We start from the raw sequence: 55,991 nt of genomic DNA on the forward strand, positions 1-55,991 counted from the left end.
GGGGCCGCCCCCTCGGCGCGCCCCTTCCCCACAAAACGCATATTTTTGTTCAAGTGCACTATTTATAAGTAAGTGACCTGTGGTTTCGCTGTCATTTGACCGTTGACCTGCGGTCAACAAAGCCCGTCTATACTCTTTCTTTGCCCAAAGGGCATTGACAGCGAGTGTGCTTCTAACGTTTAATGCACTTGCACAAATCGCTGCAAATTCTACCTTGGAAAGGGGTACCAATGAGCGATCCGAACGTGGTAGTGGCCCGCAACACCGAGGCGGCGCCGGTAAGCGACCTGTATTCGCAGACCGTGGCGTTCTCCCACTACAACAACCTCTCGGCCCAGCTTCCCATCGACCCGGCGACGGGCGCCATCGTGGCGGGCGGCGCTGCCGAGCAGGCCGAGCAGTGCTTCAAGAACATCCAGGCCATCGTAGAGAGCATCGGCCACGACATGAACGACATCATCCGCGTGTCCATCTTCCTGGCCGACATCATGGATCTGAACGCGGTGGAGAAGGTGCAGGCCTCCTTCTTCCCCACCTACCAGCCCGCCCGCACCGTGGCCGCCGTGGACGCGCTGCCCCAGGGCGCCCGCGTGTTCATCGAGGCGCTCGTGGACAACGGCGAGGGCACCCAGTCGGTACCCCAGGCCGGCGATCTGGTGAAGCTCACGAACAACACCCACGCCGCGCCCTACGATGCCACCTCCACCCAGACCGTGGCCTTCTCGCACTACAACAACATCACCATGCAGCTGCCGCTCGACCCGGGCACCGGCCGTCCGATCCTCGGCGATGTGGCCGCACAGACCGCCCAGTGCCTGCGTAACGTGAAGGCCATCCTCGCCTCGGTGGACGTGCCGATAGACGACATCGTGAAGGTGACCGTCTTCGTGAAGGACCTCGCCGCCATGGACGCTGTGAACGAGGTGTACCAGACCTTCTTCCCCGATTCCGGCATCGCGCGTGCCGTGAACTACCTGCCGGCCCGCACCGTGGTGCCCGTGAAGGACCTGCCCTACCACTGCGACGTGGCCGTTGAGGCCGTGGTGTCCCACGGCGACGGCACGCCGCCCCAGGCCATCGAGGACCGTCACGGCCTCATCATCGAGGCGAACAACACCGATGCCGCGCCGAAGTGCTCCTACAGCACCCAGACCGTGGCCTTCTCTCACTACAACAACATCTCCGGCCAGCTGCCGGTGGACCTTTCCGGCAACCTGGTGGCCGGCGGCGTGGCCGAACAGACCGCCCAGTGCTTGCGGTATGTGAAGGCCATCGTGGAGTCGGTGGACCACGTGGTGGAAGACATCGTGAAGGTGAACGTGTATTTGGCCGACATGGCCGACCTGGACGCCATGAACGAGGCCTACGCCGCCTTCTTCGGCGACCACAAGCCCGCCCGCAAGGTCGTGGGCTGCGGTGCGCTGCCCCACGGCGCCCGCGTCATGATCGACGCCATCGCCGGCAACTGGGAGGGCACCCCGCCCGTGGCCTAAGGCTTCGCACCCCTCTGCGCCTCGCGCTCTTGCATGCACTGGGAAGGGATCCGCAACGCAGCGGATCCCTTCCCGTTTTTCAGCATCTCGTCTCGTTTGTCGTATGGAGTCGCAGCAGTCGGCAACCGCGGCGGCCATCAGCGGGGAAACCGCCGCCGACGGGATCGCCGCCGACTGCGAAGGCGGATCTTACTCCTTCTCGGGAATGTACTCGGCGAGCAGGGCGATGAGGGCATGGGTGTTCAGCGGCTTGGTGGTGAGCGCCGTCATGCCGGCGTCGCGGGCACGGCGCTGCCCCTCCTCGAAGGCATCGGCCGTCTCGGCGATGATGGGCAGGCTCGCCGCATCGGGGCGATCGAGGGCGCGAATCTCGCGGGTGGCCTCGTCGCCGTCCATGCGGGGCATGCGCATGTCCATGAGCACGGCATCGTAGTAGAACGGCGCCACCGAGGCCACCTTGCGCACGGCCGCATCGCCGTCGCGGGCCTCTTCCACGGCAAAGCCGTAGTCCTTCAGGATCTCCATGAGAATCTCGCGGGACAGATCGTCGTCGTCCACCACGAGCACCTTGCAGCCCGTGAAATCGCGGCGGCACTCCTCGGCGGGCGCGGCCTTCTCGTCGGCGGCCTCCTCGGGAGAGGCCAGGCGCAGCGGCAGCGTGATGGTGAACGTGGAGCCGCGGCCCACGGTGCTCTCCACCTGAATCTCGCCGCCCATGAGGTCCACGAGGCTCTTGGTGATGGTCATGCCAAGGCCCGTGCCCTCGGTCTTGTTGGCGTAGCCGAGCCCGTCCCGCTCGAAGGGCATGAAGATGCGGTCGAGGAACTCCGGCGTCATGCCGCAGCCGGTGTCGCTCACCGTGATGACGTAGCTGCCGAAGCCGCGGGGCGCCCCGTCGCGCTCGGCAAAGGTCACCGTGACCAGGCCGCCGGCCGGGGTGAACTTCACGGCGTTGCCCACGGTGTTCACGAGCACCTGGTTCAGGCGCAGAGGATCGGTGACCACGCGCCCGTGGGCGAGCCCGGCGGCGTTCACCGTCAGATCGATGCCGCAGCTCTCGGCCTTGTCGCCGAACATGGTGGCCACATCTTCGGCCACCTCGATCAGGTCGACCGCATCCTCGTTGAACGACAGCTTGCCGCTCTCGATGCGGCTCACATCTAAAATGTCGTTCACGAGGTTCAGCAAGTGATCGCTCGACACCATGATCTTGCGCAGGCAGTCGCGCACCCGATCGGTGTCGTTCAAGTGGTCGAGCGCGATGGAGGCGAAGCCCGAGATGGAGTTCATGGGCGTGCGGAAGTCGTGGGACATGTTGGTGAGGAAGGTGGATTTCGCCTGGCTGGCATGCTCGGCCAGATCGAGCGCGTTCTGCAGCGCCAGCTTCTGCAGCAGCTGCTCGCGCATCTCGGCGGTGACGTTGCGCGCCGCGAGGATCACCTTGGAGCTCGGCTGCGGCAAGCGGATGACGCGCAGTTCCACGTACTGCTCCTCGTCGCCGAACAGGCGCCGGTAGCCCACCGAGAAGTCGGCATCGCCCTCGGCGAGGCGACGCCACAGCACCTCAGGCCCCACCTCGGCACGCACGCGGGGGCGGTCCTCTTCCACCACGTAGGTATCGATGTAGCGCTCCATGGCGGCCGGGTAGTCGCCCTCCTGCTCGCTGACGAGGGCGAACTGGGCCGTGTCGTCATCGCCGCGGCGGTACACCTCAAGCTCGTTGGTGTCCAGATCCACCAGGTACAGCGCGAAGTTCTCGGCGCCCAGGCTGTCGATGACCTCCACGTACTGCTCGCTTCTCAGCTCGGCCTGCTTGGTGCGGGTGAAGTCCTCTACGAAGCCGTAGGCGAAGCGCTCGGAATGTCCCGTGTGGTCCAGGCTGATGCGCAGCCAGCGCCCGTCGGGCAGCTGGCCCTCCTGGTAGAGGCTCGTCTGGTCGTTGAGGAAGTTCTCCATCTGGCGGAGCAGATCGTCGCCGGCGGTGGCGCCGAAGGTGAGCTCGATGAACTCGGCGAGGCTGATGTAGTTGGTGTCCACCCCGCTCTGCTCGCGGGCCGAGTCGGTGAGCAGCAGCTGCCGGTAGCGCATGTCGTAGAAGAACAGGCCCGCGCCGGCCTTGTCGAGCGAGCGCTGGGCCGGCACGATCCAGCTCGTCACATCCTGCAACGAGAAGCCGCACAGGCCCGGGGCCACCGGAAACGCCTCGGCGCGGAAGAACTGCTGCAGCATATCGGAGAGCGACTCGAACTGGACGACGCGGCCCTCGTAGGCCGCCTCGTAGAAGTGATCAAGCCAGGTGGGATCGCCGCCCCAGATGACGTACATGAGCGCGCCGGTGAGCTCTTCCACGGTGTGGTCGGTCACCGCCGCCATGGCCGGGTTGAGGTAGCGGTAGGCCGCATCGTAGGGCCGGCCATCGTCGTCGACGAGCACCTCGACGATGCCGAAAGGCTGCGGGCTGCGGTCGAACGTCATCGCCCAAACCTTCAGCATTTCATCCATGGCATGCTCCCGTCGATAGGCCAGCTGGAATTTTTTCCCATGATGCACGAGAACAGTGTATCACGTATCGACGAATCAGGCCCCCTGAATCGGAATCTTACCTGCGCAGACCTGGTTTTTTCCAGGCGTCTCCCATGGTGCACTTGCACAAAAAAGCCCGCCGCGTATCTGCGGCGGGCTATGCGTTTCGAAAGCTTGCGCTAGACGAGACTTAGGCCTCGGGCTCGGCCTCCTGATCCTGACCCTGCTCGACCTCGCTGGAAGCCGTGGGGATGGCGCCCTTCTTGAAGTGCATGTTGTCGTCGCCATAGGTCATGACGAGCTCGTCGCCCTCGAGCTTGGCCTCCTCGGTGGAACCCTCGAAGGTGAAGGCGACCGTGGTGGCGTCCTTGGCCTCCCAGGTGCCCTGCATCTCGCTGCCGAGCACGTTCAGCACGCAGGAGCCGTCCTCGTTGAACTGCATGTAGATGGACATGCCCAGCTTCGCGGCCTCGTCCAGAATCTCCGGCGTCACTTCCTGGCCCTCCACATTGCCGCTGGAGAGCACCCAGTCGCCCTGGAAGTTGGCCGCATTGTCGGCGGAGTTGCCGCCACCGCCGGCGCAACCCACGAGCGCCACGCACAGGGCCATCGCGCACACTGCTACCGCGAAGATCTTTGCCTTCAGTTTCATTCCCGCTCCTTCTGTCGGTTGGCTGTTACCTTAGCCGCCCTATCTTAATGCTTAGCCGCGCGATCAGCAACAAGCGATTTCGCCCGTTTGTCCGAAAAGAGGGCCGGGGAGCTTCTCCGCTGCATCGCAAAGCCGCTGTGGCCGCCCTCTCTCCCGGCGCGCCGCCGGCAGAGGCGCAGTCGCAAGACCGGGGGGCGCCTACCGGGCGTGGCCGGTGACGGGGCAGCGCAGGGGCGCGACGTCTTCGCGATGAAGGTACTGGCGCACGAAGCCGATGCCGGCCAGGGCGAGCGCCGCGCCGAGGCCCGTGTAGAAGAAGGCCACGAACCAGGCAGGCACAAGGCCGAAGGAGCGCAGGGCGATACCGCCGCCCATCATGACGGCCATGATGATATAGCCCTTCACGTCGAAGAACCGCAGGACGTGCATCTTCTCCTCGCCGTAGCCGTGTATGCGCGCGGCATGCTTGGCCACGAGCTTCGAGAACATGGCGTGGAAGGCGACGAACGTGGCGGGAATGCCGATGGCGAGCAGCCACGGGGCGGCCGCGCCGGTTGCGATGGCCTCGATGCCCATGCGCATGACCTGCGATCCGGCGATGAGCCACACGGCGGCCGCGATGAGCAGCAGGTACTTCGATCGAACTTTGAACATGAGTGCCTCCTCGGGCTGACCTGCGCGGGACAAATGCGAGGGGGCTCCCCCCCCCGGAGCCGGTTCCGCGCGGCCGGGCTGTTTTCTCCGCGCACGATACCACCCCGCACGGCCCCGTTCCACAAAGTGCGCTATGCTGACAGCAAAACTTCAGGAAGCCGTCACGCCGACCGTCGTCCGCGCTGCTCTTGATGGGGCACGGAACGCGACCCCCGACGGCGTCACGGCGATCCTTCGACGGGAGGGACAATCATGGGAGATTTCGCCAACCGGGTATTTTCGGTGGTGCGGCGCATACCCGCCGGGAAGGTGGCCACCTACGGCCAGGTGGGACGTCTCATCGGTGCGCCGCGTGGAGCGCGCTACGTGGGCTATGCCCTGCACGCCAACCCCGAGCCCGGCACCGATCCGGGCTGCATTCCCTGCCACCGCGTGGTGTTCAAGGACGGCCGCATGGCCACGGGCTTCGCCTTCGGCGGACCCGACGAGCAACGCCGCATGCTCGCTGCCGAGGGCGTGGCCTTCGACGAGGAGGGTCGCGTGCTCATGGACACCTTCCAATGGGATGGTCGCCCGGAACATGCCTCCGGCGACAGCGACGAGCCGCTTGGACCGCCGCCTGACTTCGACTGGGATGCCGAACTGGCGGAGTAGCCGTCATGCGTACCGAGTCGGCAACGGGTCTTCCACGATTGGCAACCTTCACGCGCCGCCGAACAACGAGGCTGCATCGCGAGAGATACCATGGACAAGGAAGCGCCGCAGCGAACTCTTCCGTTCCTTCCGCAGAGCTTGTCCTCCGACGCTTCAGCATATCCCTACGAGCAAAGGAGGCGCCCCATGCAAGATAAGGAACTGCTTGAGAAGATCATCGCAAAGCAGAGCATCGTCATTCCGGCCATAAAGAAGACTGGCGAAACTGAGAACATTCCTGAGAAGTTGCGTCATGCCATGGACGCGGCCGAGGAATGGGCCCTCGTCATTGAAAAGAAGGAAGGCCGCGACAAGGAGGCTCGTCGCTGGCCGGTGAAGCAGTTCGCAACCGAGGCCCACGAGCACATCGCGCTGTTCGATCACGAGACGCGCCAGCAGATCCAGGAATATTGCGAGCTGGTGAGCCGCCTGCCCTACGACGATGATGCGCCGCTCGGCGTGTAGCGCCTTTCTTCCCCTTTCAGTACCACATGCAAAGCGGCCGCCTTACGGTGGCCGCTTTTTTGCATGCAGAACTCCTTCGGGCAGGCCGGCAGAAGGGTGCCCGGCCAATGCTGCAACTGCCGAAGCCGCGCACGCCTACGTGAGCAGCAGCGTCGCTGCCACGAAGGCCGCCGTCACGAGCACGAAGCCGGCCGCGAGCGCCCAGGCGGCAGGGCGCCCCCAGTTGAGGGTCCAGCCGATGCCGAAGCGCTCGGGCAGAAAGAGGCTCGCGTCATCGGGATTCATGTAGAAGATGCCGAGCTTCCAGAAGCGATCGTCGTCGTGGGCCATGGCGTCGCTCTCGTCCATGCGCGCGATGAGGCGGCTGCCGTTCTGGCCGTACACAACGTTCACCGCCAACGCCGCCACGAGGATGATCGCGACGATGGCGACAAGCGGCACGAGCGTCTGCGCCAAAGTGAGCACGCCGACGAACGTGAGCTGCATGAGCGGGCCGATCAGGCTCGCGAGCAGACCCATTCCCAAGATGAGGATGCTCTGAGCGTGGGCGAACATGCCGTAGGCCCAGGCGCTGGCCGCCGGACGCGCCGGGTCGCTTCCCTTCTTCGAGCGCACGATGGACCACTGGCCCAGGCAGAAGCAGGCAGCCATGAACATCGTGAAGATGACGGGAAACGCCACGACACCCGGGGACTTGTCGGCCCAGCGAGTCACCGCGCCGTCGAGGTTCACCTGCATGGGGATGCGCTCGGGCATAGCGCCGTAGCCGGCAACACCGATGGCAAGGGTGAGCAGGATAATGGGCACGTACAGCAAACACCACCGCAGCGAGAGGGGCTTTGGGAACGAGTCGTCCCCCACGAAGGCCGAGCGCTGCTCGCCGGTCGCCTTCCACCCGCGCTCGCGCTTGTAGGCGGCCACCTTCGCGCGGGAGCGCAGCATGAGGGCGTAGCCCACCACCATGAGCACGAGGAACGCCGGGCAGAGCACGGCGAGGAAAACCTGGGTCGGGGCGAAGGCCAGCGAGAGCGCGGAGGCCAGGGTGAGCGCCGCCGTGAGCCCGAGCACCTTCACAGCGAAAGCGCGCTTGAGGCGCCGCAAATAGGGGTCGGCCTGGGCGGCATCGGGCACGGTGACGGCGAAGCACTCGCGCTTGGGCATGAGGTAGGGCGTGAAGGCGAACAGGGCGCCGGTCAGGGGAAGAGCGGCCACGATCACCCCCAGCAAGAGCATCATAGTCGGTTCGATAGAGGTCATGGGGCGTCTCCTTCTATGCGCGAGCAGATGCGGGGATGGCGGCCGCAGCGCGGCGGCCCGACGACAGGCGATCGCCGGCATCGGCAGCTGCGTTCGCTGCACCCTCCTCGGCCGGCGCGCCCATCACGCCGTAGGCGCGGGCGGCCTGGGCGGCGGCCGCCTCCAGGAAGGCGCCGCGCGCGCCTCCGCGGGCACGGTAGGCCAGGGCCAGCTTGAACAGCTCGTCTTCCATCTTCACCTGGGCGCGCTTGTCGGCATCGGCGCGGTCGGCGTCGGCCGGGTCGGCGATGACGGCGCCCGCACGGCCCCGCATGCGCACGTAGCCCTCGTCGCGCAGGACGGCGTAGGCCTTGTTCACCGTGTGCAGGTTGATGCCCAAGTCGCTCGCCAGCGAGCGCACCGACGGCAGTGCTTGGCCGGGCTCCAGCTCGCCGGTGGCGATGCCGGCCACAATCTGGTTGCGAATTTGCAGGTACAGGGGCTCCTCTAAGGCCCCGTCCACGGCGAGCATCATGGCGCTCCCCTTTCTCTTGACTTTCTGTTCTATTCGGATTATAACAGAAATTGTTATAGCTTCAATAGAACAAAATTGTCCTAGGAGGTATCCCATGAAACGAGTGCTCATCTTCCTCGCCATCACCTTCAGCATCACCTACGCCTACGAGTTCCTCGTGGTATACCCCCTGGCAGCGGGCACGGCGCCCTACGTAAGCGAATTCGTCTCGCCGACGCTGGCCTACATGGGGGCCGTGGCGCTCGTCATGCTCTTCCCCGCCCTGGGAGTGGTGCTCACGCGCGTGGTGACGCGCGAGGGATTCAAGAACTGCGTGCTGAAGCCGGCGCCACCCCGGCAATCGCTGCCCTGGTTCGCCGTGGCGTGGTTCGGGCCGATTCTTCTGGTGTTGGCCGGGGGAGCCGTGTACTACCTGCTGTTTCCCGGAGACTTCGACGCCGCCCTCACCTCCTTCGTGGAAGCGCAGCGGGCCGCCGCCGTGGCGAACGGCACCGACTCGGCGGCCCTTGCGGCCTTCGACGAGGCCGCGGCCGCGCCCCTCGCGATGGTCGTCAGCCTCCTCGGGGCCTGCGCCATCGCGCCGGCGCTCAACATCTTCACCACCTTCGGCGAGGAATGGGGCTGGCGCGGCTACCTCATGCCGAAGCTGGCATCCAGGTTTTCCATCGTGCCCACGCTGGTAATCACGGGCGTTATCTGGGGCCTGTGGCACGCACCCATCGTGGCGCTCGGGCACAACTACGGAACCGGCTACCCCACCGAGCCCTGGGGCGGCATCCTGGCGATGTGCGCCTGGTGCGTGGTTTTGGCCGTGTTCCTCGGCTACGTGACCATCCGCACCCGTTCCACTTTCGCGGCGGCCATCGGCCACGGCGCGCTGAACGGATCGGTGAACCTCGTCACCATCTGCTCGATCTCAGGCGGCAATCCCTTCGTGGGACCTTTGTGCACGGGCATCGTGGGCGGCCTTCCGCTGCTGGCCGTGGCGGTCCTCATGCTGTGGGACCTGCGCCGCCGCGAGAAAGCCGGCACCCTGCACGTCCCCGAAGCCGGCCTCCCCGACGGCGTGCGGAAATCCGATATAATCGAGAAGCTCCCTCCCCTGGAATAGGACGACCGATGATTCCTCGCATTAAACAGCTCGAGACCTTGCCGAACCTCATGCTTCGCGTGCGATTCGATGACAACCGCGTTGTCCTTTACGACGTGGGCGAAGATGCGGATGCTATTCCCTCTTACCGGCCCCTCGCAACGCTGACAGGCCTCTTCGCCCAAGCTCAATTGGATCAAAGTCGCACCTGCGTATTCTGGAACGATGAGATCGACCTTCCCAGTGATGCCATTTACGAATACGGGCGGGAACTGGCTCCAGCCGACAGATAGAGCTCACTTGTCCCATCGCGAGCGGGCCGTCGAAGTAAGGCCCTCAACGGCCCGCTCGCACGCCCCGACATAGACGTCCGTCACTCATCGTCGCCCTCATCCCAATCGATGAGGGCGAAATCGTCGATATCCCGGCGCGTATGGATGACGCGCCAAACAGTGAGCGCATTGTCGTCGTAGGTACAGAACACGCGATAGCTCCCAACGAGCCATGTGCGAAAGCTGCGTCGGCCAAGCGATTCATCGATAAAGGGCCTTCCGAGCGTCGGCATGTCGCAAAGTTCCTTCACGGCGGCTCGTATGCTCTCGTACGTTTGTCGCGCAGAGGCTGGGTTTCGGCACACCTCGCCCACGTAAATGACGATCGACTCCAAATCGAATGCAGCGCGGGGCCGGTAAACGGGCTCGCGCATCATGCCCCCCAAACTTCGAAAATACGTTCCATAGCCTCGTCGAGCGACGTTTGGGACACCGTCTCCTTGCGGTACTTCGCCTCGATCTCCGCCTCGCGAAGCTTGTGGACGTAGCGCTCATGCTGCCGCTGCTCCTCGTAGGCCGCGCAGTCTATAACCACAAGGCTCGCCTTCCCGTTCTTCGTCATGAAAATGGGCTGTTGGGTTTCCCGGGCCTGAGCGCAGACATCATTGAGCTCGGTGCGCAAATCGCTGATGGGGCGAATGAGGGGCACTGCCGCGGTCATAGAATCACCTCTATAAATAGGTAATAAATTTATCTATAATTTTATCATAGATAGCATAAGACTTCAAGGGATAACGCGAAAAGGCGCTCAGCGGAGAAGCATCGGCCAGCTTAGAAGGTCGCCACGCCGTCGAGCAGCGGCTCGATGTAGGCGAGCGGGGCGACGCGGACGCGCCCGCACCACGGAGCGCCTTCGGGTGCGAGCAGGCCCGGCTTGGGAACGATCATGGTGACGGTAACGTCGGCGCGCACCGTGTCGGCGGCGGCTGCGCCCGTCTGGGCCGAAAGGCCGCTCGGCACGTCGGCGGCCACCACGACCGTACCGCCGTTGCGGGCGTCGTTCACAGTGCGAATCCACCCGTCGAAGGGGGCCTTTACCGCATCGTGGGAGAAGCCCGTGCCGAGAATGGCGTCGATGGCGAGGGGCGCCGCCTCTAAAAGACTGGCGATTTCCCCGGCGTCGGGCGCGACGAGCACCGCGCTGCGATCGCCGAGCGCCGAGCAGGTCCGCAACGCCGCCGAACGGGCCGGCTCGGCCGTCAGATCCTCGGGAGCACGGGCCGTCACCACGCGCACGGGAATGTCCCACCGATCCAGGTACTCGGCGGCCACCCAGCCGTCTCCCCCGTTGTTGCCGTTGCCGCAGAAGATGACGATGGGGCCTTCCCCTTCCAGCATCTTGCGCGCCTCGAAGGCCAGAAAGCGGCCCGCGCGGCGCATGAGCGTATCGAGCGGCGTGCCGGCAGCGGCGATAGCCTGCTCCAGCGCCACCACCGCAGGCACATCGAGCACCGGCGGCTCAAAGGGCGTGACCGCCTCGGCCACGGGCCGGTAGGCCTCCACGAGCCGCGGCAGCGACCACACGGCGTTGGCGGGGCTCGTGGACGGCAGCTTCTCCGCGCCTATTCCCGTGTCGGGCTCGCACAGCTTCCCGTAGAGCCGCGCCGAGGTGGCACCCGTGCAGAACACGCGCCGCACAGGCACCGTGCCCAGAATACGCGCAAGATCGTTGGGACGCGCGTTGGCGATGGAGGCGTCGGAGGCGCCCTCGATGTCGCAGGAGGCCAGCACGTCCCACAGCGCTATATGGTGGCGCAGCAGCAAATCGGTGCGCTCGGCGTTGTCCTCGGGCACCGGCTCGTCAAACAGTGCCGCCAGCACCGGCCAGAAGCGGTTGCGCGAATGCCCGTAGAAGAACGCCGCCTCCCGCGAGGCCGGCGAGGGCATGGTTCCCAGCACGAGCACCTCCGAGCGCCCATCGAACACCGGCTCGATGCCGTGCTCGATATGCTCCACCTGCGCCATGGGGCCCTCCCTTCACTTGCACCTTGCGCGCCGGCAAAGGCGTTTTCCCGGAAAACTATAATACGGAATCCCCAAAAATCGAATGCGATAAGCGCGCAAGAAGGCAACTTGTCGAACATCCTTCATGCAGAATGCTCGATAGCCGTACCAGAGCCGCCAGCTTGCACGCACTCGACAATCCTTTCCTCAAGCGCCCGCCAAAAAACGAAGTCTTGACTTAGAGTTTACTCGAAGTTTTACCGTTGGAACCAAGATTCCGTCGGAAAGGAACCCTCATGACCAAAGTAGTCCAAACCGCCGGCCGCGATGCGCTCGGCACCGAGAACCCGGAGGCGCACGGCGGTCTGTTCGGCCTGGGCGCCCCCAACGACGCCTACGCGCAGTACTTCACGGGACGCTCGTACCTCAATCCGCTGACCGACCCCGCGCAGACCCAGTTCATCGCCAACGTCACCTTCGAGCCCGGCTGCCGCAACAACTGGCACATCCATCACGCCGCCGAGGGCGGCGGCCAGATCCTGCTCGTCACCGATGGGCGCGGCTGGTACCAGGAGTGGGACCAGGATGCCCGGGCGCTGCTGCCGGGGGACGTGGTGTACATCCCCGCGAACGTGAAGCACTGGCACGGGGCGGCGGCCGACAGCTGGATGAGCCACGTGGCCTTCGAGGCCCCGGGCACCGAGTGCGCCAACGAGTGGTGCGAGCCCGTCACCGACGAAGAGTACGCCGCACTGTAAGGCGACGGCGAGCGAAAGCCCCCGAGCTGACACTCGACTCGGGGGCTTAATTGGCTTCTAACATTTTCTAACATTTTCTAACATAGTGCCAGTCCGGATAGCCCAATTATTCTCTCTTGCAAATAGTCTAGCGGTTCGCTAGAATTTTCTTGCGCCGAGAAGTTCCCCCTTCGCCGTCGTGCAGCGGGCTGGGGGCGTGTTCCGTGCACCGGGCAGGTCGAGAGTGGCGCACGGCCTGTCGCCTGCGAGAAAGGTGCATGATGGGCGTTATCAAAGCCGTGTGCACAAGCGATGTCAAGGGAATCCAGAAAACCGAGCAGGCCGCTATCGAGCTTCGGCCCGATTGGGGCATCGAGGGCGATGCCCACGCCGCGCCGTGGCACCGCCAGGTGAGCCTTCTGTCCTACGAGCAGATCGAGGCCTTCAAGAATCGTGGCGCCGAAGTGGGCAACGGTGCATTCGGCGAGAACATCATCGTGGAGGGCTTCGATCTGAAGAACCTTCCCATCGGCACACGCTTCGCCTGCAACGACGTGGTGCTGGAGCTGACCCAGATCGGCAAGCAGTGCCACGCCCACTGCGCCATCTACCACCAGATGGGCGACTGCATCATGCCCCGCGAGGGCGTGTTCTGCAAAGTCATCGAAGGCGGCACCATCGCCCCCGGCGATGCCATCGAGATCGCAGGATAGCTCGCGACGGACAACCGAAGGCCCCTGGAATTTCTGCGTACGCACGAATTTCGACTCTTTTATGAGAAATTTCGTCGTACGCAGAAATTTTGTTTTATTCTGCGATAATTGCGCCGTACGCAGAAATTAAAGGAGAGCCATGAGCCCCGTTTACACCTCGAAAGACCTTGGAGCAACCATCCGCGCCGAGCGGAAACGCCAAAAACTCACCCAAACCGAACTGGCAAACTTGTGTGCTGTCAGTCTCTCCTTCATTTCCAACCTAGAAAACGGCAAGGCAACGGCGGAGCTTGAGAAGGCCTTGAAGGTGCTGAGCACCCTCGGCCTCGATATCGCGATCACGAAGCGAGGCGAATAGAGCTACTTCACCTTCTCGGCGCGCTGTGCCTCGAGCCAGTCCACCAGCTCGGGGATGCCTTCGTGGGTGCGGGCGCTCGTGACGAAGATGTCGAGTGCGGGGTTCAAAAGGCGCGCCTGCTCCTTGAGGCGGTCCATGTCGAAGTCCTCGTTCAAGGGCAGGTAGTCGCACTTGGTGACGATGAGCGCGTCCACGGCGGCGAACATGGGCGGGTACTTCATCACCTTGTCCCATCCCTCGGGAACCGAGAGCAGCATGACCCGGGTGTGTGCCCCGGTGTCGAAGTCGGCCGGGCACACGAGGTTGCCGATGTTCTCCAGGAACAGGTAGCCGAAGCGGTCGCCCCCGAAGGCCTCGAAGGCCATCTCCACCATGCCCATCTCCACGTGGCACACGCCGCGGGTGTTGAGCTCCACCGACTCCACGCCGGCCTCCTTGATCTTGAGCGCGTCCACGTCGCTCTCGAGGTCCGCCTCGATGACGCCGAGCGCCTCCACGCCGCGGCTGCGCAGCTCCTTGATGATGGCGAGCAGGATGGTGGTCTTGCCGGCGCCCGGGCTCGCCATCACGTCCACGAAGAACGTGCCCTCCTCGGCGCGCGCGGTGCGGAACGCGTCGGCCGCCTCGTCGTTGGCCGCCAGGATGTTCTTCTTCACTTCGATAACGCGCTTGTTGTCCACGAGGATCTCCTTCGCTCAAGGCCGGCGCCGCCGCTGCGGCGCAACTGCTTTTTCTCTCGTAGCCATAGTAACCGCGCGACCCCCTTCCGCGCAATTCACAATGGGAATCGGCTATGCAGATTGCCAGAATCGTCCATGCAGATTTTGCAACCGGCCTCTTAGAAGATGACGAAGATGCCCGCTTGTCCCCGCGCGATGCTAATCTTGGGAGGCAGCCGCCGTAACCAAGTCGATGAGATCCTCCTTGGAGTGAATATCGAGCTTCTGGTAGATGTGCTTGATATGCGTTGCCACCGTGTTCTTCGAGATGAACAGTTTCTCGCGAATATAGGGACGGCTGCGGCCCTGGGCCAGGAGAAACGCTATCTCAGTCTCACGATCGGACAGGCTGAAGCGCTCCTGCAAGCGCAGGCAGCCTTCCATAAGCGCGCGCTCCACCGCGTTTGTTCCAGAAAGCTGCTCGCCATCCTCGATCGGCTTTCCGGAAGGAGCCACGATGCCGGCAAACGAGACAAGGCAGACGAGCAGCAGCCCCACGGTAGTGAGTGATACGCCCGCGGCAACGCACGCCTCGCCCCCGATATTCCCCACAAGCACGCCCAGCTGCACCGCGCCGTTAAGCAGTCCCACACCCAAAACCGCCGGCACCTTCCCCTGCTTGGCGAGTGTCAGCGCGAAGAGGTAGACGAGCACCTGGATAAGCGAATCAAGCGTCGCGCTGATGGCGCTGGCAGCAAATCCCGGCCAGAGACCCGGCATCTCCCGCAGCACAAGTGTCGCCACGGTAAAGGGCACGGCCCATCGAAACAGCCCCGAGAAGCTCACCTTCTTCGAGAAGAAGACGATGGCCACCCCCAGAGCAACGCTGGCCAAGCTGGAGAGAAGCATGGCGACATCGAAATCAATGAGCGCGTGAAGACCATCACGCGTTTCCGCAAGCGAGGAAAGCCAGCCTACCGACATATAGAGCACTCCCAGTACGAGCATCACGCGAAGGAGATAGAACCTCCATACTCGCTCGATCGGACTCCGACCACCACTACCCTCGTCGATGTGGGGCTCACCGCAAAACGGTTCCTCCTTGCACGCGACATCCTCAAACCGCACCCTCGTCTCACCGCCACGCACGCACAAAAGGAGCAGAACGCCCGATGCCAAGGGAAGAAACATCGTTGCCATCAGCCCCGCCGGCCCCTGCAAGTGGGGAAAGACCACCCCACACGGCACGATAATCACAGAGGAAAGGGGGATGGCCACTTCCAGCTCTTCGATATCAAGCGCCATGAGCGCCTGAGCCCACAGTAGGCTGAGCAGAGCATAACCTATACCCGTAAGCAGTCCGCCCGCTCCCGAAAGCATTGGAACCCCTACGCCCAGATACGAAAGCATCGTGCCAACCGCCATCAAAAGCGGTGCTCCCAGACGCAAGGGCAACCACAGCGATGAGGCTCGGGGGATGCGGCTGAGAACCGCACCGCCAATGAGGAACACGATCACCACCGCCGCAGCCGAAGCGAGCCATGACGCGTCGGCATTAATGGACTGCCCCTGACGCTCGGAGAACAGCGCCGAGGTGGAGTACGAGCAGTACAGCCATGCCCAAACGAGCCCAATGCCCATGTAGCGCAGCTTGAAGGCAGATTCAATATACCCAAATGATGCCAAAGCTCTTCCCTGAGCTATCGCCCTCTTCACCGGCTCCCCCCTTACGAAAACATACAGAACATCACGCAGCCCGAGGTATTGCCATGCAAGTTCTCCTAGGGGAAAGTATACCGTTCCCCATGTCTAACCCTTCGAAAAAAGCCCTGGTAACTGCATCACCTCAGAAGGGTGATTTCCCCAATCCCCGCTGCAGGGCGATAGATGACGAGCCCGCATTCTCCTACGGTTCCCTTGTGCCGCGCGCTTCAATCCACTCGCGCAGGACGAAGCACCAGGAGAGCGGTACGCGCAAGAATCACTGACAGGAGGGATCTATGAGCAACGAATCCATGAGCATGAATCGCCGCGACTTCATCGGCCTCGGGGCTGCCGGAGCCGCCGTTGTCGGCGCCCTGGGCCTTGCGGGCTGCGCGCCAAGCACTCCCACCGAGAAGAGCCTCGGCGAAACAGGTGCTGCAACCGATGCCCCGGCCGCATCCGATTGGCTCGGCACTGAGCCGGAAGTCGCCGAGGCCGATATCACAGAGACCCTGGACACCGACTTCCTCATTATCGGCGCCGGCACGGCAGGCCTCGCGGCGGCAGGTGCCGCCGGCGATCTGGGACTCGACTTCATTATCTGCGACAAGGCGAACCAGGTACCCGAGACGCGCGAATATCTGGGCGGGGTTGACACCGCTTATGCCAAGGCGAACAACGTGGAGATCGACAAGCCCAAACTCCTCAACGAGCTGACACGCTACGCCTCGGGCAAGTGCAACCAGAAGCTCATCAAACGCTGGATCGATGACTCAGCCGAGTATGTCGATTGGGTGACCGAAGTGATGAAGGACGCAGGCAAGGAAGTCATGCTCGATATGCCGCCTGCCCATGCCACTGGCGGCACCGACTACTACGTGCCCTACGTGCAGCATCTGTGGGAACCCTCCTACGTGCCGCCAACCCGCAACGATGTCATCGCCGAACGTCTTTCCGCCCAGGGCCACGACATCCTCTTCGAGCACACCATGGTGAAGCTTGTCCACACTGACGGTAAAGTGACCGGTGCCATCTTCGAGACCAAGGACGGATACAAGCAGATCAACGCCAAGAACACACTGCTGGCCACCGGCGGCTACGCTGCCAACCCTGTGATGATGCGCGCCCTCCAGCCTGCCGCCGTGGGTTGCTGCACCGCCTCCAGCTTCAACCCCACCTGCACCGGAGACGGCATTCGCGCCGGCCTGTGGGCCGGAGCCTCCAAGGACATCGATGCCGCGCCGATGATCTTCGACCGAGGCGCCGTGGCCCCGGGCGTCGATGCCGGCTACGAGGGAACTGACGAGGCGGCGGTTTTCCGCGGCAACATCTTCCAGGAGAATATCGGCAGCCAGCCCTTCATGAAGGTAAACCGCCGCGGCCAGCGCTTCGCCAACGAGTCTTCCCCCTATGATTTCATTTGCTTCGCCGCTAATTACCAACCCGGCGGCGTATGGTGCCAAGTGTACGACAGCAACATGATGGACGACATGGTGCGCTTCGAGACCGTGGGCTGCTCCCGCGTGGTGCCCTATATCGAAATGGGCATGACCTTCGACGAGTACACCGCCGCCTCTCAGGAGTCCGGCATTCTCATGAAAGCCGACACGCTTGATGAGCTGGCCGACTTGCTCGGTTTCACTGGCCAGGACAAGGATAACTTCCTCGCCGAGGTGGAGCGCTACAACGGCTTCTTCGACAACCAGGTAGACGAGGACTTCGGCAAAGAGGCCTATCGTCTGTCGGCCATTCGCCAGGCGCCCTTCTACGGCTGCTGGTTTGGCGGCTCGCTGCTTACCACCATTGACGGCCTGCGCATCAACGAGAACTGCCAGGTGCTCGATCCCGAGCTGAACGTCATCGAGGGGCTCTATGCCGCCGGCGACGTCTCTGGCAGCTTCTTCTCGGGCAACTACCCCGAGTACATCGTGGGCGTGGCCTGCGGTCGCAGTTCGGTGGAAGGCCGCCACGTGGCCAAGCTGCTGGCCGGAGCCGCTTAAGGCGGACTGCCCGCCTCACCGCAGAGAGCGCACTCTCGAAAACGAGTCCACCGTAATCCGTTTCCGAGCCCTCCCTACCGAAATCCAGCCAATGCGTGCTGGATTTCGGCTTTTTTTGCTTAGAAAGCACGGTTTTGTTACCGCAGGGGCGGCTATTCCCCTTCCCTGTCATACACCACCTGGGAAAATGCTGGCGTTGTAATACGCTCGGGCCCTCTTTGCGCCGTTTTCCGTCACAAAACCGTGTTTTTCAAGCCAGAATATCCATTTCAAGCGTGCTATAGTGAGCGCGTTGGCTTCAAACGCAGCGAAAACGACAAAAGGAGCCCTCATGGTTACCACCGAAGTAGCCTTCGCCCGCTCCACGTGGCGGAAATCCCGGGAGTTCAACGACGGCGTGCGCGACCTGGCGCGCCGTATGCCCATGGAGCTCGTACGCCTCTACGTCACCGAGGGCGCCCGCACGCCGCGAGTGCCCCTCACCTGCTACGATCGCATCGACGAGCTGCGCGCCCTGCGCCGCGAAGCCCTACTCGGGGAAATGCCCGCGGTGGAGGCCCAAGCGCAGATCTGGCTCGACGAGCACCCCGCCGAAGCCGCCCGCATGGCCGCCAAGCACCGCCGCAGCACCGCCACCCCCGACATGCTCCTGGGCACCGCCGTTATGAACGGCGAGAGCCCGGCCGCCGGCTTCTCGCCCGAGACCTACCTCATCGCGCCGAGCCTGCGGGTCTACGAGCTGTTCATGTGGTACGACGAGAGTGAGCGCTGGCTCCATAATTAACGGAAGGCCTGGCCCCAGAATTAACGGAAGGTGCCCGGCCGCACGTGCATGCAGTCGGGCACCTTCGCCCTGGTTTTCGATCCGAGTCTCAGCGGCCTCGGGCCGACCGGACTCCTTAGGCCTCGGGCCGCCCAGAGTCTTTAGGCCTCGTGGCGCTTCTCATAGAAGGCGGCCAGCTCGGGCACCATCTTCTCGAGGGTCGGCTGGTCCTCGTAGGCCATATGCCCGTTCTCGTGCACCTTGTACTCGATACGGCTCGTGATGGACTCGGGCAGGAACATCTTCGAGATAGAGTGCTTCACGTTCCAGAACGGCGTGGCCGCATCATGGATGCCGCCGAAGAACAGCACGCGGCAGAACGGGTTGCGGCGCAGGGCCGTGCCCATGTCGTAGGCGGTGTTGGGGCACTGCGGCGCGCCCATGGTGCCGGGGGCCTGGTGCGTCCAGTTCCAGCCCGCGTTCACCTTGAAGGAGAGCAGGATGTTGATGGGCGATCCCTTAAAGCCGGTTTCCTGGACGAGCTTCATCCAGGCGGACTCGTCAGGCGTCATGATAGCGTCGCCGGAGGGATCCTCGCCGGCGAAGAACTCGTTGTCGCCCTGCACGTCCATATAGGCCGGCTCGGTGAAGCGCGTGTCGTAGCGACCGCAGAACAGGCCCTCGTCGGCCATGATGTTCTTGCGGAAGGTGTCCAGCTCGATGCGCAGATGCCGCTTCTCGATGAACTCGGCGGGAAGGCCGATGAGCTCGCTCATCTCGACGGCCAGATCGTGCTCCTCGGCCGGGGTGATGGAGTCGCTCGCGATAAGGGCGCGGCCGTACTTCTCGTCCACGAACTTCCAAGCCTTGTTAAACCACTCGAACTGGTCCACGCCCGCGCCGGCCTTGCCGAAGTAGTTGGCGGTGGCGGCGTAGACGGGCACCATGCCCATGTAGTACAGGTCGTTGCCCGACAGGGTGGGCGCGTAGTCAAGAATGGTGGACTGCTCGATCACGCCCGTGAGCGCGATGCCGCGCTCGCCGAGCAGGCGCATGAGCACCGAGTTGCGCATGGTGCCGTAGGACTCGCCGTACAGGTACAGCGGCGTGTTCCAGCGCTCGTGGGTGGTGAGCCACTGGGCGATGCCGCGCATGAAGGCGTCCGCGTCGCCGTCCACGCCCCAGACCTTCTTGGCGTCGTAGCCCTCGGCCACCTTCGAGTAACCGGTGCCCATGGCGTCCAGGTACACCAGGTCGGTGGAGGGCAGCAGCGAATAGGGGTTATCCTCGGGAGCGGTCGGGCAGGGCAGCTGCTTGATGGAGGTGATGGGCACGCGGCGCGGGCCGAGGCCGCCGATGTTCACCATGGCCGACGAGCCGCCGGGGCCGCCGTTCCAGCAGAAGGTAACGGGGCGATCGGCCTTGTCCTGCTCGTCGCTGACATAGGACAGGGCGAACATGTGCCCGATGAGCTCGCCGTCGTCGGTGTGCAGCGGAAGCATTTCGGCGGTGGCGGTGTACTTGATGGTCTGCTTGCCGTTCGTCCAGGTCATGTCCTTGCTGGCCGGCTCGGGAACCGGCTGCTCGGGTTTGGGGCTCTTCCCGTCGTTCATGGTGACGGTGAAGGAGGGGCTGGTCTCTGCCATGGTTGGCTCCTTAGTCTTGAGACGCGCGCCGCGCGGCGGAAGAGGCGGCGCGCTTTCCATACCACGCTTAGCCTACGCCTCCCGCGCATCGGCGACGATGCGCGAGGCCCCCTTGTCATGGAATACGGGGGAAGACGTGGCCGCGCCGTGAACTGACCTGCGCTTTCTCCACGATTCGGGCGCCAGCAGGCGTGCGGCGCGGATTGCGGGTCCAAAGCGCAGCGGAGGCGCAAACCCTGGCGAGGCCCGCGGGCTGTGAGCCCGTCCGCGGGCTTGCGCCGCGGCCGCTTCCCCGTTTCGTTCCCGTTAATAGTGACCATTACCCTTTACTTTACTACAGTAGAGCACTATAGTATCGGCAGCATTATCACCGTGTCGATAGTGCCGCCTTGGCCGGGAGCAGCGCGCCGCGCGTCCGCCCAAGGCGCCCGCAGCGCATACCGAGGAGAAGGAGCCGCCCATGAGCGCACCCTACGACAACGACAATCCCGCCGCCACGCCGCCGGCCCTGCGACGGCAATTCGGCCTGCGCGAGGCCATCACCATCACGGTGGGCACCGTCATCGGCGTGGGCCTGTTCACCACGGGCGGCAACATCGTGGGCCTCATGGGCCCGGCGGTCATCATCGCCACACTGGTGGCCATGCTCGTGTCCATCTACCCGGCGCTGCTGTACGCCGAGATGGGCGCGGCGCTCCCCTACGCCGGGGGCACCTACCAGTACGCGGGCCTGGGGCTCGGGCGGCCCTTAGGCATGCTCGCCGGCTGGAACTTCATCATCTCGCTTGTGGCGGTGACCGGCGGCGAGTCGCTCGCCTTCGCCTACTACTTCAAGACCATCTTCTTAGCCTTAGGCGTGGAGCTGCCCGTACCCGACGTGGTGCTCGCCTGCGCGGCGCTTCTGCTGTTCATCGTGACCAACGTGCGCGGCGTGCAGATCACCGGGCGTCTGCAGAACGGGTTCATGTTCTTCTTCTGGGGCGTGGCCGTCATCTGGTTCCTCACGATGATCCCCAACGTGAGCCTGCCCACCTTCGTGACGACGCCCGACTTCTTAGGCTCCATGGACGCCTTCGGGTTCATCGCCGCCGTGGCCATGATCTGGTGGTGCTTCGCCGGCTTCGAGACCTGCTGCGGCATGGGCGAGGAGATCCGCTACCCCTCCATCAACATCCCGCGCGCCTTGAAGCTCGCGCCCTTCATCATCTTCGCCGTGAACGGGGCCTTCCAGTGGTTCCTCGTGGGCATCACGCCGGTAGACGCCATCCCCGGCCTGGCCGAGGCGGCTGCCCCCTACGCCGAGGCCATGATGTCGGCGGGCATCCTGGGGCTGCCGCTTCTGCTGCTGGCCCTGGGCGTTGCCTTCGGCGGCGACTTCTCCACCTTGAACGCGTCTATCGCCGTCCCGCCGCGCTACCTGTTCACCATGGCCCGCGACGGCGCCATGCCCCGCGTGTTCGCGAAGGTGCACCCGCGCTTCCGCACGCCCTATGTGGCCATCATCGCGCTCGGGGCGCTGTCCATCCTGCTCGTGGCCACCTCCACCCTGGACTTCATCGCGTCGCTGTCGCTGTTCGCCGATCTGTTCTACTACATCATCGGCATCGCCGCGGCCTTAGGGCTGCGCCGGCGCATGCCCGATCTTACGCGCCCCTTCCGCGTGCCGGGCGTGGCCGTGGGCGTGCCGGCGTCCATCGTCATCTACGCCATCATGATGAGCCAGCTGGGCACCAAGCCTTTGGTGGTGGGCGCCATCTGGTGCGTGATCGGCCTGGTGGTGTTCTTCATCTGCCAGAGCCGCTACGGCAAGCCCGAGCCGGTATCGGTGGCCGAGGCGCTGCCCGGCGCGGCCGATGTGCCCGACGCGCAGGAGGCCGCACGCATGGACCGCGAGTACCGCGTGTGGAAGATCGTGGTAGCCGCCTGCTGCGTCGTGGTGGCCCTGCTGTATGCGGTGCCGATGCTGATAGGGTAGGAACCGGCGAGGAGACGCACGCTTTCAGGCAGCCGCAAATCCGTCCGCAGGCGCTCGCCCTTCGGGGCGGGCGCTTTTCATTGCCGTGGCTGCCCCTACTCCCCGAACTGCATGCGGTAGTAGCGGGCGTACACCCCGCCGCGGGCGAGCAGCTCCTCATGAGTGCCCTGCTCCACCACATGGCCGTCTTCCACGACGGCGATGAGCTGGGCGCTGCGAATGGTGGAGAGCCGGTGCGCGATGGTCATCGTAGTGCGACCGCGCGAGAGCTCCTCGAGGGATGCCTGGATGGCGTGCTCGCTCTCGTTGTCGAGCGCGCTGGTAGCCTCGTCCAAAATGAGAATGCGCGGGTCGCGCAGGAACACGCGGGCGATGGAGATACGCTGCTTCTGGCCGCCGGAAAGCCGCGTGCCGCGCTCGCCGACCGGCGTGTCGTAGCCCTCGGGCAGCGAGCAGATGAACTCGTGGATATTGGCCTTGCGGGCCGCCTCCTCGATCTCGGCCTGGGTGGCACCGGGGCGTCCGTAGGCGATGTTCTCCCCCACCGTGCCCCCGAACAGGTACACGTCCTGCTGCACGATGCCGATGGCCTCGCGCAGGCTCGCCAGGGTCACATCGCGCACATCCACGCCGTCGATGGCAACCGCGCCGCCCTGCACATCGTAGAAGCGCGGCAGCAGCGAGCACGTGGTGGTCTTGCCGCCGCCCGAGGGGCCGACGAGCGCCACAGATGTGCCGGCGGGCACCGAGAGGGTCAAGCCGTCGAGCACGGGATGCTCTCCGTCGTAGGAGAAGGTCACATCGCGGTACTCCACCGCCCCGCGCACGTTGCCTCCGCAAGCACCCTCCAACGTCGGCGCGCCGGGCTTGGACGCCACATCGGGCCGCTCGGCGAGCACCTCGATAAAGCGGCGGAAGCCCGCATAGCCCTTCTGCAAAGTCTCGGTGAAGTTGATGAGCTGCTCTACGGGAGCCATGAAGATGCCCACGTACAGGGCGTAGATGGCAAGATCGGTGACGGCGAGCGTTCCCTGAGCCACGAAATAGCCGCCGCCGACCACGACGATGGTGTACAGAATGCCCGTGAACAGCGAGTTCAATCCGTGGAAGGCTCCCATGAACTTGTAGGAGCGGTTCTTGGTGTCTAGAAACGCCTCGTTGGCCGCGCGGAACTTCTCGCGCTCGGCATCCTCGCCACCGAAGGACTTCACCACGCGGATGCCGCCGAGAGAATCCTGCACAGCCGCGTTGATGCCGGCCATGCGCTCGCGGTTCTCGCGGAATATCTTGCGCCGCCAGTAGTTCAGCGCGAAGGACAGCGCCGCCATAACCAGGGTCACGACGAGCATGATAGCCGCAAGCGGGCCGTTGATCATGAACAGCAGTACGAAGGATCCCGCGATCTTCAGCGTGCAGATGAACAGGTTCTCGGGACCGTGGTGCGCCAACTCGGAGATGTCGAACAGGTCGGTGGTGATCTTCGACATCATGACGCCGGTGTTGTGGCGGTCGTAATAACCGAATGACAAGCGCTGGTACTGCTCGAACAGATCGCGACGCATGTCCGCCTCCATGCGCGCGCCCATGACGTGGCCCCAGTAGGTAATGAACCACTGGCAACCGGTGCGGGCGAGGTACAGCGCCACGAAGAGCACCGCGATGAGCCCCAGGCTCGCGAGAATCACCGAGGGCGCTTCAAGGAAGAACTCACGCGTGAAGAAGTTCAGCAGCTGGGGAAAGGCCAGATCGACACCGGCCAGCACGCAGGCAGCCAGAAGATCGGCGAAGAAGAGCGCCTTGTAGGGCTTGTAGTAGCCCACGAAACGCCGTAGCACCTCGGCGGCGGCCACCTCGGCATGAGACTCGCTTGCCGCCGCATCAAAGGGGGCAACGCGTCCCTTGCCGGCAACGGAATCGCAGCGGCGCGACGGGGACTGCCCGGCGCTGTGACGAGCGGTGCCGCTCTGGGGCGCCCCATCACCGTGATATGTATTATTCTCGCTCATGGCTATATCATACGCTTTCAAACGCTCATGAGCGGGGAACGTTTCGGCAACCTGGCGCCTTCATTTCCAAAGCGGACCCGGTTCCGAGCAACCGCGAAAAGGCACGTGCCTTTGAGCAACCGCGAAACCGTCCTCAAGCGCTCGTCCCTCGGGGCGGGCGCTTTTCTCTGCCTGGGCCCCGTCTATCCCAGTGCCACGTCCAAGACCATCATGAGGACGAAGCCGAAGGCCACGCCGATGGTGCCGATGTTGGTATGGTGGCCCTGCTGGGTCTGGGGAATGAGCTCCTCGGTGACCACGTACATCATGGCGCCGGCGGCGAAGGCCAGCACGTAGGGCAGAAGCGGGGTCACGAGTCCCGTGATGGCCAGCATGAGCACCGCGCCGGCCGGCTCTACCGCGCCGCAGAGCGTGCCGGCGATAAAGGCACGGGGCCGTGAGAGGCCATTGGTGGTCAGCGGCAGCGACACGATGGCCCCTTCCGGCACGTTCTGGATGGCGATGCCGATGGACAGCGCCACCACCGCCGAGAGCGTAATGGTCGGATCCCCCGCCAGAAAGCCCGCGAGCACCACGCCCACGGCCATGCCCTCGGGCAGGTTGTGGATGGCCAGCGCCGCCATCATCATCGCCGGCTTCTTCAGCGTGGACGCGGGGCCCTCCGGCTCGTCTGAGCCCACATGCAGATGGGGCGTGAAGTGGTCGATGGCCAGAAGCAGGAACATGCCGCCGAGAAAGCCCACGGCCACGGGCAGCCACGCGGGCACCGGGCCGCCCTCAGACGCCTCGAGCGCGGGCGTGATGAGGCTCCACACGCTGGCGGCGATCATCACGCCGGCCGCGAAGCCCAGAAGCGCCTTCGTGAACCGCTCGGGCATGCCGTGGCGCATGAGGAACACGAGCGCCGCGCCCAGGGTGTTCCCCAGAAACGGCACCACAAGCGCCACGAGCACGCCGATCAAAACGGGGTTTTCCACCGCGTACCTTCCTTTCGAAACGAGAGAGCGCCTCAGGCGAGCCGCCGCCCCGCCGGAAAGCGAAGTGGGGCACCCGACCGGGCGCCCCACTAGCATAGCAATTCCACCGCGGCGCGTCTCTGAGAAGACGCGCGCCGTCACTTCCCCGTAGCGTCGCTAGGCGGCGTAGGTGGCGGCGTTCTTGCCGGCGATACGGCCGAAGGTGTAGATGTCGGTCATGGAGCAGGAGCCAAGGCGGTTCGTGCCCATCTTGTGGCCGGCCACCTCGCCAGCGGCGTACAGGCCGGGAATCACCTGCTCATCCACGGTGAGCACCTCGGCCTCGGGCGTGATGTGCAGGCCGCCCATGGTGTAGTGCACGGCGGGCTTGCAGGCCATCAGGTAGTACGGCCCCTCCTCGATGGTGTTCATCTCGGCGCTGTAGCCAAAGTCGGGATCCTTGCCGTCGGCGCAGTACTGGTTCCACTTCTCAACGGTCTTCTTCAGCTCCTCGGCATCCACGCCCTGGGCCTGGGCCACCTCGTCGAGCGTGTCGGCCTTCACAATGACGCCGCGGCTCTCGCTATTCTCATACTCGTCAGCGTGCTGCTCCACAAGCCCCGTGGCATCGGCGGCTGCCTGGTTGAACAGCAGGTAGGCCACGCCATCGGTCTGGGCCTTGATGCCGTTGGAGATGACATCGCGGCGGTCGAGCTCCTGCACGAAGCGGTCGCCTTCCTTGTTCACGAGGATGCCGTAGTTCTCCAGGCGCACGTCGCCCACATACAGAAGCGCGCCGGTCTCAGGATCGCACACCGGGTAGGTCTGGATGTACTCCATGTCGATGGTGTCGGCGCCGATGGCCTCGGCCATGACGATGCCGTCGCCCTGGGCGGCCACCGAGTCGGTGGAGAGGATCTTGTCGTCCATCTCGGGGTTGTACTTCACGCGCATATCGACGTTCGAGCCGAAGCCGCCGGTGGCGAGCACCACGGCCTTGCACTTCACCTCGGCCTCCTCGCCGGTGACGGGGTTTTTCACCTTCACGCCCACCACTTTGCCGGCGCTGTCGGTAACCAGCTCGGTGGCCTGAGTATTGTCGATGAGCGTGATGGCGTCGATGGTCTTCACGCGGTTGGTCAGCTTCGTGGTCATCTCGGAACCCGAATGGGTGATGGGGATGATGGAGCGCTTGATGTTGTGGCCGCCGAACTGCATGAGGTCGTGCTTCCAGGAGATGCCTCCCTCGTAGGTGAGCCAGTTGGCGGAATCGAGCGCGCCGTTGGCGATGATGGCCACCAGCTCCGGGTCGCCCTTGTTGTCGCCGCCGACGAGCATATCGGAGATGAGGTTCTCGGGCGAATCCTCCACGCCCTGGGTCACCTGGATCCAGTTGCCGGGCACGGCCATCTCGCCGCCCGACAGGCACGTGTCGCCGCCGTAGACGCCCATCTTGTCCATGAGCACCACGCTCTTGCCCTCGTTAGCCGCCGTGATGGCCGCCGCGAATCCGGCGCCGCCGGCGCCCACCACGACCACATCGGCCTCCTCGGGCAGCTTCACATCGCTCTCCCATGCCTGGTAGTCGCGGTTCTTCCACTCCTCGGAATCCTGGCCCAGGGCATCGAGGGCGCTGCCCACGGCGGTGAGGAAGGCCATGGACGTGAGCGTGGCGCCGCTGACCGTGTCCACGTTGAGCGTCTGGCCGTCGATGATGGACTTCGTCATCTTCTCCATGGCCACGTCCCCCATGCCCGGCGTCTCGCGGGAGTCGAGCACGGTGATGCGGTCGATGGCGCCGTCGTTGGCGGACACCTCCACGGTGAACTTGCCGTGCTTGCCCATCCCCTCGCCGATGGCCGTGGTCGCCGTCCCTGCCGAGGCGCTCCCGGCCGCATCGGCCTTGCGCTTCTCCTGCGCCTCCTCATGGGACATCGGCGCGCAGCCGGCCAGCGCCAGCGTGCCGCCGAGCGCGGCAATGGCGCCGCCGGCGATAAACTGCCTACGAGAACAACCAGACATGATGACCTCCTTGGTCGGACTCCAGAGCGCGATGGCGCACGATACCGGCCGCCCTTCGCGAAAAGCGGCAGTTCGGTGTCGGTTGAGCGTCGTCGCTGACGGTTTCCCGTCACCTCGGCTCCCTTCGATGGCGCCATCATAGAACCGCCACAGATGCGGTCGCCATTCCGTCGCCGGCCTCAACCGAACCGTTGCCGCCCCGTTGGGATAAGGGAACCCCGAAGGAGCGAGAGACCGGCGGGATGCAACGGGGAAGGCTCAGGGAATCGGGCGGCGCGAAAGTGAGGGCCGGGGCGGAGGCGGGATGCGGGCGGGAACGACGCTGCCGAGGCGGAACGCGAGTGCGACGGCAGCGGGACGCAGGCGGGGCGGAGACGGGAAGACATCGGGAATCGGGCGGTGGCAGGCGGCGAGGAGTTGCCCTCGGGGGCGCTCTCGGGTAGGCTGTGGGGAGAACGAAGGGAGACCCGTGAACGAACTGGCCATATTGGATGCCATGCAGGCGTGGCACAACCCCGTGCTCGACCCGATCGTGGCGGCCTTCACCAGCACGAGCAACCACGGCGAGCTGTGGATTCTCCTCGGCATCGTGCTGCTGTGCTTCCGTCGCACCCGCAAGGCCGGCGCGGGCGTCCTCGTGGCCGTGGCGCTCGGGGCCATCGTGACGAACCTGACCATCAAACCGCTGCTCATGCGCCCGCGTCCCTGCGACGTGAACGCCGCCATTGCCATGATCGTGCCGCGTCCGAGCGGGTCGTCGTTCCCCTCGGGGCACACGACCGCCGCCTTCGCCGCTGCGGCCGCCCTCTGGTTCGCACGCCGACCGAAAGCGCCCGCGGGGCTCATCGCGGGCGTCACCGTGGCCGCCGTTCTCATGGGGCTCTCGCGCATGTACTGCTATGTGCACTACCCCACCGACGTGTTGGCCGGCGTCATCGTGGGCACCCTCGCGGGACTGGCCGCCGCCCGCCTCATGGATGCACTTTGGAGACGGCGCGCCGAACCCAACATTCCCCGCGGGCCCGGCACCCCCGAGCGCCCCGCCGACCCCGACGACGCAGCCGACCGCCGCGGCCCGGGTACACCCGGCACGCGGCCCTAGCCGCTGCAGGAACCGAGGCCGCCATGCGCCAGACGTACTACGCCATCGACGAGCGCCTCTGCTGCCGCTGCGGGGCCTGCCAGCGCATCTGCCCCCATGGCGCGCTCACCACCGCCGCCAACGGGGCGCCCGCCATCGACCAGGAGCGCTGCCGGCACTGCGGCATGTGCTTTCGCGCCTGCCGCTTCGGCGCCGTGGGGCGGCCCTACGAGCTCTACCGCCTGAGGGACGGCCGCTCGCGCCGAGGGCGTCCCTAGTACGACAGCGCGTGGGGAATGAACAGGCGCTGGTAGGTGCTCGTGGCGAAGCGGTCGGTCATGCCGGCGATGTAGTCGGTCACCGCGCGTAGGTCGTCGCCGTCGGAGATGGCGCGGTAGTCGGCCGGCACCTCATCGATGTGCGCGGCGTAGTAGTCGAATAAATCGGCAATGAGGTGCGTCGCCTTCTCCACCTCGGCCATCACGGGCGGCGCGGTGTACACGTTGGCGAACAGGAACGTGCGCAGCTCCATCATGGCATCCCACACCGGCTGGCTCATGCGGATGTCTCCCTCGGCAGCCGAGGTCTCCACCATGTCGCGCACGAGCGTCTCGATGCGGGCCGAGTGGTCAGCACCGAGCACGCGGTGGGTGGTCTCGGGCAGATCAGCCTCGCGCAGAATGCCCGCACGGATGGCGTCGTCGATGTCATGGTTCACGTAGGCGATGCGGTCGGCCGTGGCCACGATGCGCCCCTCCAGCGTTTCGGCGCGCAGGGTCCCCGTGTGGTTCAGAATGCCGTCGCGCACCTCGGCCGTGAGGTTCAGCCCGGCGCCCCCGTTCTCGATGCGCTCCACCACCCGCACCGACTGCTCGTTGTGGCGGTACAGGCGCGCCGCCTGCGGGCTTGCGGGATCGATGCCCCTATGGCGTGCGAGCGCGCCGGAAAGCGCCGCCTCGCCCGTATGCCCGAAGGGGGTGTGGCCCAAGTCGTGGCCGAGGGAGATGGCCTCGGTGAGGTCCTCGTTCAGCCCGAGCGCCCGCGTGATGGTGCGCGCGATCTGCGCCACCTCCAGGGTGTGCGTGAGCCGCGTGCGGAAGTGGTCGCCCTCGGACGCGAGGAACACCTGGGTCTTGTGGGAGAGCCGTCGAAACGACTTCGAGTGGAGAATCTTGTCGCGGTCGCGCTGGTAGTCGGTGCGCAGCGCATCGGGCGCCGTGGAGCGATCGCGCCCCTCGGAGTCGGCGGCGAGCGCCGCATCTTCTGCCAGCACCGCGCGCTCGCGCTGCTCCTGATCTTCCCGGCCCATCACCCGCATACCGACCTCCCTTCCACGATGCACCCAGTGTAACAAAAGAAATGACCTCCCCGAAGGAAGGTCATTAAGCCGTCGAATCGTTTCAATCCTAGTGGTGGAACAGGCGCATGCCGGTGAAGGCCATGGCGATGCCGTACTTGTTCGCCACCTCGATGACGTTGTCGTCGCGGATGGAGCCGCCGGGCTCGGCGATGTAGGCCACCCCCGACTTGCGGGCGCGCTCCACGTTGTCGCCGAAGGGGAAGAACGCATCCGACCCCACGGTCACGCCGCTCATCTGGGCGATCCAGGCCTTCTTCTCCTCGCGCGTGAGCGGCTCGGGGCGCTCGGTGAACACGCGCTGCCACTCGCCGTCGGCCAGCACGTCCTCCCACTCGTCGGAGATGTACACGTCGATGGCGTTGTCGCGGTCGGGACGGCGAATGCCCTCCACGAACGGCAGCGCGAGCACGCGCGGATGCTGGCGCAGCCACCAGTTGTCGGCCTTGTTGCCCGCCAGGCGCGTGCAGTGGATACGGCTCTGCTGGCCGGCGCCCACGCCGATGGCCTGGCCGTCCTTCACGTAGCACACGGAGTTGGACTGGGTGTACTTCAATGTGATGAGCGCCACGATCATGTCGATCTTGGCCGCCTCGGGAATCTCCTTGTTCTCGGTCACCACGTTCTCCAGCAGCGCTTCGTTGATCTCGAAGTTGTTGTGGCCCTGCTCGAAGGTGATGCCGAACACGTCCTTCAGCTCGGTCTCGGCCGGCACATAGGTTGGATCGACCTGCACCACGTTGAAGGAGCCCTTGCGTTTGGTCTTCAGAATCTCGAGCGCCTCGTCGGTATACCCCGGCGCGATGATGCCGTCGGACACCTCCTTCGCCAGGTAGCGAGCCACATCGGCGTCGCACACGTCCGACAGCGCCGCCCAGTCGCCGTAGGAGCACAGACGATCGGCCCCGCGGGCGCGGATGTAGGCGCAGGCGATGGGCGATAGCTCGCCCTCCTCTTCCACGAAGTACATGGCACGGTCAGTGTCGGTCAGCGGATGTCCCACCGCCGCACCGGCCGGCGACACGTGCTTGAAGGACGCCGCCGCCGGAAGCCCCGTGGCCTCCTTCAGTTCCTTCACGAGCTGCCAGGAATTGAAGGCGTCGAGGAAGTTGATGTAGCCGGGCTTGCCGTTCAGCACCTGGATGGGCAGGTCGCTGCCGTCCTTCATATAGATGCGCGAGGGCTTCTGGTTCGGATTGCAGCCGTACTTCAACTCAAGTTCGTTCATGAGTTTCTCCTTAATCCCCGAGGTTCTTGTTGTAGAGGGTGACCTCGCCGGCCACGTTCGCGTACAGGCTCACCTTGTTCTCGTCGTTCAAGGCCGCCCACAGCTCGTCGGCGGTCGGCAGCTTCACGGGAATGGGCTCGCCGGCGAAGGTGGGCAGCGGGTTGCCGTCGCCCTGGTAGGTGCTAATGAAGTAGCCGCAGCCCTCGTCCACGCCCTCGTAGGCGAAGAACTCGCGGATGCAGCGATCATCCGCGCCGTGCTTCAGAATGGACATCTCGAAGGTGCCGTCGGGGTTCACGATGGCCGAGATGCGCGGGGTGAAGTTCGGTGCATCGGGCTCGTACTCGCGGGCCATGCAGCCGGCGCGGAAATCGCCCGCCTCCACGATGGTGTCGGTCTGGTCGCCGTTGGTGACGACGAGCGCCTCGCCCATAGTGCGCACTGGATGGTAGATGATGAGGCTCGGGTCTTCCAGCAGCGCCGGGTCGTGGGCCTCGGTGCGGATGCCGTCGGGCTCGGTGGCGAAGATGCGGTTGCGGCTGTTCTGACTGCGACCCATGATGAAGTAGTACACGGTGTCCTTCCCCACCACGATGCCGCGCCCCGGATAGGGGTTGCTCCTCAGCAGCTCGACGAGATCTTGCATGCGCGTTCCCTTTCTCTCTGACCTGACCGCAGCACGCGGCCCCCTGCAGCGGCCCGCGCTTCCCTGCGGCACTTCCCCGCATTCCGCCCACGAAAAAGGGCAAGCCGACGCCGCGCGGATGCGCAGGTCGGCTTGCCCAGACGGTCGGCGGAAATCGCGCGCTGCTCCCCCGTGGTCTTCCACGCTTGCCCGTCAGTCACAGCACGCTGAGCTTCGCCTCGCAGGGTACCACGATTTGACGGATCCTGCGACCGAAAACGCCTCGTGCGTCCAAACCAGCCGCCCGCGGCACGCCGCATTCGGCAACGGGCGGGCAACGGTGAGTCAAAGGCTGAGGGATGTTGCCGCCGCCGTTCGGCAGACGGGGGTACTCTGGAACCAACGGACATCCGAACGAGGAAGCATCATGGCATTCCTGAGAATGAGAAAACTGACCGAGGAAGACGAGATCGGCTACTTCGCGCCGCGCACCTGGCAGTTCTGGCGCGCGCTCATCGTGGCCTTCTGCCTGTGCTGCATCATTGGGCACTGGCTGGAGATGCCCTACTGCTGGATGATGGACCACCTGTTCGGCATCGTGGATGCCGACTACGCCGTGTGGACCGACCCGTGGTACCATCCCTACTGGGTCTACGGCTTCGGTGCCGTGTTCATGACGCTGCTCATCGAGCCTTTGAAGGAGCGTCTCGTCCTGCGCCGCAAAACGCTGTGGGGCGCCTTTCTGGAGTCGCTCGTGCTCGCCATCCTCATCGCCATGGTGCTCGAGCTCGTCATCGGCTGGATGGTGAACCAACCCGATCCCGTCACCGGCGAGTACCCCTTCTGGGACAACTCGCAGCTGCCGGGCAACGTGTTCGGCCAGGCGTGGCTCGTGAACGACTTCTTCATCGGGCTGGCGGCCATGCTCTACGTGTGGATCGTGTTCCCGCTTATCTGCGAGGGATTCTCGCATCTGAGCCCGCGGGCGGCCAACGTGGCCTTCGCCTTCATCGTCATCGGGTTCGCCGCCTGCGTCACCGCCTCCTACCTGGAGCTGAGGCTCTGGGAGAAGTACTGAGGGGCGAACAGTCTCGCAACAAACGCACTGCTGGGAGAGCAGCTGCCGCCCCACGAGGCGTACCATCGGGAAAACCTACGAGAAAGGGGCCTCCTATGCCCAACGATTCCGCTGCCGCCCGTGCAGCTGCAACCACCGCGACCACCGCTGACGCCCGCGCCACTGCCCACGCCGCTTCCTCGGCGGCCGCCCGCACCGCAGCCAACCACGATGCCGTCGAGGCGGCCATTCTCGCCAACGACGAGCATGCCCTGGAGGAATCCCTGGCCGCCATGTCGCCCTTCGAGGTGAAGAACCTGCTCGCGTCCTTCGCGAAGAAGGGCGCCGAGGACAGCTCGCGCACGCTGCTGAACGCCGGCCGCGGCAACCCGAACTGGATCAACACATTGCCCCGCGAGGCTTTCTTCCTGCTCGGGCAGTTCACCATGGAGGAAGGCCGCCGCACGGCTTCCATCCCCGCCTTCGACCTGGCCGGCATGCCGGCTCAAGAGGGCTGCGCCGAGCGTCTGCTCGCCTTCCTCGACTCCCGCGGCGACGAAAAGCCGGCCCAGTTCCTGCGCCGTGCCCACGACTACCTGAAAGCCGAGGGCCTTGCACCCGATGAGTTCGTACACGAGTGGACGAGCGGCATCTCGGGCGATTTGTACCCCTTCCCCGACCGCATCCTGCCCTGCACCCAGGAGATCGTGAACCGCTACCTCGTGAAGGCCATCGGCGATGGACAAGCGCCCGAGGCTCCCTACGACCTGTTCGCCACCGAGGGCGGCACAGCAGCCATGTGCTACTTGTTCTACTGCCTGAAGTGCAACTTCCTCGTGAACCCCGGCGACCGCATCGCCCTTATGACCCCCATCTTCACGCCGTACCTGAACATTCCCACGCTGAACGACTACGACCTGAAGGTCGCCTACATCAACGCCACCACTCGCAACGCCGATGGGCTGCACACCTGGCAATACCCCGACGAGGAGCTGGAGAAGCTGGCCGACCCCTCCATCAAGCTGCTGTGCCTGGTGAACCCCTCGAACCCGCCCTCGGTGGCCATGGACGACGCCTCCCGCGAAAAGCTCGTGTCCATTGTGCGCGAGAAGAACCCGAACCTGCTCATCATCACCGACGACGTCTACGGCACCTTCGTGCCCCACTACCGCTCGCTTCTAGCCGACCTGCCTTACAACACCGCAAGCGTGTACTCCTTCTCGAAGTACTTCGGTGCCACCGGCTGGCGCCTGGCCGTCATTGCCACCGCGCAGAAGAACGCCTTCGACGACCTCATCGCCGCCCTACCCGCCGACAAGAAGCAGCAGATCGCCCAGCGATACGCGTGCCTGACCGATCACATCGAGTCGGTGAAGTTCACCGACCGCATGGTGGCCGACTCGCGGCTTGTGGCCTTGAACGGCACCGCCGGGCTCGGCACGCCCCAGCAGGTGATGATGAGCCTGTTCGCCCTGTACTGCCTGCTGGACGAGAAGGACGCCTACCGCGCCGAGATGCAGCGCCTCGTGACCAAGCGCCTCGATCTTCTGTGGAAGAGCCTCGGCTGGACTCTCGAGCCCGACCCGCTGCGAGCCGGCTACTACTCGGTCATCGATCTGGAGATTTGGGCGACGCGCCTGTACGGGGCCGACTTCTTCGCATGGCTGAAGGAGCACTACGACTCGCTCGACATCGTGGTGCGCCTGGCCCAGGACACCGGCGTGGTGCTCATGGACGGCGCCGGCTTCGACGCGCCCGAGTGGTCGGTGCGCGTGTCGCTCGCGAACCTGGATACCGAGGATTACGCCGTCATCGGCACGCGCATCGCCTCCATGCTGGACGAGTACGCCCAGGCGTGGAAGGCGGCCCGTCCCGACTGAGGAACCATTTCCGACCGAGGAGCCACTTCCGACTGAGGAGCCATTTCCAACTGAGAAGTTATTTCCGACCGAAGTGCGGTTTCTGCGACAAAAAGGTCGATTGAACGACATCAGTGGCGACAAATCTGTCGATCGAGCGACATTTTTTGCAAAAACCGCTCGATTTCGAGTCGCCAATGTCGCTCAATCAAGTGATTTGTCGCATTAAACGCGCTTGAATCGGGACGCGCCTGCCTCCTCGGCTACAATAATCGCCATTGAGATTTGCCCGCCCGCTGCCGACTCGCATAAGGCGGCGGGCCATTCCCGAGGAGGATGCATCCATGGAGAGAAGCGAGATGGCGTGTCTGGAAGCGCTGGCGGAGCTGTATCCCACAGCCGAGGAAGCAGCGACGGAAATCGCCCTGCTGGAAGGGGCGCTCGCCCTGCCGCGCGGCACGGAGCTGTTCGCCTCGGACATCCACGGCGAGTACAACGCCTTCTCCCACCTGGTGCGCAACGGCTCGGGTGCGGTGCGCGAGCTCGTGGCGGTCGTCTTCCCCGATGCCTCCGCCGACGCGCGCGCCGAGCTGGCAACGGCCGTATGCTATCCGGCCGAGAAGGCCGAGCTGGTTTTGGAAGATGCCGGCGAGGAGGCGCTCGCCGAGCTTATCGAGCGACTGGCCGCCATGGCGCGGGCGGCAGCCGAGCGGCATCTACTCGTGGAGGTCGGCGCGCTTGTTCCCGAGGACTTCGCCGCCGTCACCGGAGAGCTGCTGGCCACCCACGGCCCGGCCAAGCGCCCCTGCGCCCGGGCGATCATCGAGGGCGCCGTGGGCAGCGGGGCCGGCATCGCGCTCGCCGAGGTGCTCGGCGAGCTGACCCAGCATTTGGTGGTGGACCAGCTGCACCTCGTGGGCGACGTGTACGACCGCGGACCCGCGCCGGCCGCCATCATGGACGAGCTTCTCGCCTGCCCGAACGTGGACGTGCAGTGGGGCAACCACGACATCCTGTGGATGGGCGCGGCCCTGGGCCAGCCCGGCAGCGTGGCGAACGTCGTGCGCATCTGCGCTCGATACGGCAACCTCTCCATTCTGGAGGACGACTACGGCATCAATCTGCGCCCCCTGGCCTCCTTCGCCGCCGAGGCCTACGCCGACGACCCCTGCGCCGCCTTCGCCCTGAAGGGCAACCCCGGTCTTTCCGCCGCCGAGACGGCGCTCACCGAGAAGATCCAGAAGGCCATGGCCGTCATCCAGTTCAAGGTGGAGGCGGCCCTCATCGCCGAGAACCCCTCCTTCGGCCTGGACGACCGCAACCTGCTGCACCTCATCGACCGCGAGCACGGCACCGTGGTGGTAGACGGCGTGGAATACGAGGTCCTCGACACGAACTTCCCCACGGTGGACTGGGACGACCCCTACCGCCTGACCGAGGGCGAGCGCGCGGTGATCGAGCACTTGTGCGCGGCCTTCGCGGGCTGCGAGCGCCTACGCCGCCATGTGGACTTCTTCCTCACCCGCGGCAGCCTGTACAAGGTGGAGAACGGCAACCTCATGCTGCACGCCTGCGTGCCCCTGGCCGCCGACGGCTCACTTCTGGAGGTGACCCTGTTCGGCGAGACCTACCGCGGCAAGAGCCTCTACGACATGGTGGACGCCTCCGTGCGCGCCGCCTTCCTCGCCACCGACGAGGCCGAGCGCAAGCGCGGGCTCGACATGCTGTGGTACCTGTGGCTCGGCCCCGGCTCGCCGCTCTTCGCGAAGAGCAAGATGGCCACCTTCGAGCTGTACCTCATCGCCGACAAGGCCGCCCGCAAGGAAGTGAAGAACCCCTTCTACACGCTGCTCGATACCCCCGAGGTCGTCGACGGCATCTTCCGCGACTTCGGCATGGACCCGGACAGCTCGCGCATCATCTGCGGGCACGTGCCCGTGAAGGCGAAGGACGGCGAGGATCCGGTGAAGGCGAACGGCCGCGTCATTTGCATCGACGGCGGCTTCTCGGCGGCCTACCAGAAGACGACGGGGCTTGCCGGCTACACCCTCGTGTCGAACGCCGAGGGGCTGTTCTTGGATGCGAACACGCCCCTGCCCTCCCGCGAGGCAGCCGTGCGCGACAACGCCGACATTATCGCCACCCGGCGGCCCGTCGAGCGCTACGACGAGCCGCGCACCGTGGCCGACACCGACACGGGCGCGGTCCTGCGCGAGCGGGCCGTGCAGCTTGCGCGCCTCATCGCCGCCTACGAGAGCGGGCTCATCGCCGAGGAGCGCTAGGAACCTTCCCACGCCACGCGTTCGGCGTCGTGCATCCCGCACTCCCAACTCCGATGGCCCTCGCCGGCAGGCGGGGGCCTTCTGCTCCCCTGACGGGAAATTTTCCGAAATGCGACTAAAGGGACTATTTCTTTCGCCAGCGTCGTGCGCTAAGGTGGAAGCCACTGGAAAACCAAGCCGCGGGCCCGCGGCACCTTCCCGCTACCGCACCCCACAACCTCGGGAGGAGCCATGAGCTATAACGATATCTTCAACCGCCCCTACTTCGTCGTGCCGCCGGAGTGCCCCCAGGTGCAGCTTCTGCTCGACCGCGTCGGGAACCACCTCGGCGCCAGCGGGTGGAAAGCGGAAGACGGCGCCGCGGGCACCGTCCGCTTCAGCCTGGCCGTGTACTTCGGTACGCTTATCATGCACCCCGAGCACCCCTCTGCCGACGAGAAGGCCGTGCGGCGCGCCCTCGGATTCCCCGAGGATTGCACGCTGCGCATCGATTACGCCTGCTCGGCTGAAAAGCTCTACCTGCTGCGGGCCGGCGAGCCCGGCGGCGAGCCTGTCCCCTTCAGCGCGCTGGCCGTCGAGGGCGTCGAGGCGGCCGAGGAGCTCATCGGGGCCTTCCTCGACCAGAGCTTCCGCACCGTGCTGCTCGGACGCCGCATGGAGGACATCGACGCGGATTACCTCTTCGCCGGGGAAGAGCTCTTCTACGAGGGCTTCCTCGGGGAGAAGGGGCTGCCGCTCACGCGCCCGGCCTCGCCGAGCCCGACGGCCTTCGCCATCAACGACACCATACTCGCCACCATCCCCTAACCGCCACGTCCGCAAGCGCGGCGCGCGACCTGCAGGGAGCGTCTGCGCACCGCGGCGACCCCAACCGCCCCGCGCGCCCCGCTTGCCGTCGCCGCGAAAGTCCCCCGCCCCCGAGGGGGAGTTTCGGCTACACTTCGAGACGCATCTGTTGCCGAGCCTTGCAAGGGGGTGGTTCGCGCCCATGTCCTCCCATGACACGCTTCCCGAGAGGGAGCAGGATCTTTTTCCGCCAACCCCTCCCGAGGGGTCTATCGGCAACTTGCGGAAGACCAACATCAGCGCGCTCGGCATCGCCTTCATGCTGTTCTGCCTCGTGTCGGCCGGCGCCTTCGGCATCGAGGAGATCATCCCCGCCGCGGGCCCGGGCCTTACGCTCATCATCCTCATCGTGCTGCCCTTCGTGTGGGCGCGCCCCATCAGTCGGCTCGTGGCCGAGGCCAACGCCATCCTGCCGCGGGAGGGGGGCATCTACGCCTGGGCCAAGGAGACCTTCGGGGAGTTCTGGGGCTTTCAGGCCGGCTGGTGGACCTCCATGGACACCTACATCTCCTCGGGCGCCTACATCGCCATGGTGGGCGGCTATACCTCGCAGCTGCTCTCGCTCGACGCCGAGGGCACCTTCGTGGTGAAGCTTCTGGTGGTGGGCTGTTTTACCGTGGTGAACCTCGTGGGGCTCATCGAGGTGGAGCGCATCAGCTCGTTCTTCTCGGTGCTCATCCTCATCGTGTTCGGCATGGCCGTGGTCTTCGGGCTCGTCAACTGGCAGACGAACCCCTTCGACCCCATCTTCGCCACGCCGGAGTCTCCCATGGGCTGCTTGGTGGACTCGCTGTCCATCGGCATCTGGATGTACTGCGGCTACGAGTGCATCGCCGCCATGTCGGGGGAATACGAGGATTCGTCCCATAACGTGGCGAAGGGCTTCCGCATCGCCCTGCCGCTCATCGCGCTGTCCTACGTGCTGCCCACCCTCGCGTGCCTGGCGGCCTACCCGGCCGGCTCCTGGACTCAGTGGGGCATCGACGGCGGGTTCTCGTCCGACGTGCTCGGCTACGGCACCATCTTCTCGGCGGTGCTGGGGCACTCGGGCGTGGTGCTGTTCCTCGTCATCGCCATCATGAGCCAGTGCACCATCTACAACACCTACCTGGCAAGCGGCTCGCGCAGCTTCTGGGTGCTCTCGGAGGACAACCTGTTCCCCAAGTTCATCCGCAAGGTGGACAAGTCGGGCCGCAGCCCGTACGTGGGCGTGCTCACCATCGCCATCTCGTCGCTTGTCTTCTCGCAGTTCGACTTCACCACGATCATCGAGATGAACATCATCTTCATCCTGGCCCGCTACATGTTCCTCGGGTTCATCGTCATGCGCCTGCGCAAGATGTACCCCGTTGAGGCGCGCCCGGCCGATATGTTCGTCATCGGCGGCGGCAAGGTGGGGGTGCGGCTGTACGCGGCGCTGGCCTTCGGCATCGCCACCTTCACACTGTGCCTGAACCCGGTGGGCGGCTTCTTCGCCACCGTGCTGTTCCTCGCCTCGGGCGTGGTGGCCTACGTCATCTTCAAGAAAGCGTACGGCGGCCTTTCCGTGGACGACCCGACCGCTCACCCCGTCGACCCGCGCACGGGCCTTGCCGTGGGAGACACGCGCCGCATCGGCCTGTTCGCCCTCATCGTAGCAGGGCTGTTCGTGCTGAACGTGGCGCTGAACCTGCTGTTTCTGGGCTAGCAGGACGCACCGAGCGAGTACCCGCAGGCCGAGTGCCACGCCTTCGACCAACGAACGCGGCCCCAATGCGAAGCGGCGCCTGCCGGGAGATCCGACAGGCGCCGCGTTCTCATTTGGGGCGAAGTTCCGCCTACTTGCTCTTCTTCTTGTCGCCGAGCAGCTCGCGCACTTCCTCGCGGCCCTCGTCGTTCAACCCGCGCTCGTCGGGGCAGAGGCGCTCCAGCAGCTCCATGAGCTCGCCCATGTGCTCGCGCTCCTCGTCGCGGATGTCGGAGAGCACCTTGATGGCGTCCTTATTGTCGGTCGCCTGAATATGCGCGTCGTACTCGTGGATGGCCTCCAGCTCGCCCACCAGATCTTGGCGGATGGCGTTGGCCAACTCGCGGTCGGTCAGCTTGCGCGGGACTTCCATGACGAAGGGGTTCGAGAGAATTGCCATGATGCGTCACTCCTTAACTCGCAGGGCCCAGGCGATGCGGAAGGCACCGCCCTCGACTCGGCCATGATATCGGAGCACACGGATACTTGCTGACCCGTCCCGTCATCGTGTATCGAGCCGTTGACCCTATGTCACCGCGCCGATTACGTTCGCGGCTAGCCCTCCACTGCTACGAGGGAGAACACCTCCGCGTCGGTTTCCTCGGCGATGACGTCCCGCGGATTCAGGAAGGCGAGCTCCATCACGAAGCCGAGGCCCGCCAGATGTGCGCCGCTCGCACGCACGAGGCGCACCATGGCCGTGGTGGTGCCGCCGGTGGCCACCAGGTCGTCCACGATGAGCACCACATCGTCGGGCGTCAGGGCGTCGGCGTGGATTTCCAGCGCATCGGTGCCGTACTCCAGCACATAGGACTCGCGCAGCGTCGTGCGCGGGAGCTTGCCCGGCTTGCGGCACGGTACGAAGCCGGCCCCCAGGCGCAAGGCCACCGCCGCGCCCACGATGAAGCCGCGGGCCTCGGCGCCCACCACCTTGGTGATGCCGCGGTCGGCGAAGTGCGCGGCCAGGTCGTCCGCCATGGCGGCAAAGGCCGCGCCGTCCGCAAAGGCCGGCGTAAGATCCTGGAACACGATGCCCGGCTTCGGATAGTCGGGAATGGACACGATGAGCTCTTCGTAGGGGCGCATGAAAGCTTCCTTTCTCATTCGCAATCGAAGCTTCCCCATTGTCGCACACGGACGGCATCCCGAGCACCGGGCCACCAAGCCGTAACGCAAGCTTCGCCCGAGGAGGTGCCGGCGCACACCGCCAACTTGCCCATGTTGCCCTTATCTATCGAGATAAGATGTCGCGCAGGTAGCCGTAGCCTTCGGCTTCTAGCTTGTCGGCGGGAATGAAGCGGAGGGCGCTTCCGTTTATGCAGTAGCGTTGGCCACCCAGCTCAACTGGCCCATCTGCGAAGACGTGGCCCAGATGGCTGTCTCCGACGGCGCTGCGCACCTCCACGCGGGGCATGCCGGAGATGGACTCGTCCACCGACTCTTTGACGACGCTTTCAGCCAGCGGACGCGCGAACGACGGCCAGCCGCAGCCGGCATCGAACTTGTCCCGTGCGCTGAACAGCGGCTCGCCGGTGGCCACGTCCACGTAGATGCCGTCCTCGAACTGCTGGTCGTAGGGGTGCGTATGGGGCCTGTCTGTGGCCGCTTTTTGGGTCACCTCGAAGGCCTCGGGCGTCAGTGAGTCGCGTATCTCCTCGTCGGAGGGCCGTGTATAACCCCGGTCGGCAATGGCGAAGTCCGCGGCGTGCTCTTCCACGAAAACACGGGCGTCGGCGAGGTTCACGTGGCAGTAGCCGAAGGGATTGCGGCCTAAGTAGTCTTGGTGATAGGCCTCGGCGGGAGAGAAGTTGGCGAGTGGGGCCGCCTCGATGCGCGGGTTCTTGCCGCTCGTGCGCGCGAGACTCACCAGCGCCGAGATCACGGCGGTCCGGTCTGCGTCGTCGGTCCAGTAGATGCCTGTACGGTACTGGGTGCCGCGGTCGTTGCCCTGGCGGTTCAGCGAGAAGGGGTCCACCGTGCGCAGGTAGGCCGCCAGAAGCAGAGGCAGCGGCAGCACGTCGGCATCGTAGGTAACGCGCACAGCCTCGGCCGCGTTCGTCTCGCCGGAGCACACCTCCTCGTAGCTGGGCTCGGCCACGGTGCTGTTCGCGTAACCGACCTCGGTTTCCAGAACGCCGGGAATGCGCTTCAGGTAGGCCTCGGTGCCCCAAAAGCAGCCTCCGGCCAAGTATATCTCGCGCTGGTTCATGGCATCTCCCTTCTCGCCCGTAACGTCCGTCCCCAACATGTCCCGGGCCGCCCCGGCAGGATAGGTTAGCGCGTCAGGCGCATCTCGATATGGGGAATGCCGCCGTCGTCGAACTCGTCGGAGGTCTGCGCGAAACCGAGCTTCTCGTAGAAGCCGCGGGCCTGCACCTGAGCCTCGATGGTGATGACGTCGGCGTCCAGTTCGTCCTGAGCCACGCGGATGGCTTCTTCCATGATGCGACGCCCCGCGCCGGTGCCGCGGTTCACGGCGATAACGCGCCCGATGGAGGGAGTCTCGTGGGTCACGCCGGCCGGCAGCACCCGGGCATAGGCCGCAAGCGCGCCGTCCTCGTCGCGCAGCCACAAATGCAGCGCCTCCTTGTCGGCGTCATCTACCTCCTGGTAGGGGCTCTCCTGCTCCACGACGAACACCGCGCAGCGCAGCTTCAGCACCTCGTGATACTCGTCCAAGCTCAGCTCGTCGAAACGCTTGACGGTCAATTCCATGCCAGCCTCCTTGCCCATTGCGGTTTTCCGCGCCCTTGCAACCCTCATGCAACTCCGCGTCTTCGCGCCGCGTCGTCTCTGTTGCGCCCAACTTTTCGCGTGCCGACCATTATACGGCACGAGCACAGCGGGAGTTGCCCGCGCGCCGCGGCAGCGAAGGGCAACAGCGCGTTGCTTTACGGGACGCAGGTTCCATGGTTGAATGAAGGAGCTCAAAAGACCCACCACACCTTCAGAGAAGGAGACTGCCATGCCCCTGAAAGACACCCTGCCCGAGCTGCGCGAACGCGCCGGGCTCACTCAACAGCAGCTGGCCGAGAAGCTCTACGTCACCCGCCAGGCCGTCTCGCGCTGGGAGACGGGCAAGACAGAGCCGAGCGTCGATATGCTCAAGCTGCTGGCCGTCACCCTGGGCGTTCCTGTCACGGCGCTGATCGAACTGCCGCCCGAGGGCACCTTCTGCCAAAGCTGCGGCATGTTCCTGGCCCAGGACGGCGACCGGGCCCACGCAGCCGACGGAACCACCGAGGCCGACTGGTGCAAATGGTGCATGGAAGATGGCAAGATCGTGGACCCGGACGAGACCATGGAGGAGATGATCGAGCGCTGCGCCCCGTACATGGTGGAATCCGGTTCCTTTGCCACCCTGGACGAAGCCGTCTCCCTCCTCGGGGCCGTCCTTCCCCAACTGAAACGCTGGCGCTCATAGGAAGCAGCGGGCAACTGTGCGGAGCCTCAAGCCCCGCTTTACTCCGCTCCATATTTCCCTATCGCATGAGGGCGGTTCTGAAATATATGCCGCCCTAATGCGACAAGATGCGCAGAACGTCCCTGCCGTGCGCCCCGTCTTCAGGAGCAAGCATCAACCACGCCTGATGGTTCGGATCGTCCAGCGCTTCCCACACCCGAAGGAGCCTCTTACTGTCGGAGCCCCTCATCTGCATCCTCATAGTCCGAACATCTCCTACACAGGCGCAGAGAAGCGCTGCATCCTGCAGATGGCGTTCGCGATCACGTCTATCGGTTTGGAAAGCCGCAGCCTTGAGCACGATCGCCCCGAGCAAATTGGGCACGGCAATTTCGCAGCGCTGTTGCCCATAATGCACTTCAACGGGAATTCTCCGATCAAGGGCCTGAGCGCCTCCGGGAATCTCCATCATCGGCCAACGCTGCAGTTTCGCCTGCGCCTGCCTACGTGAGGGGAGATGATCGGCCACAAGGATGTCGACGACCCTGTCTTCGGTTTTCATTCGATGGAACGGACCGCCTCGCAACCCCGGCTCCTGAATCGCAAACCCGAGCCCTTCGAGCCTTCGTACCAAAGCCGAGACGCTCGCACCGGCAGTCATAAGGTTGATAAGCATGTCCACGTCCTTGGTGCTTCGCGACGTTTTCCCAGCAAGAAGCGCATGCGTTTGCACCATGAGACCCCCAACGAGGACCCAGCTATCGGATTTGATCGTCTTTGCAATGGAGCAAACGGTATCCCACGGAGGGAGACCCTCATCGATATAAACCGTTTTTCCTTCCATCGATGAGCCCCTCCAGTCTTTCGAGTCCCGCACGCCTTGTCCGAATATCAAGAGATTCCGCCAAATCGAGCGCAACAACCGCCTCGGGCATCGGCGACATCTCTTTCAGACAACTTCCCTCAGCTACATGCAAGATGAAATTGCCACGAGAATCACTTTCGGCAAAGCAGCGCGCTCTGAGTCGGCTCAACTCTACTGCGTCGATATAGCCTTCGTGAATGTTTTTCGATAAAACCAAATCGAAATCATAGAAGTCGAGTGCACTCAGCCCCGATGGTCGCACCATGGACATCGCCTCGTCGACAAAAGAATCGTCGATGCGCAAGCACACCACCTGCGCACGCCTGCGGCACTTTGCCGCCAAGCCTTCCGCAGAAACTTCCTCAAGGGCCTGAGTCGCCCGCCTCTTCTGATGGTAGCTGAGCCAGAAAGCCTCAGCGCCCGAGAGCATCCAAAGGATACCCATGGCCATGGAGGGGCCGAAGGGACGTCCGGCTTTCCGACCGAAAGCCTGATATCGGAGAAGCGAGGTTGCCTCGACGAGAGTTGTGCGCTCGGAGACCTTCTGGGCGTCCACCATGCCGCTCTTGATGAGCTCGTACACACGATGGCTGCCCACGCCGAGTCGTTGGGCCGCATCCGCCACCGACAAGTAGCCCGGTATGTTCCCACGGGTAATCACGCCATAAATAGTATCTTAAATTACTAATTATGTAAAACCAACCCTATCGCTCCCTCATCGCCATGAAGTCCCAGATGCCGGCAGCCGCGACCTTGCCGTTGGTCGGGGTTGCGGGGCCAGTGAGGGTAACCGCTTTGTTGCAAGTGGGGAAACACTGCGATGCAAAAGATGACCGCAACTCTAAGATATTCATGCAACAAGTTTCCCAATTCCCCGACAACGAGGAGGTTGCATGGACATCCAGAACGTCACGGTCGCCGGCGGCGGCGTGCTCGGCAGCCAGATCGCTCTGCAGAGCGCTTACAAAGGCTTCAATGTCACCCTGTGGCTGAGAAGCGAGGGCTCCATCGAGCGCACTCGCCCCAAACTGGAGCGTTTGCGCGGCATCTACCAGCAGACCCTCGCGGCCCTGAAGAACGACCCCAAGGCATGGTGCCGCGGTCTTACCGACTCGGCCGATGTGCCGGCCGAGAAGATCGACGAGCTGATCGCGCAGGTGGACACCGCTTTCGACAGCATCGTGCTCACCACCGACCGCGAGGCGGCCTTCGGCGACGCCGACCTGGTCATCGAGGCCATCGCCGAGGTGATGGAGGAAAAGGACGCCTTCTACTCCTCCATCAAGGACATCCTGCCGGCGCGCACCATCCTGTGCACGAACTCCTCCACGCTGCTGCCGAGCGCCATGATGGGATTCACCGGGCGCGCGGACAAGTTTTTGGCCCTGCACTTCGCCAACAACATCTGGCAGAACAACACCGCCGAGGTGATGGGCACCGCCGAGACGAGCCCCGAGGCCTACCAGGCCGTAGTGGATTTCGCCCGCGCCATCGCCATGATTCCCCTGGAGCTGAAGAAGGAGCAGCCGGGCTATCTGCTGAACAGTATGCTCGTGCCCTTCCTGAACTCCGCCGAGGCGCTGCTCGCCAACGGCGTGGCCGATGTGGAGACCATCGACGCAGCCTGGACGCTCGGCACCGGCGCGCCGCTGGGCCCCTTCCGCATCCTGGACATCGTGGGGCTCACCACCGCCTACAACATCGTGGCCGCAAGCCCGGCCGCCCAGGACCCGGACAGCGTGGCCGCCCGCATCGCCGCCCTGCTGAAGCAGCGCATCGACGAGGGCAAGACCGGCATCAACGCCGGCGAGGGCTTCTACTCCTACCGCTAAGAACAGCAGCGGCCGGCGCACCCCACCGCACCGGCCGCCTATTCACTCAGGCGCACAGACAATCAAGCCCAACGCCGAGGGCAATGCGCAAGAGAGCGCGCGAGAGCGCCCGGGGCCTCAGACCTCCTCGCCCTCTTCGGCAAAGGCGCGCACGACCTCGATGAGGTCGGTGCGGGAGGAGACCTCGAACTTGCGGTAGATGCTCTTGGTATGGGAGCGCACCGTGGAGTCGGAAATGAACAGGGCCTTGGCGATGTAAGGCGACGTGTAGCCCTTCACCAAGTAACCGAACACCTCGCGCTCGCGCTTCGAGAGAGCCCGGCGTGCCGCCAGCATCTCGCAGGCCTCGTCGAAGGCCAGCCGCGCCGCGCCGTCCGTCCCTTCGGCCTCTCCCTCCGACACCATGGCCTCGCGCAAGCGGCGCAATTGGAAGGCCGGTGCCAGCATGAGGAACACGAAATAGGCCATGGCCACAACCATAAGGGCCGCCCCAGCCTCCTCGGACGTGGCCTCGATACCGGAGAGCAGATTGGCCGCCACCGACGCTGCCGCCGCCAGCGCGAAGGGAGGAGCCACCACCAGTGCCGGCGGAAACTCCCGCTGCGCGACCACATGGGCGCAGCACACGACCGCGAACACCCCGATCATCGAGAAGAACGCGAAGGCAAGACCAGCCGAAAGCGTGGAGGCGAACGTCTCCTTGGGGAAGGCGAGCAGCACCACGAGCACACCGGCGCAGACGGGAAACACCGTCCAGAACAGCGTGGGGGCAATGGGCTTCTCGCGACGGGCAAAGACGGCGATCACCAGCGTGAGCAACGAGCCGACGAGCAGGCCCGTCGAGGAATCGAAGGTGAAATCCCCCACGGTTACCCCCGGCAGGATATTGCCCAGAAGCGCGAAGGGCACAAGGCCGATAGCCGCCGTAGCGATCACCGAGAAGGCGCTGCGCGCCGAAAGCAGCGCAGAGAGACCTTCTGCGACCGAAGCGCGACCGTCCCCCACATGGGGCGCGGAGCCTTCGCATCCGCCATCTCGGCTGCCTCGCCACGCCCAGCCTCCGGCCAGCGCCGCGCACAGCAGCCACGTAACGGCGCCGCCCTCTCCGGGAAGCAGTCCGATGAGCCGCGACGCCGCGAACACCCCGAGTCCGATAAGGGCGCCGACAAAGAGCATGCGCGAGAAATCCGTGGCCTTGGTCTGGGCGCACCACCACAGGCCCAACGGTACCACACCGAGACCCGCCGCCGCACCGCCAAAGGACGCCGCCAAGTCGCTTCGGCCCAGCAGCGCGGCCAGCAGCACGGTATAGCCGAGAACATAGGCCACGACGGCGGCCCGCAAAACATGACGACTGAGAAGGCTGCGGAACGGCCGAAGGCCAAAAGCGAGCAGGGCCAGCAGCGCCGAGGCCAAGCATCCGATAGGCAGCGCCGATGCGAAAGCGTCGACGGGACCGAGGGCCGCATGTGCTTCACCGAGCAAGCCGCCACGCAAAAAGCACGGTACCCACGGGCAGAGGAAGGCCACCGTGAGCAGCCCGATTCCCGCTGATTTCATCTCGATCGACTTCCCGTCGACTCCGTTGTCCATAACCCCTCCTTTTCCGCCCCAGTATACCAAAGGGCGCAGGCCGAACCATACGCTCGGGGCACCCCGCCTGAGGAGGGATGCCCCGAAACGCAAACACTCTTCTCTTGTTGAACCGCCGCGGCTTTGTTCTGCGATCCGCGACGAGCGAGAGGGTCAGGCGCGGCGCCGGCCTGGAGGGGAGGAACGCCGGCGCCGCGCCCGACCGCAAGCGGGAAATGTCTAGCCGAGGAACTTCGCCACCGACTTACCGCACTCGAAGCCCAGCGTGATGGCCATCTGCAGCGACACGCCGGAGGTCGGGGTGATGTACTCGTAGCCGAAACGGCGGCCGCAGTCGTTGCCGGAAGCGTACAGACCCGGGATGGGCTTGAAATCGGGGCCGAGCACGTTCTGGTCGGCGTCGGTCAAAAGACCGCCGCAGGTGCACATAATCTCGCCGAACTCGGTCGTACCGGAGCAGGCGTAGAAGGGACCCTCCTCCACCGGGAACAGCACCGCCGCATCGCGGCCGAACTCCTCGTCGCGGCCGCTCTTGCAGTACTCGTTCCAGCGCTCGATCTGAGCCACGAACTCAACGGGATCGATGCCGGCGGCCTGGGCCAGGCCCTCGAGCGTATCAGCGCAGATGATCTCGGGATGCTGGAACATCGCACCGGGACCCTCTTCTTCCTTCTTCTCGGGCTCCACGTAGGTGCCCTCGAATTTCTGGCGCGCCACCTCCATATCCTTGGCCATGGATTCCATGTTCATAGCCGTCGGCGACGTGAAGCCGTGCTGCGATACCGTATAGCGGCGGTATTCCAGGAAGTTGTTGTCGAACACGCAGGTGACAGGCTCGCGCGGCAAATACACACTGGCTGTTCCGCGCTGCTCGGCCACGGGATAGAACTCGTTGCAGAAGCGCTTGCCATCGGGACGCACCCACACGGCCTGGGGCAACGTGTAGTTCATCATAGACGGTGAGGCGATGAACTTCGAGTTCATGCCGGGAATGAAGGGCTCCAGGCGACCGCCGGCCCAGTAGGCCATCTTGATACCGTCGCCCTGGTACTGCATGTTGGACACATCGCCCTCGAAGCGGATGTTCTGGTGCGCGTCCTTCCACACCTCGTCCTCCACCATGTTGTCGGCGATCTCGGGGATAAGGTCGCAGAGCATCTCCTCGTTGTAGGCGAATCCACCTGTGGCGATTACCACAGCCTTGCAACCGAACTTAAGGTAGCTGTCGGTGGCTTTGTCCAGCGCGTAGATGCCGGCCACCGCGCCGTCCTCCATGATGAGCTGCACACCGCGGGTATTGAAGCGGAACTCAGCGCCGGCCTCCTTGGCCGCCTCGCGGTTGTAGCCCTGCACCTTGGTCTGGCTGCACTCGCCGTAGCAGTCCACCGTGCCGTTAAAGAACTTAATCGGGCCTATGGCATCCATCATGGTTGAGTAGTCGTCCTCAGGCCCCGGCGTGTCCATATGAGCCATGGTGGCAACGTCCTCATCGGTTACGCGGTCATAGTACTTGTCGATGTTCGCGCCCATGTTCTGGCAGTAGCGCATGACGAGCGCCTGGTTGATCTGATTGCCGGTGATGATGGCCCAATTCTGGAAAAACTCGACAGGATCAACCTCGGGAATGTCGGCCGTGGGATTCACCCGACGCAGGATCTGCGAATTGTGGGCTGCCGACTGATTGCCGCAGGCCGCGTAGGTGTCCTCGGCCTGGGTTTCCAGCAGCACGACCTTCTTGCCGGATTCCGCCAGCTCGCGGGCCGCGCACACGCCGGCATACCCGTGGCCGACGACGACGGCGTCGTAGGTGCCGGCATCTTCGAACTCGGCCGGCGGCTCGGGCTCGGTGCGCCATGCAGCCTGCGCAGGCGCGGCGCCCTCGCCCGTGGCGGCCAGACCGTCGCCCTCGCCGGCCGCAGTTGCCTGCTGCGCCTGCGGGGCGCATCCACCCAAGGCCGCAGCCCCCAGCACGCCCGCACCCAAGAATCCAGCGCCCTGCAGGAAATGCCTGCGGGAAAACTCCTTCGCTCCGTTGCTCATGGTATCCACCTTCCTCGCGTTGCGCGCCGAAGCTCGGCGCTCCCTCGGTCGGACGCCGGCCCCTCGCCGACGCCCCTTGACGGGAGGAAGCATAGCCGCAGCGAAGGAGCCTTGGGAATCAACGAACCTGGGGAATTTGCCGCGAGACGGCGCAGATCCCCGCTGGACGAAATGGGGGAGAAACCGAGAAATGCCTGATGAACGCATCAACGCCGGCGAGGGCTTCTACTCCTACCGCTAAGAACAGCAGCGGCCGGCGCACCCTACCGCGCCGGCCGCTCCGCTCGGGCATGTTTCCCACGCGCTCTACTCCTCCAGCTCGCGCTCAAGCTCTTGGCGGCGCTTGATGGCGGAGTGGAACTGCAGGCCGACAAACCCCATGGCGAGCCCGAAGCCCATGACGAAGTAGACGATGCCCATGGCCACATCCCCCGCCCAGGTCACGTTCTCCACTCCGACGATCTGCACCTCGGCCGCAATGCGCAGACCCGTCGTGAGCACGAAGAGCAGCGCGCCGGTCAGAACGGACAGCACCGCCACGTAATCCCACGGCACCTTGTCCACCGTGGCCAGGCGCATGCGATCGCTCGTGATGCCGTGCTTCGTCTCCAGATACAGCGATACGAAGCACGCCACGATGATGACCCCGAACTGCAGTTGGATGGGGTCCACCAGCCTCTCCCCCACCGCCGTAACCACCGCAGTGTCGGTGGTGAAGGCCACCTGGTCGAGCATCATTCCGTAGTAACAGCAGATCACCGAGCCGAAGAGCAGGATTATAAAGCCCACCTTGGCACAGCGGTTGCTCACGGCCTCGAGGCGCTCGTCCTTCGGCCCCATGTACTCGTTCCAACGTTTCACAAGGTTCATATGACCACTCCTATTCCCAGAACAGATCGTTCAGCGTTTTGCCGAGCGCGATGCAAATGGCCCGGCAGAGCTTCAGGCTGGGGTTATAGCGCCCCGCCTCAATGAGCCCGATGGTCTGCCGTGTGGCCCCCACGCGCTCGGCCAGATCCGATTGCGACAGCCCCGCTTCCATGCGGGCCGTCTTCATGCGCAGGTTCTTCTCGCCTTCCAAACCACTCCTTCCCTCGTGCGGACTGATGTAAGATATATCTTCCATTTGCAAAGTATATATTGCATCCAGAAGATGTCAAGGGAAAATGAGAGCGCACCACACCGTCAGAGCGGGAACGGGGAAAAGCGCCTGAAAGGCAACGCCGGCCTAGACCAGTTTCGAGGTATCGAGGGCCTCGGCGGGATCGACGTTGCGCAGAAGCGCGGGGTTCTCGAACAGTGGCAGGCAGATGAGCTCCTCGCGGTCGAAGGAGGCGGCCCCGCGCCCGAGCAAGCTCTCGTAGAACTTCACCAGGAACGACTCATCGGGGAAGATGTCCGCGGGAACGTTGCGGTACATGGCCCGCACGAGAGCATCGCGGAAGTAACGGGCATGGTGCTCGAAGGGCTCGTTGGACACATCGAAGCCGAGCTGGTTCAGATAGAGTGCCGAGAACACGGCGACGGTGCGCGTGTTGCCCTCGTAGAAGGGGTGGATCTGCCAGAGAAAGGCGATGCTGTGGCAGAAACCGGCCAGCTCGTCTTCTGCAAGGGCACCGTAGGACTTCGCCTGCTCCGCCGCGAAGACGCCCTTGAGCGCCATCTCGTAGGCCAGCGGATCGGCGTAGAGTACGCTGTCGCCGTTGAGGATGTCCTCCTGCTTGACCATACGCTCGGCCTTGAACTCGCCGGGGTGGTACACCGCCGCATCGAGGTCTTGGAACAGGTAGCGGTGAATTTCCGGAAGCATCTCGGGTGCGAGGCAGAAGGGGGCCGCCGCCAGCAACTCGGCGATGCGCTGGCCGACCAGATCGGCCTCAAGCGACGCCTCGTCATGGCCCGCAGCATGATGCGCCCGCACCAGCTCGCCCGTCTCGGCCAGCGTACGCTTACCGGCGATGTAGGCGTCGGCCGCTTGGCGCACGTAGGGGGAAACCTCCAAGCCGTCCACGGCCTGCAGCCCGATGGCCACGGCCCAGTAGTGGCGCCGCGCCGCCTCCGACTCGTGCGCGCGAGCCGGCTCGTATGCGAAGTCGTCCAAGCCCTCGGCCGTCATGCCGCGTCGCCGCCCTTCTCCATCGCCGTCAATTCCGCAGCCCATTGTATACCAAGGGCATCAGCACGAGCCACGCAGCTGCAAGACTGCTTGCAAGCCGCGACCACTCCACGTTTCGCCTTCGGGTTCTTACCTCCAACGGCGGCAAACGAGCGATCCCGCAAAAGCCCGTTTCGCCAAAGGGCGCCATGCCGTGAGCTATACTTATGCTTGCAAGGCCCCGCGAGAGGAGGTGCGCTATGGAAGATGCCCACGATCACGAGCGCCCCGCTCCCGCGATAACAACAATCGCGTTTTTTGGCTTGAAAACGACGGTTTTGTTACGCGAAGCGCTTCCTGAGTGGCCAAAATGTATTACGAAGGCCGCGTTTGGCCTGGAAGCGTAATACCCGCGCCCGCATTTTGGGGCACTCGCGTAACAAAACCGTTCATTCCAAGCCAAAATACAGGATTTTTTACAACACGAGGAGGTGCGCTATGAAAGATGCCTACGGCTACGAACGCTACGAGGAGCCCTACGACTACGCGACGCGCGACAGGCGTGTGCGCATCGCACGGGGCTTGCAGGCCGTGGACGGACTCACCACCAGTGCCGCCTTCGACGAACCGGCGCAGCGCTACGTGGACGGCCAAATCAGCGCCGAAAACCTCCGCGACATCGTCGACGACTACTACGAGCAGAAAGTCGGCCGCGCCATCGACCGCACCTCCCAGGAGGCAGACCTGGCGAGCGCCCGCATTTGCGACCTTCTGGACTCCAACGGCTTCACCATGGCGCCGTCCACTCTGCGCACTATCCACGGGCGCCTTTTCCGCGGTCTGATGGAAGACGCACACTACGAGGAACATTACCGCGACTACAATTTCTCGAAGCGCGAGTTCGTCCTCGCCCGCGAATCGGTGGAGTACGGCGATTTCGAGACGCTGGAGGAAGATCTCGCCGGAGCATTCGCTGCCTTCGCGCCCGGAGCCTACACCGCCGACGACCCCTGGCCCTACATACGATCGATGAGCGCCTTCATCACACGCATTTGGCAGATTCACCCCTTTGCCGAGGGAAACACGCGCACCGTGGCCGTCTTTCTGCAGAAGCTGCTGCAGAACCATGGGTTTTCCTGCGGGAACGAGACGTTCGAGCATTACTCGCTCCACTTCCGCAATGCCCTCGTGCGGGCGAGCTACCGCAACGTGCCCGCGGGCGTGGTCCCCGACGACAGCTTCATCAACGAGTTCGTGGCTTGCCTGCTCAAGGACCGGCCCTTCCCCTACCGCAACCGCGACATGGCCGCCGCCGCGCTGTTCCGCGCAAAGGGCCTCATCCCGCCTCAGGAGGAGGGCTCGTCGCACATCGGCTAAGGGGACGGAGGCGCGATCAGGCAGAACCGGCTCTGACCCACAGCCCCGTCTCCCCAACACGGTCGCGGAACTACGGCACCCCGCTCCCGCGTTGTCGCGAGCCTGCAACATTCCGCACCAGCCCGTGAGCTTGACCTTCCCGTTGCGTGAAGGTTCATACTGGCGCCGTCGGAGAAACCTGAAGGGAGCAACCGTGAGCGAACGGCCCAAAACCATCGGCGAGATATCCCGTACCTCGGGTGTGAGCCCGCGCACGCTGCGCTACTACGAGGAGCGCGGCCTTCTGCGGCCGGCCCGCACCGAGGCGGGCTATCGCCTGTACACAGTCGCCGACGAGCGCCGACTCGCCCACATCATGGCGATGCGGTCCTGCGGCCTTCCGCTGACCGCCATCGAGCACATCATGGGCGACGACGAGCCGAACATCCACGACGCCCTCCTCAGGCACCTCCGCACCCTGCGCGCACAGGAGAAATCGCTGGACGCCGCCCTGCGCCGGACGCAGGCGGCCCTACACGCTATCGAAGGGATTACGAACATGAACACTGAAGACGCATTCGAGAAGCTGAAGCAGCAGGGCCTTGAGAGCTTCGAGGAAACCTACGGCCACGAGGCCCGCGAGCGCTACGGCAACGCCGTCATCGACGCTACCAACGAACGCATGATGGCCCTCACCCGCGACGAGTGGGACGCCAAGGAGCTGCTGGAGGACTCCATCAAGGTTCAGCTGCGCCTGGCCCTGGCTGGAAACGACCCCGCATCGAAGGAGGCAGCCGAGCTCGCCCGCATGCACGAGCGCTGGATTGCCATCCACTGGGGCCCGGGCTACGGGAAGGACGAGTACCTCGGCCTCGTGCGCGGGTACCTGGCCGACCCGCGCTTCACCACCTACTACGACGAGGCCGCAGGTCCCGGCGCCACCGCCTTCCTCGTGAAGGCCGTGGAGACCTATCAGGGTAACGCCGAAGGCTAGGAGAGCCGGCACAGCGAATGGGGACGCTGGGCACCGCGTCCCCATTCATGTGAGCCACATGACGGCAACAAACCGTTGATGGAGGTCAGGCGAGCCTTTTTCTTGGATACAGTTCTTGAGGAACGCACATTCCGCAAGAAAGGCGGCTCCCTTGAAAACGAACGACATCCTCTCTGAGAAGGGCGCTGCGGCCCCTTCCCCCTCCCCCACCGCGGCTTCCGAGGCGGCTTCTACCAGCAGCGTCTCCTCCCCTGCAGCGGAAATCTCCGCCGCGCCGGCCCCTTCTGTTCCCGCACGGCCCCTGCCCAAGCGCATCGCGCTGGTCACCGGCGGATCGTCGGGCCTCGGCCGCGAGTTCGCCGTGCAGATCGACGCCATGCAGATAGTCGACGAGATTTGGCTCGTCGCGCGCAAGGAGGAGGCCCTCAAGGCCGTCGCGGCCACGTTGAGCACGCCGGCCCGCATCGTCGTAGCCGACCTCACGAGCAAAGCCGACATCGCCTCCATCGTCTCCACTTTGAACGCCGAGCAGCCCCATGTGAGCTACCTGGTGAACGCCGCCGGTTTCGGCAAGTTCGGCGACTGGCAGACCATCTCCGACGAGGCCGTGGACTCCATGATCGACCTGAATTGCCGCGGGCTCGTGGACATGACCCGCGCAGCACTGCCCTACATGGACCGCGGCAGCCGCATCATCGAGGTTGCCTCGGCCGCGGCCTTCGTGCCGCTGCCCCACATGAACGTGTACGCGGCTACCAAGGCCTTCGTGCTGCGCTACACCCGCGCCCTGCGCTGGGAGCTGCATGGCACCGGCATCACAGCCACGGCGCTGTGCCCCACCTGGGTTAAGACCGGCTTCGAGAAGGTGGCCCGCACATCCGGGGGCGCCCACGACGTGGGGCACCTCTTCGGCGAGCAAAGCGCGAGCACCGTGGTGCGCCGCGCTCTCTGCGCCAACAAGGCCCACTTCGCCGTCGCCTGCGCAAGCCCTCAATCGGCAGCCCTGCGCCTCATCGGCAAAATCGTTCCCGATTGCATCACCATGGCCGGCTGGGACATCCTGCGCCGCCTGTAGGAAAGGAATCTCATGGACATCAACAACGATTACGGGCAGGCCACCTCGGCCGCCGACGTGCAGAATCAGATCAACCTCATGGAGCAGTACTTCGAAACCGGCGAGACGCTCTCGGTCGATTTCCGCCTGCGCCAACTGCGACGCCTGCAGTCCTACCTGCTCGCCCACGAGCGCGAGGCCCTCGAGGCGCTCCACGCCGACCTGGGCAAGTCGGAATTCGAGTCCTATGCCACCGAGCTGGGGCTCGTCTACGACGAGATCCGCCTGTACCTGAAGAAGCTGCGCCAGTGGGCCAAGCCGCGCCACGTGCCCACCTCACTCGCCCATTTCCCCAGCAGCTCGACGGTGTACCCCTACCCCTTCGGCGTGGCAGCCGTGCTCTCACCGTGGAATTACCCGCTGCAGCTGACTCTCGTGCCCCTCGTGGACGCCATCGGCGCCGGCAACTGCGTGGCTATGAAGCCCTCGAAGACCTCGCCGGCCACGGCCGCCTTCATCCGCGACATGTGCCGCGAGGTGTTCGATCCGCGCTACGTGTACTGCTGGCACGGCAGCGACGACATGAACGACTGGCTTTTGCAGGTGGAATTCGACAAGATCATGTTCACCGGCAGCCCGCGCGTCGGCAAAGAGATCATGGCCCATGCCGCCGAGAGCCTCACGAGTGTGACGCTGGAGCTCGGCGGCAAGAGCCCGGTGTTCATCGCCCAAGACGCCGACATCAAGCGCGCCGCCCAGCGCATCGCCTGGGGCAAGTGCCTCAACTCGGGGCAAACGTGCGTCGGCCCCGACTACGCCCTCGTGCACGAGGATGTCGCCGACGCGTTCGTGGAGGAGCTCGACCACTACCTGCACGCCTACTACGGTGAGGACATCCTCGCGAGCCCCGACTACCCCCACATGATCAACCAGAAGCACTTCGACATGGTGTGCGGCCTCATCGACGACCGGCGCCCGGGCTCGAAGATCGCCATCGGCGGCCGGCGCAACCCCGCCACGCTCCAGATCGAGCCGACCGTGGTGACCGGCGTGACCATCGACGATCCGCTCATGAGCCAGGAGATCTTCGGACCGGCGCTGCCCATCATCACTTGGCGCGACATCGACGAGGCGCTCGCCATCGTGAAGTCCATCAAGCACCCGCTCGCATGCTACATCTTCTCGAACAGCCGCGCCCTCCAGAAGAAGATCCTCGACACGGTGCGCTGCGGCGGCTCCACCATCAACGACGTGGTCATCCACGCCAGCAACAACCACATGGGCTTCGGCGGCGTGCAGAACTCGGGCATCGGCGCCTACCACGGCAAGGTGGGATTCGACGCCTTCACCCACTACAAGTCCACTTTGAAGAAGTCGACCCTCATCGAGATGGGCATCCGCAATCCTCCTTTCGACGAGAAGAAGATGCGTCTGCTGAAGCTGTTCATGCCGGGACGTTGATCTTCGGGCAGCCCTACGGCCCCGTGCGTCCATCGGAGCCGCGCGGGACCGCGGTCGACCGCCGCTCCCGCGACCGGCATC

53 protein-coding genes and 1 riboswitch are annotated in these 55,991 nt (G+C 64.6%); of the genes, 25 read left to right on the top strand and 28 right to left on the bottom strand.

Annotated elements, in window-relative coordinates; translation table 11 throughout:
- The first annotated feature begins 230 nt into the window (after window positions 1–230).
- The gene (locus Q5064_RS05530; protein WP_302962910.1) at window positions 231–1,493 is read left to right on the top strand and encodes a RidA family protein; all 1,263 of its coding nucleotides are present in this window, start codon (window positions 231–233) and stop codon (window positions 1,491–1,493) included.
- A gap of 189 nt (window positions 1,494–1,682) precedes the next feature.
- On the opposite strand, the gene Q5064_RS05535 is transcribed toward Q5064_RS05530, so the two are convergent.
- The 3 genes from Q5064_RS05535 to Q5064_RS05545 all read right to left on the bottom strand — a co-directional run bounded on the left by Q5064_RS05535 (window position 1,683) and on the right by Q5064_RS05545 (window position 5,322).
- Entirely contained in the window at window positions 1,683–3,968 is a 2,286-nt protein-coding gene (locus tag Q5064_RS05535; protein WP_302962911.1) for an ATP-binding protein, read from the bottom strand.
- 238 nt (window positions 3,969–4,206) lie between these two features.
- Window positions 4,207–4,668 (bottom strand): hypothetical protein, encoded by a 462-nt coding sequence (locus tag Q5064_RS05540; RefSeq protein ID WP_302962912.1) that lies wholly within the window; start codon window positions 4,666–4,668, stop codon window positions 4,207–4,209.
- 198 nt (window positions 4,669–4,866) lie between these two features.
- The gene (locus Q5064_RS05545) at window positions 4,867–5,322 is read right to left on the bottom strand and encodes a hypothetical protein (protein ID WP_302962913.1); all 456 of its coding nucleotides are present in this window, start codon (window positions 5,320–5,322) and stop codon (window positions 4,867–4,869) included.
- Window positions 5,323–5,574: 252 nt separating this feature from the next.
- Between Q5064_RS05545 and Q5064_RS05550 the strand changes: the two genes are divergently transcribed.
- Entirely contained in the window at window positions 5,575–5,976 is a 402-nt protein-coding gene (locus Q5064_RS05550; RefSeq protein WP_302962914.1) for an MGMT family protein, read from the top strand.
- Window positions 5,977–6,162: 186 nt separating this feature from the next.
- Window positions 6,163–6,480 carry a hypothetical protein gene (locus tag Q5064_RS05555; RefSeq protein ID WP_302962915.1) on the top strand — a complete coding sequence of 106 codons (318 nt, stop codon included), beginning with the start codon at window positions 6,163–6,165 and terminating at the stop codon, window positions 6,478–6,480.
- A gap of 135 nt (window positions 6,481–6,615) precedes the next feature.
- On the opposite strand, the gene Q5064_RS05560 is transcribed toward Q5064_RS05555, so the two are convergent.
- Window positions 6,616–7,737: a DUF1648 domain-containing protein gene (locus Q5064_RS05560; RefSeq protein WP_302962916.1), complete on the bottom strand. Its 1,122-nt coding sequence runs from the start codon at window positions 7,735–7,737 to the stop codon at window positions 6,616–6,618.
- Window positions 7,738–7,750: 13 nt separating this feature from the next.
- The gene (locus Q5064_RS05565) at window positions 7,751–8,251 is read right to left on the bottom strand and encodes a GntR family transcriptional regulator (RefSeq protein WP_302962917.1); all 501 of its coding nucleotides are present in this window, start codon (window positions 8,249–8,251) and stop codon (window positions 7,751–7,753) included.
- 94 nt (window positions 8,252–8,345) lie between these two features.
- Between Q5064_RS05565 and Q5064_RS05570 the strand changes: the two genes are divergently transcribed.
- The gene (locus tag Q5064_RS05570; protein ID WP_302962918.1) at window positions 8,346–9,362 is read left to right on the top strand and encodes a CPBP family intramembrane glutamic endopeptidase; all 1,017 of its coding nucleotides are present in this window, start codon (window positions 8,346–8,348) and stop codon (window positions 9,360–9,362) included.
- Between the two features lie 8 nt (window positions 9,363–9,370).
- Entirely contained in the window at window positions 9,371–9,634 is a 264-nt protein-coding gene (locus Q5064_RS05575; protein WP_302962919.1) for a DUF2442 domain-containing protein, read from the top strand.
- Between the two features lie 80 nt (window positions 9,635–9,714).
- Here Q5064_RS05575 and Q5064_RS05580 read toward each other — a convergent pair whose 3' ends face one another.
- The 3 genes from Q5064_RS05580 to Q5064_RS05590 form a co-directional block, all read right to left on the bottom strand.
- Window positions 9,715–10,050, bottom strand: a complete 336-nt coding sequence (locus Q5064_RS05580) for a type II toxin-antitoxin system RelE/ParE family toxin (RefSeq protein ID WP_368389097.1) — start codon at window positions 10,048–10,050, stop codon at window positions 9,715–9,717.
- Window positions 10,047–10,334 carry a type II toxin-antitoxin system prevent-host-death family antitoxin gene (locus Q5064_RS05585; RefSeq protein ID WP_302962920.1) on the bottom strand — a complete coding sequence of 96 codons (288 nt, stop codon included), beginning with the start codon at window positions 10,332–10,334 and terminating at the stop codon, window positions 10,047–10,049. Before Q5064_RS05585 ends, Q5064_RS05580 begins: the two co-directional genes overlap by 4 nt.
- A gap of 110 nt (window positions 10,335–10,444) precedes the next feature.
- Window positions 10,445–11,638: a DNA-deoxyinosine glycosylase gene (locus Q5064_RS05590; protein ID WP_302962921.1), complete on the bottom strand. Its 1,194-nt coding sequence runs from the start codon at window positions 11,636–11,638 to the stop codon at window positions 10,445–10,447.
- A gap of 275 nt (window positions 11,639–11,913) precedes the next feature.
- Between Q5064_RS05590 and Q5064_RS05595 the strand changes: the two genes are divergently transcribed.
- The 3 genes from Q5064_RS05595 (at window position 11,914) to Q5064_RS05605 (ending at window position 13,425) form a co-directional block, all read left to right on the top strand.
- Window positions 11,914–12,375 carry a cupin domain-containing protein gene (locus tag Q5064_RS05595; RefSeq protein WP_302962922.1) on the top strand — a complete coding sequence of 154 codons (462 nt, stop codon included), beginning with the start codon at window positions 11,914–11,916 and terminating at the stop codon, window positions 12,373–12,375.
- 260 nt (window positions 12,376–12,635) lie between these two features.
- A complete protein-coding gene (locus Q5064_RS05600; protein ID WP_302962923.1) occupies window positions 12,636–13,067 on the top strand; it encodes an MOSC domain-containing protein in 432 nt (143 codons plus the stop codon).
- Window positions 13,068–13,206: 139 nt separating this feature from the next.
- Window positions 13,207–13,425, top strand: coding sequence for a helix-turn-helix transcriptional regulator (locus tag Q5064_RS05605; protein WP_302962924.1), 219 nt, complete (start codon window positions 13,207–13,209; stop codon window positions 13,423–13,425).
- 2 nt (window positions 13,426–13,427) lie between these two features.
- Here Q5064_RS05605 and hypB read toward each other — a convergent pair whose 3' ends face one another.
- Entirely contained in the window at window positions 13,428–14,105 is a 678-nt protein-coding gene (gene hypB / locus Q5064_RS05610; RefSeq protein WP_302962926.1) for a hydrogenase nickel incorporation protein HypB, read from the bottom strand.
- A gap of 198 nt (window positions 14,106–14,303) precedes the next feature.
- A complete protein-coding gene (locus Q5064_RS05615) occupies window positions 14,304–15,770 on the bottom strand; it encodes a response regulator transcription factor (RefSeq protein ID WP_302962928.1) in 1,467 nt (488 codons plus the stop codon).
- A gap of 314 nt (window positions 15,771–16,084) precedes the next feature.
- Between Q5064_RS05615 and Q5064_RS05620 the strand changes: the two genes are divergently transcribed.
- A complete protein-coding gene (locus Q5064_RS05620) occupies window positions 16,085–17,788 on the top strand; it encodes an FAD-binding protein (protein ID WP_302962929.1) in 1,704 nt (567 codons plus the stop codon).
- 331 nt (window positions 17,789–18,119) lie between these two features.
- Window positions 18,120–18,572, top strand: coding sequence for a hypothetical protein (locus Q5064_RS05625; RefSeq protein ID WP_302962930.1), 453 nt, complete (start codon window positions 18,120–18,122; stop codon window positions 18,570–18,572).
- Between the two features lie 140 nt (window positions 18,573–18,712).
- On the opposite strand, the gene Q5064_RS05630 is transcribed toward Q5064_RS05625, so the two are convergent.
- Entirely contained in the window at window positions 18,713–20,197 is a 1,485-nt protein-coding gene (locus tag Q5064_RS05630) for a S10 family peptidase (protein ID WP_302962931.1), read from the bottom strand.
- A 460-nt stretch (window positions 20,198–20,657) separates the two neighbouring features.
- Here Q5064_RS05630 and Q5064_RS05635 point away from each other — a divergent pair, with 460 nt between their 5' ends.
- Window positions 20,658–22,172 carry an APC family permease gene (locus tag Q5064_RS05635; protein ID WP_302962932.1) on the top strand — a complete coding sequence of 505 codons (1,515 nt, stop codon included), beginning with the start codon at window positions 20,658–20,660 and terminating at the stop codon, window positions 22,170–22,172.
- A 95-nt stretch (window positions 22,173–22,267) separates the two neighbouring features.
- On the opposite strand, the gene Q5064_RS05640 is transcribed toward Q5064_RS05635, so the two are convergent.
- From Q5064_RS05640 to Q5064_RS05650, 3 genes are all read right to left on the bottom strand, one after another.
- Entirely contained in the window at window positions 22,268–24,178 is a 1,911-nt protein-coding gene (locus tag Q5064_RS05640; protein ID WP_302962933.1) for an ABC transporter ATP-binding protein, read from the bottom strand.
- 182 nt (window positions 24,179–24,360) lie between these two features.
- Entirely contained in the window at window positions 24,361–25,155 is a 795-nt protein-coding gene (locus Q5064_RS05645; RefSeq protein ID WP_302962934.1) for a ZIP family metal transporter, read from the bottom strand.
- 156 nt (window positions 25,156–25,311) lie between these two features.
- Window positions 25,312–27,156: a flavocytochrome c gene (locus Q5064_RS05650; RefSeq protein ID WP_302962935.1), complete on the bottom strand. Its 1,845-nt coding sequence runs from the start codon at window positions 27,154–27,156 to the stop codon at window positions 25,312–25,314.
- Between the two features lie 469 nt (window positions 27,157–27,625).
- Here Q5064_RS05650 and Q5064_RS05655 point away from each other — a divergent pair, with 469 nt between their 5' ends.
- Window positions 27,626–28,258, top strand: a complete 633-nt coding sequence (locus Q5064_RS05655; protein ID WP_302962936.1) for a phosphatase PAP2 family protein — start codon at window positions 27,626–27,628, stop codon at window positions 28,256–28,258.
- Between the two features lie 23 nt (window positions 28,259–28,281).
- Complete coding sequence (locus Q5064_RS05660) at window positions 28,282–28,515, top strand: ATP-binding protein (protein WP_302962937.1); 234 nt, start codon at window positions 28,282–28,284, stop codon at window positions 28,513–28,515.
- Here the strand turns inward: Q5064_RS05660 and Q5064_RS05665 are convergent.
- From Q5064_RS05665 to Q5064_RS05675, 3 genes are all read right to left on the bottom strand, one after another.
- Entirely contained in the window at window positions 28,512–29,555 is a 1,044-nt protein-coding gene (locus Q5064_RS05665; RefSeq protein WP_302962939.1) for a deoxyguanosinetriphosphate triphosphohydrolase, read from the bottom strand. The two genes, Q5064_RS05660 and Q5064_RS05665, sit on opposite strands and share 4 nt — an antisense overlap.
- A gap of 88 nt (window positions 29,556–29,643) precedes the next feature.
- The gene (locus Q5064_RS05670) at window positions 29,644–30,822 is read right to left on the bottom strand and encodes a phosphoribosylaminoimidazolecarboxamide formyltransferase (protein ID WP_302962940.1); all 1,179 of its coding nucleotides are present in this window, start codon (window positions 30,820–30,822) and stop codon (window positions 29,644–29,646) included.
- A 10-nt stretch (window positions 30,823–30,832) separates the two neighbouring features.
- Window positions 30,833–31,468 (bottom strand): IMP cyclohydrolase, encoded by a 636-nt coding sequence (locus tag Q5064_RS05675; protein WP_302962942.1) that lies wholly within the window; start codon window positions 31,466–31,468, stop codon window positions 30,833–30,835.
- A 127-nt stretch (window positions 31,469–31,595) separates the two neighbouring features.
- A riboswitch (ZMP/ZTP riboswitch) is annotated at window positions 31,596–31,678 on the bottom strand.
- Window positions 31,679–31,874: 196 nt separating this feature from the next.
- Between Q5064_RS05675 and Q5064_RS05680 the strand changes: the two genes are divergently transcribed.
- From Q5064_RS05680 to Q5064_RS05700, 5 genes are all read left to right on the top strand, one after another.
- The gene (locus Q5064_RS05680) at window positions 31,875–32,525 is read left to right on the top strand and encodes a hypothetical protein (protein ID WP_302962944.1); all 651 of its coding nucleotides are present in this window, start codon (window positions 31,875–31,877) and stop codon (window positions 32,523–32,525) included.
- A 95-nt stretch (window positions 32,526–32,620) separates the two neighbouring features.
- On the top strand, window positions 32,621–34,384 hold the full coding sequence (locus Q5064_RS05685) for a bifunctional aspartate transaminase/aspartate 4-decarboxylase (protein WP_302962946.1): 1,764 nt from the start codon (window positions 32,621–32,623) through the stop codon (window positions 34,382–34,384).
- 323 nt (window positions 34,385–34,707) lie between these two features.
- Entirely contained in the window at window positions 34,708–36,645 is a 1,938-nt protein-coding gene (locus Q5064_RS05690) for a fructose-1,6-bisphosphatase (RefSeq protein ID WP_302962947.1), read from the top strand.
- A gap of 231 nt (window positions 36,646–36,876) precedes the next feature.
- Entirely contained in the window at window positions 36,877–37,452 is a 576-nt protein-coding gene (locus Q5064_RS05695; protein WP_302962948.1) for a hypothetical protein, read from the top strand.
- A 259-nt stretch (window positions 37,453–37,711) separates the two neighbouring features.
- Window positions 37,712–39,178, top strand: a complete 1,467-nt coding sequence (locus Q5064_RS05700; RefSeq protein WP_302962950.1) for an APC family permease — start codon at window positions 37,712–37,714, stop codon at window positions 39,176–39,178.
- Window positions 39,179–39,308: 130 nt separating this feature from the next.
- Here the strand turns inward: Q5064_RS05700 and Q5064_RS05705 are convergent, their stop codons facing one another.
- From Q5064_RS05705 to Q5064_RS05720, 4 genes are all read right to left on the bottom strand, one after another.
- A complete protein-coding gene (locus tag Q5064_RS05705) occupies window positions 39,309–39,617 on the bottom strand; it encodes a ubiquinone biosynthesis protein COQ7 (RefSeq protein ID WP_289636259.1) in 309 nt (102 codons plus the stop codon).
- 155 nt (window positions 39,618–39,772) lie between these two features.
- Entirely contained in the window at window positions 39,773–40,303 is a 531-nt protein-coding gene (locus Q5064_RS05710) for an adenine phosphoribosyltransferase (protein WP_302962953.1), read from the bottom strand.
- Window positions 40,304–40,448: 145 nt separating this feature from the next.
- A complete protein-coding gene (msrB, locus tag Q5064_RS05715) occupies window positions 40,449–41,426 on the bottom strand; it encodes a peptide-methionine (R)-S-oxide reductase MsrB (RefSeq protein WP_302962954.1) in 978 nt (325 codons plus the stop codon).
- 65 nt (window positions 41,427–41,491) lie between these two features.
- Window positions 41,492–41,932 (bottom strand): GNAT family N-acetyltransferase, encoded by a 441-nt coding sequence (locus tag Q5064_RS05720; RefSeq protein WP_302962955.1) that lies wholly within the window; start codon window positions 41,930–41,932, stop codon window positions 41,492–41,494.
- 250 nt (window positions 41,933–42,182) lie between these two features.
- Here Q5064_RS05720 and Q5064_RS05725 point away from each other — a divergent pair, with 250 nt between their 5' ends.
- Entirely contained in the window at window positions 42,183–42,641 is a 459-nt protein-coding gene (locus Q5064_RS05725; RefSeq protein ID WP_302962956.1) for a zinc ribbon domain-containing protein, read from the top strand.
- A gap of 94 nt (window positions 42,642–42,735) precedes the next feature.
- Here Q5064_RS05725 and Q5064_RS05730 read toward each other — a convergent pair whose 3' ends face one another.
- Complete coding sequence (locus tag Q5064_RS05730) at window positions 42,736–43,464, bottom strand: hypothetical protein (protein ID WP_302962957.1); 729 nt, start codon at window positions 43,462–43,464, stop codon at window positions 42,736–42,738.
- Window positions 43,436–44,068: a hypothetical protein gene (locus tag Q5064_RS05735; protein ID WP_302962958.1), complete on the bottom strand. Its 633-nt coding sequence runs from the start codon at window positions 44,066–44,068 to the stop codon at window positions 43,436–43,438. The genes Q5064_RS05730 and Q5064_RS05735 overlap by 29 nt, the downstream gene beginning before the upstream one ends.
- Before the next feature lie 310 nt (window positions 44,069–44,378).
- Between Q5064_RS05735 and Q5064_RS05740 the strand changes: the two genes are divergently transcribed.
- Entirely contained in the window at window positions 44,379–45,317 is a 939-nt protein-coding gene (locus Q5064_RS05740; protein WP_302962959.1) for a 3-hydroxyacyl-CoA dehydrogenase, read from the top strand.
- A 117-nt stretch (window positions 45,318–45,434) separates the two neighbouring features.
- Here the strand turns inward: Q5064_RS05740 and Q5064_RS05745 are convergent, their stop codons facing one another.
- The 5 genes from Q5064_RS05745 to Q5064_RS05765 form a co-directional block, all read right to left on the bottom strand.
- Window positions 45,435–46,910 (bottom strand): helix-turn-helix transcriptional regulator, encoded by a 1,476-nt coding sequence (locus tag Q5064_RS05745; protein ID WP_302962960.1) that lies wholly within the window; start codon window positions 46,908–46,910, stop codon window positions 45,435–45,437.
- A 219-nt stretch (window positions 46,911–47,129) separates the two neighbouring features.
- The gene (locus tag Q5064_RS05750) at window positions 47,130–48,950 is read right to left on the bottom strand and encodes an FAD-dependent oxidoreductase (protein WP_302962961.1); all 1,821 of its coding nucleotides are present in this window, start codon (window positions 48,948–48,950) and stop codon (window positions 47,130–47,132) included.
- Window positions 48,951–49,256: 306 nt separating this feature from the next.
- On the bottom strand, window positions 49,257–49,820 hold the full coding sequence (locus Q5064_RS05755; protein ID WP_302962963.1) for a hypothetical protein: 564 nt from the start codon (window positions 49,818–49,820) through the stop codon (window positions 49,257–49,259).
- A 10-nt stretch (window positions 49,821–49,830) separates the two neighbouring features.
- On the bottom strand, window positions 49,831–50,007 hold the full coding sequence (locus tag Q5064_RS05760) for a helix-turn-helix transcriptional regulator (RefSeq protein ID WP_368389098.1): 177 nt from the start codon (window positions 50,005–50,007) through the stop codon (window positions 49,831–49,833).
- A 171-nt stretch (window positions 50,008–50,178) separates the two neighbouring features.
- A complete protein-coding gene (locus tag Q5064_RS05765) occupies window positions 50,179–51,066 on the bottom strand; it encodes a Fic family protein (protein ID WP_302962965.1) in 888 nt (295 codons plus the stop codon).
- Window positions 51,067–51,305: 239 nt separating this feature from the next.
- Between Q5064_RS05765 and Q5064_RS05770 the strand changes: the two genes are divergently transcribed.
- The 5 genes from Q5064_RS05770 to Q5064_RS05790 all read left to right on the top strand — a co-directional run bounded on the left by Q5064_RS05770 (window position 51,306) and on the right by Q5064_RS05790 (window position 55,910).
- Entirely contained in the window at window positions 51,306–51,452 is a 147-nt protein-coding gene (locus tag Q5064_RS05770) for a hypothetical protein (protein ID WP_302962966.1), read from the top strand.
- Window positions 51,453–51,543: 91 nt separating this feature from the next.
- Window positions 51,544–52,422: a Fic family protein gene (locus Q5064_RS05775; protein WP_302962967.1), complete on the top strand. Its 879-nt coding sequence runs from the start codon at window positions 51,544–51,546 to the stop codon at window positions 52,420–52,422.
- A gap of 193 nt (window positions 52,423–52,615) precedes the next feature.
- A complete protein-coding gene (locus Q5064_RS05780) occupies window positions 52,616–53,395 on the top strand; it encodes a MerR family transcriptional regulator (protein WP_302962969.1) in 780 nt (259 codons plus the stop codon).
- Window positions 53,396–53,546: 151 nt separating this feature from the next.
- Window positions 53,547–54,470: an SDR family oxidoreductase gene (locus Q5064_RS05785; protein WP_302962971.1), complete on the top strand. Its 924-nt coding sequence runs from the start codon at window positions 53,547–53,549 to the stop codon at window positions 54,468–54,470.
- A gap of 12 nt (window positions 54,471–54,482) precedes the next feature.
- Entirely contained in the window at window positions 54,483–55,910 is a 1,428-nt protein-coding gene (locus tag Q5064_RS05790) for an aldehyde dehydrogenase family protein (protein WP_302962973.1), read from the top strand.
- Window positions 55,911–55,991: the final 81 nt, after the last annotated feature.

It is taken from the genome of uncultured Adlercreutzia sp. (assembly GCF_958431955.1).
In the GTDB taxonomy this organism is placed as follows: Bacteria; Actinomycetota; Coriobacteriia; order Coriobacteriales; family Eggerthellaceae; genus Adlercreutzia.

What these genes read in the sequence shown, in the direction of transcription:
- Q5064_RS05670 (WP_302962940.1), bottom strand. Translation starts at nt 30,822, where the DNA reads ATGAACGAACTTGAGTTGAAGTACGGCTGCAATCCGAACCAGAAGCCC.
- Q5064_RS05580 (WP_368389097.1), bottom strand. Translation starts at nt 10,050, where the DNA reads ATGATGCGCGAGCCCGTTTACCGGCCCCGCGCTGCATTCGATTTGGAG.
- Q5064_RS05765 (WP_302962965.1), bottom strand. Translation starts at nt 51,066, where the DNA reads ATGACGGCCGAGGGCTTGGACGACTTCGCATACGAGCCGGCTCGCGCG.
- Q5064_RS05720 (WP_302962955.1), bottom strand. Translation starts at nt 41,932, where the DNA reads ATGGAATTGACCGTCAAGCGTTTCGACGAGCTGAGCTTGGACGAGTAT.
- Q5064_RS05760 (WP_368389098.1), bottom strand. Translation starts at nt 50,007, where the DNA reads ATGAAGACGGCCCGCATGGAAGCGGGGCTGTCGCAATCGGATCTGGCC.
- Q5064_RS05600 (WP_302962923.1), top strand. Translation starts at nt 12,636, where the DNA reads ATGGGCGTTATCAAAGCCGTGTGCACAAGCGATGTCAAGGGAATCCAG.
- Q5064_RS05745 (WP_302962960.1), bottom strand. Translation starts at nt 46,910, where the DNA reads ATGGACAACGGAGTCGACGGGAAGTCGATCGAGATGAAATCAGCGGGA.
- Q5064_RS05675 (WP_302962942.1), bottom strand. Translation starts at nt 31,468, where the DNA reads ATGCAAGATCTCGTCGAGCTGCTGAGGAGCAACCCCTATCCGGGGCGC.
- Q5064_RS05775 (WP_302962967.1), top strand. Translation starts at nt 51,544, where the DNA reads ATGAAAGATGCCTACGGCTACGAACGCTACGAGGAGCCCTACGACTAC.
- Q5064_RS05640 (WP_302962933.1), bottom strand. Translation starts at nt 24,178, where the DNA reads ATGAGCGAGAATAATACATATCACGGTGATGGGGCGCCCCAGAGCGGC.
- Q5064_RS05680 (WP_302962944.1), top strand. Translation starts at nt 31,875, where the DNA reads ATGGCATTCCTGAGAATGAGAAAACTGACCGAGGAAGACGAGATCGGC.
- Q5064_RS05690 (WP_302962947.1), top strand. Translation starts at nt 34,708, where the DNA reads ATGGAGAGAAGCGAGATGGCGTGTCTGGAAGCGCTGGCGGAGCTGTAT.
- Q5064_RS05740 (WP_302962959.1), top strand. Translation starts at nt 44,379, where the DNA reads ATGGACATCCAGAACGTCACGGTCGCCGGCGGCGGCGTGCTCGGCAGC.
- Q5064_RS05710 (WP_302962953.1), bottom strand. Translation starts at nt 40,303, where the DNA reads ATGCGCCCCTACGAAGAGCTCATCGTGTCCATTCCCGACTATCCGAAG.
- Q5064_RS05620 (WP_302962929.1), top strand. Translation starts at nt 16,085, where the DNA reads ATGAGCAACGAATCCATGAGCATGAATCGCCGCGACTTCATCGGCCTC.
- Q5064_RS05555 (WP_302962915.1), top strand. Translation starts at nt 6,163, where the DNA reads ATGCAAGATAAGGAACTGCTTGAGAAGATCATCGCAAAGCAGAGCATC.
- Q5064_RS05635 (WP_302962932.1), top strand. Translation starts at nt 20,658, where the DNA reads ATGAGCGCACCCTACGACAACGACAATCCCGCCGCCACGCCGCCGGCC.
- Q5064_RS05630 (WP_302962931.1), bottom strand. Translation starts at nt 20,197, where the DNA reads ATGGCAGAGACCAGCCCCTCCTTCACCGTCACCATGAACGACGGGAAG.
- Q5064_RS05535 (WP_302962911.1), bottom strand. Translation starts at nt 3,968, where the DNA reads ATGACGTTCGACCGCAGCCCGCAGCCTTTCGGCATCGTCGAGGTGCTC.
- Q5064_RS05695 (WP_302962948.1), top strand. Translation starts at nt 36,877, where the DNA reads ATGAGCTATAACGATATCTTCAACCGCCCCTACTTCGTCGTGCCGCCG.
- Q5064_RS05540 (WP_302962912.1), bottom strand. Translation starts at nt 4,668, where the DNA reads ATGAAACTGAAGGCAAAGATCTTCGCGGTAGCAGTGTGCGCGATGGCC.
- Q5064_RS05755 (WP_302962963.1), bottom strand. Translation starts at nt 49,820, where the DNA reads ATGAACCTTGTGAAACGTTGGAACGAGTACATGGGGCCGAAGGACGAG.
- Q5064_RS05770 (WP_302962966.1), top strand. Translation starts at nt 51,306, where the DNA reads ATGGAAGATGCCCACGATCACGAGCGCCCCGCTCCCGCGATAACAACA.
- Q5064_RS05545 (WP_302962913.1), bottom strand. Translation starts at nt 5,322, where the DNA reads ATGTTCAAAGTTCGATCGAAGTACCTGCTGCTCATCGCGGCCGCCGTG.
- Q5064_RS05560 (WP_302962916.1), bottom strand. Translation starts at nt 7,737, where the DNA reads ATGACCTCTATCGAACCGACTATGATGCTCTTGCTGGGGGTGATCGTG.
- Q5064_RS05585 (WP_302962920.1), bottom strand. Translation starts at nt 10,334, where the DNA reads ATGACCGCGGCAGTGCCCCTCATTCGCCCCATCAGCGATTTGCGCACC.
- Q5064_RS05685 (WP_302962946.1), top strand. Translation starts at nt 32,621, where the DNA reads ATGCCCAACGATTCCGCTGCCGCCCGTGCAGCTGCAACCACCGCGACC.
- Q5064_RS05530 (WP_302962910.1), top strand. Translation starts at nt 231, where the DNA reads ATGAGCGATCCGAACGTGGTAGTGGCCCGCAACACCGAGGCGGCGCCG.
- Q5064_RS05595 (WP_302962922.1), top strand. Translation starts at nt 11,914, where the DNA reads ATGACCAAAGTAGTCCAAACCGCCGGCCGCGATGCGCTCGGCACCGAG.
- Q5064_RS05570 (WP_302962918.1), top strand. Translation starts at nt 8,346, where the DNA reads ATGAAACGAGTGCTCATCTTCCTCGCCATCACCTTCAGCATCACCTAC.
- Q5064_RS05550 (WP_302962914.1), top strand. Translation starts at nt 5,575, where the DNA reads ATGGGAGATTTCGCCAACCGGGTATTTTCGGTGGTGCGGCGCATACCC.
- Q5064_RS05705 (WP_289636259.1), bottom strand. Translation starts at nt 39,617, where the DNA reads ATGGCAATTCTCTCGAACCCCTTCGTCATGGAAGTCCCGCGCAAGCTG.
- Q5064_RS05665 (WP_302962939.1), bottom strand. Translation starts at nt 29,555, where the DNA reads ATGCGGGTGATGGGCCGGGAAGATCAGGAGCAGCGCGAGCGCGCGGTG.
- Q5064_RS05650 (WP_302962935.1), bottom strand. Translation starts at nt 27,156, where the DNA reads ATGTCTGGTTGTTCTCGTAGGCAGTTTATCGCCGGCGGCGCCATTGCC.
- Q5064_RS05605 (WP_302962924.1), top strand. Translation starts at nt 13,207, where the DNA reads ATGAGCCCCGTTTACACCTCGAAAGACCTTGGAGCAACCATCCGCGCC.
- Q5064_RS05725 (WP_302962956.1), top strand. Translation starts at nt 42,183, where the DNA reads ATGCCCCTGAAAGACACCCTGCCCGAGCTGCGCGAACGCGCCGGGCTC.
- Q5064_RS05790 (WP_302962973.1), top strand. Translation starts at nt 54,483, where the DNA reads ATGGACATCAACAACGATTACGGGCAGGCCACCTCGGCCGCCGACGTG.
- Q5064_RS05590 (WP_302962921.1), bottom strand. Translation starts at nt 11,638, where the DNA reads ATGGCGCAGGTGGAGCATATCGAGCACGGCATCGAGCCGGTGTTCGAT.
- Q5064_RS05625 (WP_302962930.1), top strand. Translation starts at nt 18,120, where the DNA reads ATGGTTACCACCGAAGTAGCCTTCGCCCGCTCCACGTGGCGGAAATCC.
- Q5064_RS05730 (WP_302962957.1), bottom strand. Translation starts at nt 43,464, where the DNA reads ATGGAAGGAAAAACGGTTTATATCGATGAGGGTCTCCCTCCGTGGGAT.
- Q5064_RS05575 (WP_302962919.1), top strand. Translation starts at nt 9,371, where the DNA reads ATGATTCCTCGCATTAAACAGCTCGAGACCTTGCCGAACCTCATGCTT.
- msrB (WP_302962954.1), bottom strand. Translation starts at nt 41,426, where the DNA reads ATGAACCAGCGCGAGATATACTTGGCCGGAGGCTGCTTTTGGGGCACC.
- Q5064_RS05565 (WP_302962917.1), bottom strand. Translation starts at nt 8,251, where the DNA reads ATGATGCTCGCCGTGGACGGGGCCTTAGAGGAGCCCCTGTACCTGCAA.
- Q5064_RS05660 (WP_302962937.1), top strand. Translation starts at nt 28,282, where the DNA reads ATGCGCCAGACGTACTACGCCATCGACGAGCGCCTCTGCTGCCGCTGC.
- Q5064_RS05750 (WP_302962961.1), bottom strand. Translation starts at nt 48,950, where the DNA reads ATGAGCAACGGAGCGAAGGAGTTTTCCCGCAGGCATTTCCTGCAGGGC.